Origin of the sequence: Bradyrhizobium sp. NP1 (assembly GCF_030378205.1) — a bacterium.
Lineage (GTDB): Bacteria > Pseudomonadota > Alphaproteobacteria > Rhizobiales > Xanthobacteraceae > Bradyrhizobium.
Genome location: NZ_CP127385.1, coordinates 4994952 through 5052622 on the forward strand (window position 1 = coordinate 4994952; position 57671 = coordinate 5052622).

Here is a 57671-nt window from a genome sequence, read left to right on the forward strand (position 1 = left end):
GCGTCAGCAAGCCGCTCGCGTCCTTGAGATAAATCGCATCGACGCCGAGCTTGATTAGCTCCTTCGCTTTTTGCGCGTAATATGCATCGGTGTGTACTGGGCTCAGCGTGTAAACAACACCGCCGGCAGTATAGAGCCCGACCCTCTTGGCGGCACGAACAGGCACTTCCATGTTGCGCATATCATTCAGCGCGTCATAGGGCGTGTGATAGCGTATGCCGTTCGCGAAAATGCGCTCCGCGGTTAGCTCGACGAAATCGTCTGGGAAGAATTCAAAAGTGAAGAGACTTTGGCTGCGCGTCATCACGATAAGCGGGGTCTTCTTTACCCAGCTGCTCAGAATACGCATCCGCTCCCACGGATCTTCCCGTAGGTACCGTACGCAGACGTCGAATACGGCTCCGCCCGCGAGATCAATCGCCTCAAATCCCGCATTGTCTAGCCGTGGCGCGATATCGGCCATCATGGCGGTCGTCATACGCGTCGCCCACAAACACTGCGGCCCATCGCGCAACGTCACGTCGACCAGTTGAATCGTCTTCTTTCCCACTAGTCTGCCTTCGTCTGAAAGGTTTCCTCGATCCAGCGCGTATGAATTTCAGCGCGGCGAAATTCAGGGCGATCCACAAGCTCGGCATGAAACGGCACGGTCGTTTTAAGGCCGGCAATCTCGAACTGGTCGAGGGCGAACTTCGCGGTCTCGATCGCGTGAGCGCGGTCCTTACCGCTCACGATCAATTTCGCGAGCATGGAATCGTAGTAGGGCGGCACCGCATAATTCTCGTAAGCATGGCTGTCGACACGCACATTTTGCCCGGTGGGCGGCCGCCAACGCTTTAGTGTACCGGGCGAGGGCCGGAAATTCTGTGAGGCATCCTCGGCGTTCACCCGGAATTCGATTGCTGCTCGGCCCTGTGAAAAAGTTGATCCAAAGGAAAGTCGCTCGCCAGCGGCGACACGGAATTGTTCACGAATGAGATCAGTCCCAGTCACAATCTCTGTCACCGGATGCTCGACCTGAATACGGGTGTTCATTTCGATGAAGAAAAATTTGCCGCCCGCGGCGTCGTAGATGAATTCGATGGTGCCGGCATTCACGTACTTGAGCGCTCTAATGATGGCGACGGCCGCTTCCGCCATCTCCCTACGCGTCGTTTCGTTGATGATCGGCGAAGGAGATTCTTCGATGAGTTTTTGGTGGCGCCGCTGCACGCTGCAATCACGCTCGCCGAGATGAACGTAGTTGCCGTGTTTGTCACCGAAGACTTGAATCTCGATATGGCGTACCTGCGGGAAGAAACGCTCGAGATAGATCTCCCCGTTATTGAATGCGGCCTGCGCTTCCGCCGAGGCCTGCTCGAACCGAGTTTTGAAGTCTTCCGGCCGATTGACAACGCGCATGCCGCGGCCGCCGCCGCCACCACTGGCTTTCAGTAATTGAGGGTAACCAATCTTGCCGGCTACGGCTTCTGCCTCCTCAACCTTTGTGAAGCCTCCTTCGGAGCCCGGCACCACCGGAACACCGATCGACGCGGCCGCTTGCCGCGCCGCAACTTTATCACCCATGCGGCCGATGCACTCGCTGCCCGGCCCCACGAAATTCAGATCGTTTTCGACGCATAGCTGCGCGAACTTTGCGTTCTCAGCCAGAAAACCATAGCCAGGATAAACTGCATCGCACTTGGTGGCGGTGGCGGTCTCGATCAGGGCGGCTGCGTTCAAATAGCTTGCTTGAGGGGGTGGTGGGCCGATGCAGACTGCATGATCGGCAGCCCATCGATGCGACGAATTGGCGTCGGCCGAAGAATAGACGGCCACAGATTCCAAAGAAAGTTGACGACAGGCACGTATCGCCCGCAGGGCGATCTCACCGCGATTGGCGATCAATACCCGACGCAAGGGACACCCCCCGACCCCACGCCTCCCCTCTCACGGGGGAGCGAATAACTGACCGTAGCACCCAAAAATCATATTGCAAGACTTTTAGTTTCGGTTTTTGATACTCCGATGCGAATGCGCAATGATAATCACCCCGAGGCTCGCCGCCCTTCCAAAGGCGACTTTGGGCGGCTGCCGAGCGCGGACCCTCCAGGAAAGGCATTTCCGACCGTCAAGGCCGTCAGCGTCCTTGAGACGATTGCGAATGCTCGCCGGCCATTAAGCGTTTCGGAACTCGGCGTGCTTCTCGGTCTGCCAAAACCAACCGCCCATCGCATCGTGCGGATGCTGGAAAGCGAAGGACTGATGCAGCGCGAGCCTGGCAGCCGGCGGCTCGTCCCCGGTCCGCGTCTCGTGCGCCTTGGGCTCAGCATCGTCGGCGCAGCCATGATGAGCGCGCCACGTCATTCCATTCTGGAAGCGCTTTCACAAAAAATTGGCGAAACCTGCAATTTCGGTGTGATTAACGGAAGTCACGTTCTTTACCTGGATCGTGTCGAAGCCGAATGGCCGCTGGGGTTGCGTTTCGAGTCGGGCTCGCGCGTGCCCTTGCACTGCACGTCGATGGGCAAGCTATTTTTGAGCTGGCTGCCGAAGCAAAGGCGCGATGTGCTGCTGCGCTCGATACCGATCCTTCGCTACACGGAAAACACGATTACAGATATCGCCCGACTGGAGGCAGACCTCGAAAAAATTCGAGCGTCGGAAGTGTCGATCGACAATCAGGAGTTCCTCGCCGGCGTCGTCTGTGTTGCCGTGCCTGTTCGCGATCAAAACGGTCATCGGGTAGCAGCTCTTGCGATCTCTGCACCGCTTGCCCGGATGTCGATCGAAAGAGGCTTGCAACACGTCCCTCTCATGCAGAAGGCCGCGGAAGAGTTGACCGCCACTATCGATGATGACGAAAGAGATGAGGAGTAGCCGTGAATCTCCGGTTTGACGAAATCGCCGAGATAATGAAGATCATCGACAGCAGTTCGTGCGACGAACTTATTGTCGAAACAGGTGACATAAAGCTGGTCGTGCGGAGGAATGGAGCAGCCGGAACGGCCCCCGCAAGCGATCGGTCCATGGTCTCTTCCATCACGCCATCCGTTGCGCAAAGCGCGCCACAGGCCGTCGGGCAAAACGGCTTCGCACCGACGACAAAAATAGAATCGTCAGGAAAGCTGGAAGTTGCGGCGCCCATGATCGGCACGTTCTACCGTGCACCTAGTCCCGGCGCGCCTGTATTTGTGGAGGTCGGCAGCATTATCCGCAAAGGCCAGCCATTATGTCTCATCGAGGTGATGAAGTTGTTCACCACCATAAATTCTGAATTTGACGGCCGTATCATTCAGATCGGCGCCGAGAATGGCGAACTGGTCGAATACGGTCGCATGCTGTTTGTGATCGAACCGGTTTGAAGAAGGGAAGCGGTTCGAAACGCGCAATCCAAGAAAAACGGGGAAAACCGCCGTTCGTTTGCCAGAGCCATTCAACGATAATCATAACGGGAGGGATGGGTGCAAAGGGGTCTAACAATTTTCAAATTGCTCGCGGCGGGTATCTTCGCCGGCCTGCTCTGCGGAACGACGCCGGTTGCCGCGCAGAATTTCACCCAGTGGGGGTGGCCGCAGCCCTATGAAAAGATCTCCGACAAATCCATCGCATGGCTCAAAGAAAAGGGCTGGTGGCCCCTCACAGTTGGCTGGCAGGGGCCGTTCTCCGGTCAGAACACGATCAATGTCGTAATGGACAAGGAGGGATTGCTCGCAAAGCGCGGCGTTGACGCAAAATTCCAGGCGTTCGCTTCCGGTCCTGAAGTCAACGAAGCTGTTGCAGCCGCCCGGATTCAAGTCGGCAATGGCGGCAACTTTCCGTTCACGTCATTGCTGGATCGCGGCGTGCCGGTGCGTGCTATCGCGGTGGTTGCGCCGAACCTGAAACATTCGACAGTGGTTCCGCTCGATTCGCCTATTAAAACGCTCGCTGACTTCAAGGGAAGCAATCCACCTGCGACGATCGGCATCGTCACCGGCTCATCGGCTGAATTCTATTTCACGCAAGCCGCCGAAGTGGTTGGCCTTCAGATCGGCAAAGACGTGATTTTGAAAAATATGCCGCCCGCCGAACAGTCGCTGATGGTGAAAGGCATCGGTGGCGTCGTACCATGGGAGCCGACGGTCACGATCATCACTGAAGAGCGAAAGACAGGTCACGAGGTCGATACCATTTTCCCCTATAACTTCTATGAAGGGCGCTTCTACGTCCGGCAAGAATTAATCGACAATGTACCTGACGTCGTGCAAGCAATCAGCGATGCCTTCACGGAAGCGACACTCTGGATCAGGCTTAACCCCGACACAGCAGCTGACTATCTCGCTGCTGAGCCCATTCTGAAGACATTCGGCAAGCCGCTCCTTCTGCAGCAAACGCAGCTCTATAATAATCTCTATAAGCCGACCTACAGCTATCCTTTCGCGAAGATGTGGGGCGAAGAAGATTCGCGCATTGCTAAATGGCTGAAGGAGCGAAACCGCATCACCAAACCGCTCAGCGCAAAAGACTATGAAGATTCTTTCGATCAGCGTTTCATGCAAAAGACCTATGAAAGACTTGGCTGGAAAGTGCCAGAGCGCGCTCCATTCTTGCCGGCGAATTGGCCGGGCAAAGTTGGCCAGTTACCGTATCCGGCTTATGACAATGCTTTGACATTGAAACAGCCTCAGCAATGGCCGGAGGCTGGCGATCTGACGAGGCCCTGGACCTTCAACGGTAAGACCTACAACCCCTGAGGTTTCGACACGAACGAAAAGCCGCAAGGGTTTTGAAGTAAAACCTCGCGGCACTGGAACCGCGAATGAGAGTCATGGATCAGCTTGATAGAGATCATATCGCACCAGTGGACGAAACTGCACTATCTTCGTCGCAAGAAGTCGCGCCCGCGAGAACAATTTCGCCGCTGGGCGTGCGTTTGTTCTGGATTCTTTCCGCGCTGCCGAACTTCGCCTTGTTGATTTTTCTAGTTCTCGCGTGGCAATTCGCATCTAAGGTTTGGCTGCCGAGCATCGATCCACACATGGCGGTGCTGATGCCAGCGCCGTCCTCGATCGCCACCACAGCAGCGGGCATGATTGCGTCGGGTGAGCTCTGGTATCACCTGCTCGCCAGCCTAAAGCGCGAGGCGGTTGCATTTCTGCTATCCGCAAGCGCCATCCCCCTTGGGATCGCGATGGGCTGGTGGCGGATGGTGTACAATCAAGTAAGCCCGATCATGGAAATCCTGCGTCCGATTCCGCCACTGGCCTGGATTCCACTCAGTATTTTGTGGTTCGGGTTGGGGGACGAACAAAATGAATTCATCATTTTCCTGGGCATGTTTTTTCCGATCCTTGTAAATACGATCATTGGCGTAAAAAATATCGAGCCTAATTTGGTACGCGCGGCGCGCAGCTTGGGTGCTCCTGAATATAAGGTGCTCACACGCGTCGTATTCAAAGGCGCACTCCCACAGATCATAACTGGCGTGCGCATCGGTCTCGGTGTCGGCTGGATGGCGTTAGTTGCTGCTGAACTTGTTGGCGCGAATTCCGGTCTTGGTTTTCTCATCAACGATGCTCGCAGCATGTTGCGAACGGACATTATAGTGGTCGGTATGCTGGCGATCGGACTGATTGGATTGTTGATCGACAGTGCAATTCGCATTTTGAGCCGCCGTTTGCTGCCGTGGTCGTTGGCGCTTAGCAGGTAGGAAGTCGCATGGGTCGGTTGACGGTAAAAGGACTTTCGAAAATCTACGGCGATGCGAATTCAGCGGAGAGCGTCACTGCGCTTCGAAATGTTTCCTTCGAGGTTCCCGATAATCAATTTTGTTCGATCCTCGGCCATAGTGGATGCGGAAAGACGACCCTTCTCAATATTGCTGCCGGCTTCGAGAAGCCAACGACGGGTACTGTGATGGTGGACGATCAACCGATCAGTGCGCCAGGCTGGAAAAACACAATGATCTTTCAGGACTATGCCCTATTTCCTTGGGCGAGTGTCTCGGAAAATATCGCGTTTGGACTCGAGATGAAAAACATGCCGAGCCACAAGCGTCTCGACACTACACAATATTTTATTGGCCTCGTAGGGCTGGAGGGATTCGAGGATAAATACCCTCATCAGTTGTCCGGCGGCATGCGGCAGCGGGTTGCTATTGCACGTGCACTTGCTGTCCGCCCACAACTCTTATTGATGGATGAGCCGTTCGCAGCGCTGGACGCGCAGAACCGTACTTTCATGCAAGACGAGCTTGTTCGTATCTGGCAACGCGAGCCGAAAACTGTAATGTTGGTTACGCACAGTATTGATGAAGCGATCAAGCTCTCTGACTGCATAGCGGTGATGGCTCGTCGTCCTGGGCACGTGAAGGAGTTCATTCAGGTTAGCTTGCCGCGGCCTCGTAACGAAGACGACGCCGCCTACCTCGCCTTGAAACGTAAATTGCGGGATTTGATCCATGACGAAATCGACGATCGGCGTGTGCAAAACTTCAATTAAAGAAATTACTGGGCAGTCCATCCGCCATCCATTGCTATGGTCGCCCCGCGAATTTGCGAAGCCGCATCCGAACAGAGAAAGACGGCAAGAGCGCCAAGTTGCTCTGGCGTCACAAATTCCAGCGATGGTGTCTTTTCACTAAGAAATGAGAGTCTTGCCTGATCGACGCTTATTTTCTCTTTTTCGATGCGTGCCTCAATCTGCTTTTGCATGAGCGGCGTCAACACAAAGCCCGGACAAATGGCATTGCATGTTACGCAGGTCTTCGCCGTTTCAAGCGCAACCGATTTCGTAAAACCTACAACGCCATGCTTTGCCGCAACATATGCTGACTTTTCGGGGCTTGCTACAAGCCCGTGAGTACTGGCGATATTGATGATGCGGCCCCAATTCCGCTTCAACATGCCCGGCAATACCGCGCGAGTTGCATAAAAGACAGACGATAGATTGACCGCAATGAGCGCCTCCCACCGTTCAGGCGGAAATTCCGTTACTGGCGCAACGTGCTGTATTCCCGCGTTATTGACGAGAACATCGAGCTGGCCGAACTCGTCTTCGACACGTCTAATCATTCCTACAAGCTGTTGCGGATGGCTAATATCCGCAGGAATATAGATGGATGTTACGTCAAAGTCAGAAGCAATTGCGCTGCGGAGTTTTTCGATTTCCTTGGCGTCGCCAAATCCATTTAGGGCGACATTAGCACCTTCTGCCGCAAGTGCTCTCGTAACGCCGAGACCAATTCCGGAGGTGGACCCTGTGATTAATGCGGTTTTCCCCTTCAGCATCTCACATTCCCATCAACTGAAGCCCGGTGATTCGAACTCATCGCTATGCAGCCTGCATATCGTGCTCGCTCCTAAGAGCCGAAACGGTCCGTTGCTGAGTCTGTCACTACGCTGTCGACCGCTTTTGCTCTGCGTTGTTCTCGGAGTAATCCGTAATCCCATGCCATTTGAACCGAGCGCAGCAGTTGGTGCATCGTGAAAATCACCCGAACGTCGCCGCTGAGCTGCACCAGCGATTTGGTGCCGAACTCGTTGACAAGGATGCTGCCATCACCGAGCCGAATCGCGTCATGCGGCGCCTTCAGGCCATGCAGCATTACGAACGATTTGTCGCTCTTGCGGTCCATCCCCCCTCCGAGGTGATAGACTCTACCCACTTTGGAGGAGATTCTGGGGCTCAGGTCATGCGGACCTCACGTCAAAAGCAGCGCCCATAATAATCATTTACCAACTTCGCTACTTCGGCAATTCTCCGCCCCCAATCTGAGTTGGTAGCATACTTGGGAGCCGCAATAAGCTGCCTTCTAACGAGATGTGTTTGATAGCCGCCGATCTTCGGATTGAACTTAAAAGCCATCCAAGGAACAGGATAAAAATCGTTTCCTAAATCCAAACATTCAAAAGTCGCAATGACACACAGGATCTTACCGTTGCCTTGCTCAAGCAAGATGTTTGCAATCGACCCCATTGGTTCACGGCAAGGTCCGAAGATGGGTGTGCCGACGAACTGTGTGTTCTCGATCGAGCCATTTTGAAGATCGGGTGGATACGTCACATGTTTTATCTCACCACACTTACCTGGCCCACGGGGCCACCGGAGCCGGAGTCCAAGCTCCAGATCCGGCAACCTCTGGCCGCACTGGAACGACTAATTAGGATACCTTCTGCGGTCGCATGTCCTCGCGCTTGATGCCCGCGACAACCACAGGCTTCTTCATGGCATCCCGGCGGAACGGCTCGCCCAGCTCCTGATTAAGCAGCACCTCGATGAACGTCGTGACGCCCTTCTTCTGCGCTTCACAGGACTCCCGCAACGCTTCCGTCAGCTCGGCCTGGGTCTTCACCGTCACGCCCTTGAGCCCGCAACCCTCGGCAACCTTCGCATAGCTGAGATTCGGATCGAGCTCGGTGCCGACAAAGTTGTTGTCGTACCAAAGGATCGAGTTCCGCTTCTCCGCGCCCCACTGATAGTTGCGGAAAATGACCATCGTGATCCCGGGCCATTCCTTGCGGCCGATCGAGCTCATCTCGTTCATGGAGATACCGAACGCACCGTCCCCGGCGAAGCCGACGCAAGGCGTGTCGGGATTGCCGATCTTTGCTCCGACGATGGACGGGAATCCGTAGCCGCACGGGCCGAACAATCCGGGCGCGAGGTATTTCCGTCCCTTCTCGAACGACGGATAGGCGTTGCCGATGGCGCAGTTGTTGCCGATGTCGCTGGAGATGATGGCATCGCGGGGCAAGCCGGCCTGGATCGCGCGCCACGCCTGGCGCGGCGACATCCGATCCTTGTCCCGCCTGCGCGCCTCCTCGTTCCAGGTCGTGCCCGGATCATCCTCCTCGTGATCCATGCTGGATAGCGTCTGCAGCCACTTCGATTTGGTCGAATGGATCAAGGCCTTGCGTTCATCGCGGCCAGCGTTGCCTGCGCTGGGCGCAAGCTTGGCCAGAATAGCTTCGGCAACAAGTTTCGCGTCGCCGCAGATTCCAACGGTCACGGGTTTGGTGAGTCCGATTCTGTCGGCGTTGATGTCGACCTGAATGATCTTCGCCGTCTTCGGCCAATAGTCGATCCCGTAGCCGGGCAGCGTCGAGAACGGATTGAGACGTGTACCCAGCGCCAGCACGACGTCGGCCTTGGCAACCAACTCCATCGCCGCCTTCGAACCATTGTAGCCGAGCGGCCCGACGGCAAGCGGATGACCGCCGGGGAAGCTGTCGTTGTGCTGATAGTTGTTGCAGACCGGCGCATCGAGCCGTTCCGCCAGCGCCACGCAGGCGTCGATCGCATTGCCGAGCACCACGCCCGCGCCCGACAAAATGACGGGGAATTTGGCCTGGGACAGCAATTTCGTGGCCTCCGCAATCGCCGCCTCGCCACCCGCCGGCCGCTCGAATTCGACGATCGCCGGCAGGTTGATGTCGATCACCTGCGTCCAGAAATCGCGCGGAATATTGAGTTGCGCCGGCGCCGACAAGCGCTTGGCCTTCAGGATCACCCGGTTCAGGACTTCAGCGACGCGTGACGGATCGCGCACCTCTTCCTGATAGCAAACCATGTCGCGGAACAGCGCCATCTGCTCCACTTCCTGGAAGCCGCCCTGCCCGATCGTCTTGTTCGCGGCCTGCGGCGTAACGAGAAGCATCGGCGTGTGATTCCAATAGGCGGTCTTGATAGGCGTGACGAAACCGGTGATGCCCGGACCGTTCTGCGCGATCGCCATGGCCATTTTGCCGGTCGAGCGCGTGTAGCCGTCGCAAATCAGGCCGCCATTGGACTCGTGCGCCACGTCCCAGAAGGTGATGCCCGCCTGCGGAAACAGATCGGAGATCGGCATGAACGCCGAACCGATAATGCCAAAGGCATGCTCGATCCCGTGCATCTGCAGAACTTTTACGAACGCCTCTTCCGTCGTCATCTTCATGGCCAACACCCTTCTGCCGCGGTCAAACTGAAACTCGTCGTCGGATGACGAATGCCACACCAGGGCTTCGACTGCAACAATAATCTCATTTCCTGTCGATTTATGTTCCATTTTTCGGAATTTCTGCTATCTAGATCCCATGAACGACCTGCTGGGTACCCTGAAGCCATTGGGAATGATCGAGGCAGTCGCTGCCCTCGAGCACCCGGCGACGTTGGCGGAGCTTGCCGCGCACGTCGGAGCACCAAAGCCGACTGTCCATCGCTGGCTCGGCGCACTCGAGACTGCCGGGCTCCTGCAACGAACGCCTGATGGACGCTGCTTTGAACTCGCACCGCGCGCAGCGAGTCTTGCTTTTTCAATTCTCACAAATCGCCCGAGTGGGACCATTCGGCACGAGATCCTTCACCGGGTCGTCGGGACCGTGGGCGAGGCGTGCAACCTGACCGTGCTCGACGGCACGCAAGTGACCTACCTGGATCGCGTCGAGTCGACATGGCCGCTGCGCATCACCTTTCAGCAAGGTTCGAAAGTACCGGCCTATTGCTCGGCTAGCGGCAAACTGTTTCTTGCCCTGATGCGGCCGGCCAAGCGCGACCTCATTCTCAATGCCACGCCTCTCGTTCAGCTTACGGAAAATACGATCGTCGACAGGAGCGCATTGCACGACGAACTGGCCGAGATCCGCGCAAACGGCTACGCGCTCGACCGGGAAGAGTTCATGTCGGGCTTGGTGTGTCTCGCCGTCCCGATCTACCAACAGAAGGGCCGGTCGCGCGCGTGCGTAGCCGCTCTTGCTATTCAGGCGCCGGTCACCCGAATGGAGCACAAGGCCCTCCTCGAAAAGCTGCCGGTGCTGCAAAAGGCAGCGGGAGAGCTTGCCGCAACTCTAACCGATTGATCTCAGGTCATATGCAACAAACAGATTTGAAAAAGCCACGCCGCACCCATCCGAGACTTGATGCTCTCGAGGCTGCGGCACGAAGCAAGGGCCGGCTCAACGTGGCCGTCGCCTATCCTTGTTCGATCGACTCCCTGGGTGCCGCGCTGGCAGCGCGCGACGAGGGCATGATCGAGCCAATACTGGTCGGCCCTCGCAAGAAAATCCAGGCTTGCGCCGACGCTTTGAAAGTCAGTCTCGAAGGAATCCGGCTGGTTGACGCAGAGGACGATCCCGTCGGCTCTTCTCGGGCGGCGGTTGCGCTTGCCAGCTCCGGAGAGGCCGGCGCCCTGATGAAGGGATCACAACATACGGACGAACTGCTCGGGGCGGTGGTTGCACGCGAGGCCAATTTGCGCACTTCGCGACGCATCAGCCATGTCTTCTGGTTCGACCTGCCGGCCTATCACAAGCCTCTTATGGTCACGGACGCGGTCGTCAACATCGCGCCGACCCTGCAAAACAAGGTGGATATCCTCGCCAACGCCATCGACGTTGCCCATGCGCTTGGCGTGCAGATGCCAAAAGTCTCTCTGCTCTCCGCGATTGAAACGGTCAACCCTGATCTGCAATCAAGCGTGGATGCGGCCACGCTCGCCAAGATGGCTGACCGCGGTCAAATAAAGGGAGCGATCGTTGATGGCCCCCTGGCGTTTGACAACAGCATATCGACGACTGCGGCGGCAACGAAGGGAATCTCCTCGTCCGTTGCCGGCGATCCAGACATCCTGATGGTCGCCAATCTCGACGTCGGCAATACGCTCTACAAGTCCTTCATCTACATGGGCGGGGGCGAATGCGCGGGAGTCATCGTCGGCGCGCGGCTGCCGATCATCCTGACCAGTCGCGCCGATTCGCGCCGTGCCCGTATCGCCTCCTGCGCGCTTGCCCGGCTCTTGTAGGCAATGAGCGGTCGTTCGCCATCAACGCGTTGCGTTCTCGCTCAACTCCGTTAGCACTGGCCGACAGTGCCTCAAGCCCGCACGGCGCAGGGGCATGAGGCCGCCAAGCAGGTCGAGCCTAGGCGGCTGATGCAACGGCCACACCGTCTTCCTGACTACGGTGCCGTTCGAGGCTTCTAATCCACACAGCCGACAACGCACTCACGATGCCCGCAAACAGGCAGTACAGCGCGATCGCCCATCCGCCATTGGCGCCATAGCCTTGGATAAGCGCGGTTGCGATGATCGGCGTGAGCCCGCTCGCGAAGATTCCCGAGAATTGGTACACGAACGAAATGCCGGTGTAGCGCACCTGCGGCCTGAAAAGATCGCAGAACAGTGCGGCTTCGGGTCCGTAAATCGAGGCGTAGAAGATTCCAAACGGAATCAAAAACGCCGCCCAGACCAGAGCCGGCTCGCCTGGATAGTTCATCCAGATCCAAAACGCCGGCAGTGCCGACAAGCCCGTGATGAGAGATCCCCATGAATACACCGTCGTGCGTCCCATGCGGTCCGACAATCGGCCAAAGACGGGAATGAAGAAGCACATCACCAACGCCGAGACCGTCACGCCCAGAAGCACTTCGGTTCGCGAAATTTTGAACTGCTGCGTCAGGTAGGCGATCGAGTAGACGCCGAAGACATTGAAGAAGACGCCATCGATGTATCGCGCGCCCATGCCGGCGATGATCTCCCTCGGATAGTCCGCGATCATCGCGACGAAAGGTACCTTGGCTTCTGCCCCTTCTTTCTTGAGCTTGCTGAATTCTGGCGTCTCCTTGATGTTCAGTCGAATGTAAAGTCCGACTACGACCAGCACGAAACTCAGTGCAAAGGCGAGGCGCCAACCCCAAGTCAGGAACTGCTCGTCGGTTAGCGCGAAGGACAGCAGCGCAACGACGCCCGACGCGAGGCACAGCCCGATCGACAAACCGATCTGCGGCAGACTTGCATAGAAACCGCGCTCGCTCGGTTTGGCATACTCGTAAGTCATGAGCACCGCGCCGCCCCACTCGCCACCAAGGCCGATACCCTGGAGAATGCGCAGCGCCAGCAAAGCAATTGGAGCCCAAATTCCGATCTGGGCATAGGTTGGGACGAGGCCAATCAACATCGTCGCGACGCCCATGATCATTAAAGTCAGGACCAACATGCTCTTGCGACCAATGCGGTCGCCAAAATGACCAAATATGACTCCGCCCAGCGGGCGCGTCACGAAACCGACTGCGAAGGTTGTGTAGGCCAACAGCGTGGAAATGGTCGGATCGCCTGTCGGGAAGTAAAGCTTGTTGAACACGATCCCGGCAACAACGCCGTATAGAAAGAAATCATACCATTCGACCGTTGCACCGATCAAAGACGCATATACAACACGTTTCATCAGAGTAGTCTGGTCCACCATGTTTCACTCCCCGTTGGATCACTTTTTCATTTTCACTGCAGTCGACTGGGTTGCGATCGATCGACCTTTGCGTCGTCCAGGATCATGTCCGACGCTTTTTCCGCGATCATCACCGCAGGCGCATGTGTATTGCCCGAGACCAGCGTAGGCATGATCGAGCAGTCGACGACCCGAAGACCACCGATCCCGTGAACGCGCAGCCGCGCGTCAGTCACCGCCATGGGATCGGAGCCCATCTTGCACGTGCCGGTCGGATGGAAGATGGTGGCGCCATATTCGCGCGCGAAATCGAGAATCTCGCTATCCGAGCGCACGGAGTCTCCGGGCTTGTACTCGCCCAGGATGTACGGCTTGAGCGCAGCCGTCGCGGCGAGCCGCCGCGCATACTTGATGGATTCTACTGCGCAGAGCCGATCCTTCTCGGCCGTAAGATAGTTCGGCTGCATCGCAGGCGGTTGCATCGGATCGGCGGACCTGATTTCCACCGATCCGCGGGATTCCGGCCGCAACTGGCAAACCGAGAATGTGCAGCCGGACCAGTCGTGAGGCTTGCCGCCGGCAAGATCGGCTGACAACGTGCCAAAATGAAATTGGATATCGGGAGTCTGCGATCCCGGGAGAACACGCGTGAAGAGGCCGCCCTGATTGATGCCGATGCCGAGCGGGCCTGTGCCCTTCAGCAGCCATTTCAGGCCGATGCGCGCCTGCCCTGCCAGCGTACGCAGATCATCGTTCGTCGTGATCGGCTTGGACACGCGGAACATCAGCCTGAACTGCAGATGGTCTTGCAGGTTCTGACCGACGCCCGGGAGTTCATGGGCGACTTCAATTCCGTGACGCCGCAACAGGCTTGCGGGGCCGATACCCGAGAGTTGCAGCAGTTGCGGACTTTGCAGCGCACCTGCCGAGAGGATCACCTCGCGCGCGGCACGCACTTCCCGGTTCGCTCCATTTTGCCGAAACCGCACGCCGGCGACGCGACGGCCTTCCATGATCAGCGAGGTCGCCTGCGCCTCCGTTTCGACGCTGAGATTGGGTCGGCCCTTGGCCGGCCTGAGGTAGGCGACCGCCGAACTGTTGCGCCAGCCGTTGCGCGTAAATAGCTGGAAGTAGCCGACGCCCTCCTGGTCACCGCTGTTGAAGTCGCTGGTGTAGGGAACGCCTAGCTCCTTCGCCCCGCGGATGATGGCTTCCATCAGCTCATGTTTTTCGCGGATGTCGGAAGACCAAAGCGGACCATCGCCCCCGTGCGTCGCGCTCGCGCCACGGCTGTTGTGCTCGGATTTGATGAAACAGGGTAGAACGCTGTTCCAGTCCCATCCGGCGTTGCCGAGCTGGGCCCAATGATCATAGTCATCGCGCTGGCCGCGAATGAAAACCAGGCCGTTGATCGAGCTCGATCCTCCGAGCCCCCGTCCCCTCGGCCAATAGATCTTCCGACCATGCATCTCGGCCTCGGGCTCCGTGTAGAAGCCCCAGTTGTAGGCCTGGTGAAACATGGTCTTCCCGTAACCGATCGGGATGTGGATCCAGATGTAGTTGTCGCGGGGACCCGCCTCCAACAACAGAACCTTGTGCCGACCATCCGCGCTGAGCCGATTGGCCAGCACGCATCCCGACGACCCTGCCCCGACGATCACAAAATCGTATTCCGCCACATTTCCTCCGACGATCTCATTGAATGAGATGTTTTATCTCGTATAATGAGCCAAATTGCAAAACTTGTCAAAGTTGTTCACGTCTGGCGGAGAAGGTATTCGCAATGTCGTCACAGCGGACACCAGCAGTCTCCGAACGCGCGCTCCGCCTTCTCGAGATCATCGCCGAAGCGGAGGAGCCGCCGACGCTCAATGAACTTGTCAACCGGATCGAATTGCCGAAGGCGACCACACACCGCTTCGTCTCGCTGCTGGAGACGCTGGGCTTCGCCGAGCGCACGCTGGATGGACGGCACTATCAGGTCGGTCGCCGTCTGACCGCGCTCGCGATCGACGTGATGCGCAATTCGCTGAACCAGGCACCGCGCCGCGCCATTCTCGCCTCGCTGGTGAGCGAGATCGGCGAGACCTGCAACATCACGGTGCTCGACGGGGCCGAATTGGTTTATCTGGATCGCGTGGAGTCCGACTGGCCGCTGCAAATCCGCCTCAGCGTCGGATCGCGGGTCCCACTGCATTGCACGGCGAGCGGAAAGCTGTTTCTCAGTCTCGCCTCACCTCAGCTACGGCAGCCACTGATAAAGTCGCATCCGCTGCGGCGACACACGGCACACACAATCACCGACCATGCGGCGCTAGAGATCGAGCTGGAGAAGATCAGGCAGACCAGGGTCGGAACGGACAATGAAGAATTCATCGACGGCATGGCTGCGGCGGCCGTCCCGGTATTCGATGCGCGCGGGAAGATTTGTGCCACCGTCGCCGTACACGGCCCGACGAGCCGACTGCCGCTTTCCCGTGCGATCGCACATGCGCCCGCGCTGCGAAGGGCCGCCGATCAGATTTCGCTGACATTTGTCGGATCGAAAACGCGCGAAACCAGCGGCCGATCCGAATAGGTTCAGACGATCGCGGGCTCAGGATTGGCTCCGAAGACGGTCGACGGATCTCGGCGCCACGCCAATTTTCAGCCTCTCTTGTGGAGAACCGACCAGATCTTCTCGCGCGTCAGCGGCATGTCGAGGTGGACGACACCGTATTCCCTAAGCGCGTCCACGACGGCATTCACGACCGCGGGTGGCGAGCCGGTGGCACCCGCCTCCCCACACCCCTTGGCACCCAGGGGATTGGTCTGCGTCGGCGCTCCCTCGTACAACTCAACCTTGATGATCGAAATGTCGTCCGCGCGCGGCATACTGTAATCCATGAAGGACGCGGTGAGGAGCTGGCCGGCCTGATCGTATCGCGTATCCTCGAGCAGCGCCTGGCCGATACCTTGCACGACGCCGCCGAGCACCTGTCCTCGGACGATAAGCGGATTGATGATACGGCCGAAATCGTCGACGACCGAATAATTGACGACGCGGGTGATGCCGGTATCGATGTCGATCTCGACCTCGCAGACGTGGCAACCGTTCGGATAGTTGAAAGCCTCTCGCTCATAACGCGCGATCTCGTCGAGTCCCGGACCGCCCTGCGGCGGCACCAGCTTCGGATCGAAGGCCGCGCGCACGACATCGGCGAAGGAAACGCTGTGATCGGTTCCGGCAACCGCATAGCGTCCCGGAACATATTCGACATCGGCCTCGCCGACCTCCAGAAGCTGCGATGCAATGCGCTTGCCCCTGTCGATGATCTGCCGCGCCGCGAGGAGCACCGCGGTGCCGCCGAGTTGCAGCGAGCGCGACCCTCCGTGGCCACCGCCCTCCCTTGTCGCGTCGGTATCGGCCTGTCGAAACGAAAACTGATCCGGCGCGATCCCAAATTGAGCCGCGGCAATCTGAATGAAGGTGGTTTCGTGCCCCTGCCCGTTAGATTGAGTTCCGACGCTCAGCGTTGCGCGGCCGTCGGGCGAAAAAACGATTCTCGCAGCATCCGCCGGAGGCCCGAGCGTGGCTTCGAGGTAGTAGGCGACGCCCAGACCTCGAAGCTTGTTCTGCTTCCGCGCTACCTTGGCGCGTTTCGGAAAGTCTTTCTCGTCCGCCAGCTCCAGCGCCTTCGACAGGACAGTGTCGAAGGAGCCGACATCGATGTCACGTCCGAGCGCATTGCGATAGGGAAGCTGCGCCCGCTTGATGAGGTTCTTGCGCCTGAGCTTGACCGCCGAAACATTCAGCTCGCGTGCCGCCACGTCGATCGTGCGCTCCAGCAGATAGATCGCCTCCGGCCGCCCGGCGCCCCGATACGCGTCGACCGGTACCGTGTTGGTGAAAAACGCGCGCACCTCCATGGAAATCGCCGGGAGATCGTAGGCTCCGCCCAGCACCGCGGCCGTCGGCAAGGTCGGGATCAAGGCACCGTTGGTCGACATGTAGGCGCCGAGATTTGCGATCGTATCGACGGCGAGCCCAACGAAGTGTCCGGCCGCATCGAGACCGAGCCGGACCGTCGTCACAAGATCGCGCGCATGCGCGTCGGAGACGAACGAACCGCCGCGGTCATTGATCCATTTGACCGTGCGTTTCAGCCGGTCGCAGGCGAACAGCGTCATCGCATGTTCCTGCTGCAATTGATTCTTGCAGCCAAAGCCGCCGCCGACGTCGTCGGCCCGACAACGCAACTTGTCCTTCGGCCAACCGAACAGGTCGCAGATCAATCCCTGAAAGCCGAACGGATTTTGGATCGAACCGGACAGTGTGAGCCGCTCTGTCCTGTCGTCATATCTTGCCACGACGCCACGGGGCTCCATGGAGTTCGGAACCAAACGGTTGTTTATCAGCTCAAGGGTGACGACATGCGCCGCATCCGCAAGCGCGCGCGCAGTCTTCGCCGCGTCGCCAACCCGCCAGGTAAAGGCCAGGTTGCGTGGCGCTTGATCGGGCCAAAGCTCCGGCGTTCCCGCGTCCATGGCACCGCGCAGGTCAACGTTGCAGGGCAGCGGCGCATATTCGACATCGACCAGCTCAAGCGCGTCCGCCGCCGATCGCGCCGTCTCGGCGACAACCATGACAACGCAATCGCCGACATGCCGCACCCGCCCTGTCGCAAGCCCTGGACGGGGCGGAGACGCGATCGCCGAACCATCAGCCTGCGTTATCGACGGTCGCAAGGGAAGGCCCGAAAGGCCGGCATTGCGCCAATCCTCGCCCGTGTAGACGGCGACCACGCCCGGAGAGGATTTGGCCGCCGTGACATTGATGCGGCGTATGTCCGCATGAGCGTGCGGGGAGCGCAGGAACGCCGCATGTAGCGCGCCGGACTCGCTGTCGTCATCGACGTAACGACCCGCACCCCTTACGAAGCGCAGATCCTCGATACGCCGAACCGGCTGACCGATGCCAAATTTTGCCAGGGCGCCGGCAGAGGCAGTATCCGCCGGCGACAACGGCTCGATTTTTGTTTGCATTATTCCACCTGCGGCCGGACGACGAAGCATCAGAACCCATTGGTGTCGTTTTTGCAAGTCAGGCTCAGGACAGATCACGATGCCGGATTATTTCCGAGCCACCTGCGCATATTCCCTTGCGTTGAGTTCGGAAAGGAAAGCGGCGATTTCCATCGGCGTATCCGCAACCCTGACCCCGGCCCGCTCAAGCGCCGCCCGCTTTGGTCCGTAACCGCCCTGCCCGCCGCTAACGATCGCACCTGCGTGCCCCATCTTTTTGTCCGGAGGCGAGGAGCGCCCGGCGATGAAGGCACATACCGGCTTTCGCATCGAGCGCGCATATTCGGCTGCAGCCTCCTCCATCGATCCGCCGATTTCACCGACCAGCACGACTGACGTGGTCCGCTCGTCCCGATCCAGCGCCATCAGCGCATCAAGGCTCGTCGTGCCGATGATCGGATCGCCGCCGATTCCGATGAAGGCGGATTGACCGTGCCCGGCCCGGGTCAGGTTCAGGCACATCAGTGTTCCGAGGCTGCCGCTGCGCGAGATGACGCCGACGGAGCCCGGCTTGAAGACGTTCGGGTTGTGACCCGGCATGATCCCGACGAAACCCTCCCCGGGCGTCACGATGCCCGCGGTATTCGGACCGACGATGCGGCTGTTCGAGCTCCGAAGGCGGGCGAAGATCTCCAGCACATCATGGCTCGGAATGTGCTCGGTCAAGGTGACGATCGTTCCGACACCGGCATCGATCGCGTCGATGATGGCGTCCTTCGCGAGTGCCGGCGGAATGAAGATGACCGAGACATCGCATTTTACATGCCGCGCCGCCTCTACGGCCGAGCTGAAGATCGGGACACCGAGATAGACCTCGCGGGCGCGCTTTGGATTGACGCCACCGACGACCTCGGTGCCGCATTCCATCATCTTTTCGGCCCAGAACGATCCCTGCTTGCCGGTGATGCCCTGAACCAGAACCTTTTGTCCACGTCGATATATCATCGTGCCGCCTCGACTGCCGCTTTCACGGCATCTTCCATGAGATCGTATGGTTCAAAACCAAGCTCGTCGCGAACAAGTTTGACCGCTTCGTCTTCGCCGGTGCCGTGGATGGTGAAGAACACCGGCACCTTCGGTCGCAGTTTCTTCCACGCGCGCACCACACCGTCGGCCATGACGTCTGTTCGCGCAAACGCTCCGCAAAAATTGATCACCAGGCTCTTGACGCCGGGGTTCGAAAGCACGAGGTCGAGCGCCACTTCCGCTTTTGTATAGGCCTCTCCTCCTATCTCGAGGAAATTCGCGGGCCGGCCGCCACAATGGTCGATGACGTCCATTGTAGTCATGGTCAGGCCGGCGCCATTGGCGAGCACGCCGACATTGCCGTCGAGCTGAATGAACTTCAGCCCATGTTCGGCACCGCGCGACTCCAGCGCCGTCATCCGCGGCGGCGACGCGACCTTGGCCAGTTCGGGCTGGCGTGCTGCGGAGGCGTCGTCCAGCACGAACTTGCAGTCCAGCGCGACCACTCGACCGTCTTTCAGGACCGCCAGCGGATTGATCTCGACAAGCTCGGCGTCCTTGGTGCTGAAAATGCGGTAAAGTCGGACCAATACATCGGCAATCGCGTCAGCCGCCGGGCCGAGGTCCAGCCCCTTGATCAATGCCGCCGCGTCGGCCGCGCCGAATCCGCGGCTGAGATCGACGACATGGCGTCTGATGGCCGCGGGCTTGTTCTCCGCGACTTCTTCGATATCCATGCCACCTTCGGTCGAAAACAGCACCATCGGGCTGCGACTTCCCACGTCAGTCAGCACCGCCGCATATAGTTCACGCGCAATGGCGCATTGCTGCTCGACCAGGACACGCCCCACGGAGTGACCCGCGATCGACATACCGATGATGGCGCGCGCCGCGGTCGCCGCTTCGTCAGGCGTGTTCGCCAGCTTAATGCCGCCGGATTTGCCGCGCTTGCCCGTCGGCACCTGGGCCTTCACGACGCTGGGACCGATCCTGGCGACGGCGTCGGAAGCTTCCTTGGGCGTCGAGCAGACCACGCCTTCAGGGATCGGCACCCCGGCCGGTTTGAGCACATTCAGTTTGGCCGCGAATTCCTCGAGATTCATTGCAGCTAATCCTATCGTCCGTATCGTTTCCAGTGTGGCCCGAACAACTCCTCTTCCGACGGCTTGTCTTCCGCGATCGGCACCACCAAGTGCGTGATATTGAGGAAGTGCTTGTAGTTCAGGTTCTCGGAAATGCTGTTCTTCTGCCAGGAGCCGCAGCCCATCGTCAGCGTGAACTCGAGACCGCTGTCAAAGCCTCCGCCGTTGCCGAACGTGTGCGCGAAATTGACCAGCACGCGCACGACCGGCAACTGTTCGGCGAGTTCGCGCGCCCGCGCCATGTTTGTGGTGTGCAGGCCCATGGAGTGGCCCTTGCCCTGGAAATCAAGAATCTTGCGGATGGTCTCTGCCGCCGCCTTGAAATCCGGCGCACGATAGACCGTGAGGACCAACGCGAGCTTTTCGCCGGAGAGTGGATAGGCCTTGCCGATACCCGTCTCCTCGACCAGCAGGAACTTCGCAGACTTCGCTTCGGCGGGAAGGTCAAAGCTGTCGGCAAGGACTGGCATGTCGCGAGCGATCAGATGACGATTGAGCTTGCCGTTCTTCCACAACTCGCCCTGAACCCGCTTCTTTTGCGCTTCGTCGACGAGATAGCCGCCGGCCTTCTTGAGCGCCTCGATCGCCGCGTCGTAGACCGATGAGACGATCACGACGGCATTCTCGGACGAGCATGACGTCGCGTTGTCGAAGGTCTTCGACGCGCAAATCTTCTGAGCGGCGGCGGTCAGATCGGCGGTTTCGTCGACGATGACAGGCACATTTCCAGCGCCCACGCCGATTGCAGGCGTACCACTGCGATAGGCGCGACGTACGTTGTCCTGCGAGCCGGTGACCACGACCAGATCTACCGCTTCCATGATCGCCTGCGTTGTCTCCTTGGTCACCGGATTCGGCAGAATCTGGACCAAGTCCTTCGGAAGACCGATGGCGTCGAGCGCACTGCGCATATATTCCACGGCAAGGGCCGTGGTCCGATAACCCAGCGGCGACGGCGCGATGATCACCGCATTGCGTCCCTTGATAGCCATCATGGTCTTGTTGACGGGCGTGGCGCCGGGATTTGTCGAGGGCGTAATTGCGCCGATGACTCCCATGGGTTTGGCGAACTTGACAATGCCGCGCTTGTCGTCGCGCTCGATTTCGCCGACCGACTTCACTCTCAACAGGTCACGCAACGTACCGAACGTCTTGCGTTGCTTCTTGATGATCTTGTCGGGAACGTTGCCCAGCCCGGTATCGACGACCGCGAGCTCCGCAAGCTCGCGCGCATGTTCCGGCTTGTAGAGCGACCATGCGATCGCACGCACGGCCTCATCGACACGGGCCTGATCGGCGTCCGCAAATCCTTCTTGCGCAATTCTCGCCTTGCGCATCAGGTCCGCGGCGATCATCTCTGCATTCGCAACCAGGTTATCGATTTCAGCGACTGCGCTCATTGTTTCCATCTCCATTCCTGTGACATTGAATCCAGTGCGGCGATCAAGCGGGCACTGGACTTTCGCGTAGGTCGACGAAACGCTTTTGAGGATGAATGGTCAGGGCCAGGGCTGCGCCGAGCAGCAGCATGCCAAGCGAGCCGATGAACGGCACATCCCAGCGGCCGGTAAAGTCGATTGCCCATCCAAACACGACCGGCGAGATGATGCCGGCCAGACCGAATCCGAAGTTCATGAAGCCGCTGGCGCTGCCGGAATATTCAGGGGTGATGTCCATCGGGACCGCCCAGATCGGCGCCACGATCAGCTCGGCGAAGAAGAACGCCATGCTCAGGCAGATCGCGACGACGAAGAGATCATGCACGAACACGATCGGCAGCATGAAGCAGAACGAACCGAGGAAGCCCGCGACGATCACCGAAATTCTCGCCTTTGCGACATCACCTGACGCTCTCAGGATGCGATCGCTCACAATACCACCAACCGTATCGCCGATCACGCCCGCGAAGAAGACGCCTGCGGCGAACAGCGCGGATTTCTTCAGGTCGAGCTTGTATTCGTGCAGGAAGAACGACGGCAGCCAATTGAGGTAGAGCCACAGAATCCACCCGTAGCAGAAATCGGTAAGCGTCACCGGCATGATGCGCTTCAGAAGCGGTCTCCAAGGCACCGGCTTGCGGCTGCCTGCCACGGTTGACGTCGGCAGGCCTACCAGTTCGTCGGCCGTCACCTGCGGATGCTTGCGAGGGTCATCGCGGAAATAGAAGAACCACAGGACGGCCCAGATCAGGCTCGCGACGCCCAGCGCGTAAAACGACACCCGCCATGAGAACGCCGCGATGATCATGGCGATCATCGGCGGCGTCGCGGCATTGCCAAAACGCGCGAACGCGTGGGTTATGCCCTGCGCGAAGCCGCGCTGATCGGCGCGCAGCCAGTTCGACAGGGCGCGGGTCGCCGTCGGGAAAGCGGGGCCTTCGCCAATGCCGAGCGCCAGACGCGCCACAAAAAGGCTCGCCAGGCCGCCAACAAGACCCGTCCAGATCGTCGAGGCCGCGACAATCAACGCGCAAATGGTCAGCGTCATACGCGGCCCCAATCGGTCGCCGAGCCAACCACCTGCGATCTGGAAGATTGCGTAAGGATAGGCAAAAGCCGAGAAAGCGAGCCCCAGTTCCGTCGCGGTCAGGCCGAGATCCTTCTGCATGATCGGCGCCGCGGTCGAGAGATTGACCCGGTCGACGTAGAAAATGAAATACATCAGGCAGATGACCGTAAGAACGAGACGGCTAGCCTGCTTCCTCATCAATTTCACGCGTACCTCCCCGGATTGTTGGTCGTCTGCCTCCCCGCCCCGGCTGCGGCTATTCGTACCGGAACGGCTGACATCGCCATTATTTCGTTTATGGTACAGTGGGTTGGCACGATGACAAAATTGATTGTCTGCATCGTCACCATTCGCGGGATTTATCTTGCATCAGGATTTGGACATCGCCCTGCTTCGGACCTTCGTCGCGCTGGTCGATACCGGCAGCCTGACCGCGGCCGGTCGACTGGTCGGCCGCACGCAACCGGCCATCACGCATCAGATTCGCCGATTGGAAGAGAGCCTCGGCCGCAGGCTATTCGAGGACAACAGACGCAAGCTGACCCTCACACATGACGGCGAGGTCCTCCTTGAATTCGCCCGCTCGATGCTGCGCCTGAACGATGAAGCGCGCGACCGCTTCCTCGCCACCGATATCGCGGGCCACGTGACGCTCGGAACGCCCGATCTGTATGCGTCCTACATCCTGCCCGAAGTTCTCGAAAACTTTTCTCGGGCGCATCCCAACGTGGAAATCGAGCTACGCTGTACACGCAGTGTCCATCTGCATGCGGCACTCGAACGCAACGAACTCGATATCGCGCTCATGACGAACCAGCCTGAATTTCGCAAGGGCGAATTGGTACGTCGCGAGCCGCTGGTGTGGGTCGCCGCAAGCGGGGGAAGCCCTGAACTGCGCAAACCCCTGCCGCTGGCTGTTTTGCCGCAAGGCAGCGTGTATCGCCAGATCGCGCTGGAGGCGCTTGGGTCGGCCGGGCTGCAATGGTCGATCCGGTCGGTCAGCGACAGCATTGCCGGGCTGCAGGCCGCGGTGTTTGCAGGCCTTGCAGTGTCCGTATTTCCGCATTGCGCGATCGGGGCAAACGTACGCTGTCTCAATGAGGACGATGGACTGCCGAAGCTGCCGTCGATAGAGCTCGTGATGCATCGCCGAAGCCATGGAATCTCGGAGGCGGCCGAGCAACTCGCGCAATATATCACGCGGGAGATCGGCAGACCGGGCCAAAGCGCGCTCGGGATCAACGTCCCCGGAGGCTGACCTGGCGCAGCGGAAGGATCGATAGCCGTTCAAAGACGGTGATCAGGGCGAGCGCTGCGAAAACCGGTTGCGCTGCTTGAACGCTTCGGCGGCCTGGTCAATTTCTCCACGCCGCACTTGCCCGCAAAACGCTTCGCGGCGACCTCACCTGAAGAAGGAAACCAGGCCTATGCTCATCACGAGCAGGAGGATGAGCGACAAGGTCACTGCTGCGGTAACTCTTCCGCCGACGTTGGAGAGAACGCGAATATCGACGCCAAGCCCGAGCGCAGCCATCGATACAACGGTCAAGACAGCGGCCGTCCTGGTGATCGGCGCGACAACAACATCGGGAACGACCTGCAACGATCGAAGGGCCGCCAGCACGAGGAATCCAACGATGAACCAAGGAACCAATCTGAAGGGGTTGACGGACCTGACCTGTGGAGCGCCAGCGGCCATTCCGCGCAGACGCGGAGCAAACAGGGACAGAGCGACAACGACGGGCCCAAGCATCAGCACCCTCACCAGCTTCACGAGAGTGCCAATTTGAGTGCTGACCAGTCCCGCCGGCACGGTCGCCGCAAGCACCTGAGGAACCGCGTAGACGGTCAGCCCGGCCAGAATTCCGTATTGCGTCGCGCTCAGGTGCAAAAGTGGAATAAGCAGTGGAAGTCCCAGGACCATCAACACGCCGAGGATGGCCGTGAAGGAGATCGACGACGCGATATCGTCGCCATCCGCTCCGATGACCGGCGCCACAGCCGCTATCGCGGAATTGCCGCAGATGGAATTCCCGCACGCAATAAGAATTGAAAGTTTGGTCGGCAGGCCCAGCATGCGGCTCAGGCCGAAGCTTACGCCCAAGGTGACAATGACCGTTGCAATAATCGCTCCGATAAGAAGCATCCCCGAGGCGGCGATCGCAGCAAAACTTATCGATGCCCCGAGCAGCATCACCGCGATCTCCAACAGCTGCTTCGCACTGAAGGCGATTCCGGCCCGCCAACGCTGTGACGGATTCGAAACGGCGCGCACCGCCATTCCCAGCAAAATCGCCATTACCAGAGCTTCGACATAGGGATGACCAAATGCACGCTCCTCCAGATATTGAAATCCCATCGATACCAACGTGAGGAGAACGCAAAGAACGACGCCCGGGAGCAAGGCGGCAAGACGGCCGAAGCCAGCAACGAACCCACGCTTGTTGGAAGATTTCTCGCGCTCCGTCACAAACTCCCCCTGTCAGCAAAGAGAGATCTTTTGTTTCAAAGCGACAAATAAAGATAATATATTTTGTGTCTGCCCCGATGAACAGAAGTTATGCTCCTGAACCTGCATTTGCTCCGACTATTCGCGACAGTCGTACAGACGGGAGGCTTTTCACGCGCAGCGAGCGCGCTGCGCATCAGTCAACCCGCCATTTCAAAAGGGATACGCGACTTCGAGCTTCAGCTTGGATGGCGCCTGCTCGATCGCACACCCAAGGGCGTAAGACCGACCCGAGAAGGGCAGGCCCTCCTGCGACATGCGGATGCGCTGTTCGCGGCCGAGCGAGCAGCGGAAGACGAGTTGGTATCGCTACGCAGCCTGGATACCGGCTCGCTTCGCATCGGCGCGAGCACGACGATCGCAACCTATATGATCGCGGAACATCTCGGGATCTTTCACCAACGATACCCAGGCATTGACGTGTATCTGGTCAGCGCCAATACACATGATATCGCTCGTCTCATGATCGAGCACGATATCGACATCGCGCTGGTCGAAGGACCGGTCGGCGATAGCGATCTGGTCTGCAAGCCGTGGCGCACCGACGTAATGAGCTTGATCACCAGTCCGGTCCACCGATTTGCTTCATCAGGCAATTCGATCGATCCGAAGGCCTTGGAGGAAGAAATCCTGATTGTTCGCGAACGCGGCTCCGGATCGCGAGAGATCGTCTCGCAGGCCCTTTCGGCGCATGGCGTAGAGCCTCGAAGAACCCTGGAGATAGGCAGCACGGAAGCTATTAAGCAGGCCGTTGCCTACGGAGTCGGGGTCTCCGTTGTTTCCACGGCGACAATCGACGATCAGATCTAGCTCGGTCGACTGAAGGCTATTTCCATGAAGGATCTGTCTATTTCACGAACGCTTTGGCAACTAAAGTCGCCAGGACGGATCGACAGCCCGGCCGCGCTCGCCTTCGAACGCATCATAGAGTAGAGCCGCCCAGAAAAATCCGGGCGGCTTACATAGCGTTCTAAAAACCCCGAAAGAGACTGACGACGCGCACGAACTCGTCGAATATGCCCGGCTGAAAATAGACGGCGCGCGCAACGATAATGGTAACAGCGAAGGCCCAAAACGCGCTCGAACCAACCCACACGAGCCACTTCGACGCGCCCGTGCGCTCGAGCGACTTCTCTGTCAGGTCAATCTGCTCCCCAAAGGGTTCAAATTTTGCTTGTGCCATTTTGAGCGGCCCCAAAAATTGTCGCTCACCAAATATCGTGAATTTTCCGGCGGCCTTCAACGGCCGCAAATTTCCTTTTTACTTTGAGCTTTAGAAGCCTGTTCTCCTGCGGAAGCTTCAAGGGAAAAGTTCCCTTTGCTTGCGATTGATACCTGTCTCAACGACGCTGTAGCCAGATGACGTTATCAAATCGCGCCTGATCTTCCTCCTTTTCAAATTTTGATGCTGGCACTCGGCAGCGGCAAGGCACGCCCCGATTGCAAATGCACCCCAATTCAGAATGCCAAGCCTTGTCGGGATGACGGCTGCACACTCTCTCCACCCCGAAACATATCTCGCAGATTCGTCCAACCATGATATTCTGCAAAAAATAGTGTGCTCGCACTTTCACATTTTTTTTGACACCCTACAAGGAACGAGTCAGTGCTGCGCTGCGCACCGAGCCGTGATCGAGCCCGTCCCAGAAGGTGTCTCATATCGACGTCGAGTTGTAAGTCAAGATTCGTCTCGCGCGACGAGAAGCGTCAGCCCTTGCCACTCCGCTGGTGATCCCGGACTGAATCCCACCGTAAACAAGATGACCAAATCGGCTTGGTCACGGGATCTACTCAGACCGCCACTGCTCTGGCCTTGCGGTTGGTCTCCAGCCGTCGATCGACACGGGCCACGATGGCATCCAAAACCGTATGGCTCATGCCCTTGTCCTTCGCGATCAGTTGCACGAGCTTGTCGGCGCGCTCGATGTACGGAGCGCCGCTGTTAAGTGCTCGCGCCGCGGACGCCGGGCGTGAAAGGCTCTCGGCCGCCGCCGCATACTTCTCGAACGGCACCATGTCCTCTCGCGCAGCGCCGAGCTTGACGCAAACATCAACGACGAAATTGTAGATCGAACGCGACTCCTCAAGGTTGGAATGCACGGCTTCCTGGGCGGTCCGCATGCCGTCATCGGTGATGCAGCGATAATTGCCGGCCATCAACATGGCCCACTTGGCCAGAGGAACGAAGATCGACTCGTGGAAGTGTAGCTTGACCGGAAGCTCGATTTTTCCTTCCGGCACATCGAACCGAACCGCATCGATATCCTTCTCGAGTTGGCGCAGGATGTCGTTGGTCTTTTCGTCGTCAAAACGGGCGATCTTGAAGTTGGTCGGCAACGTGACTTGCAGCACGTTGACCTTCTCTTCCGGCGGGCGCACGTGTGTGTACCGAAAACCTTGTCCGAGTTGATGATGTGACGGAATCGCCTAAGCTGGCGGAATGATCGGGCTGCTCTGTTTCGTGCTGGCCGTCCTGGCCTCGCCGTTCAAGTCGAGGTTGCGGCTTGAAGCTGAGCACGCGGCGCTTCGACATCAGTTGGTGGTCTTGCGGCGGAAACTTCATGGTCGCGTCCGGCTGACGAACCATGACCGCTGGTTCTTTATCCAGCTGTATCGCTGGTTTCCATCAATCTTGTCGGTCCTCACCATCATCCAGCCCGAGACGCTCATACGTTGGCACCGCTCTGGCTTTCGCTGTTATTGGCGCTGGAAGTCACGATCTTTGGGAGGCCGGCCGCAGATCGACACCGAGCTGCGCGTGTTGATCCGGCGGATCAGCATCGAAAACCCGCTTTGGGGCGCGCCCCGCATCCACGGCGAACTGCTCAAGCTCGGGTTTGAGGTCGCGCAGTCGAGCGTCGCCAAGTACGTGGTGAAAAGACGGAAGCCACCCAGCCGGGGATGGTGGACCTTCTTGCATAACCACGCGCCGGAGATTGCCGCCATGGACTTCTTCGTCGTCCCGACGATCGGTTTCGACCTCCTCTATGCCTTCGTCATCGTTCGGATAGACCGCAGAGAGCTCGTCTGGATCAACGTCACAAAGAATCCGACGGCGGAATGGGTTGCCCGTCAGATCACGGAGGCATTTCCTTGGGACGAGGCTCCGGGCTACATGATCCGGGACCGCGATCGCATTTATGGCAGTGTTGTCACGCGCCGATTGCGCGTGATGGGCATCCGGGACAGGCCTACCGCACCAGCCTCGCCTTGGCAGAATGGTTTTGCCGAACGGCTGATCGGATCGATCCGGCGGGAATGTGTGGACCACGTCATTGTATCGGGCGAGGCCCATCTGCGCCGGATTCTACGATTCTATGCCCGCTATTACAACGAGGTGAGAACGCACCGGTCATTGGATAAAGATGCGCCGGTCTCTCGCGCGGTTCAGCGGACCGGCAGCATCAAATCGTCCCCGATCCTCGGCGGACTCCATCACCGCTATGCCAGGGTCTAGGTTTTCGCCACACACAACTCGTGCGTCTCGATGCGATGTTGGCCCAAGCGCCTCGACTTCTACCTCCGCCCCCGGGGTTTCTTGTTCTTATTCGCCTTGGCGCTTGCCGCCTGTGGCGGCGATGATACGACGGGGCGGCTCGCTTTTTTGAAGGCGCTTGGTCTGCGAGAGTGAGGCAAAGACGCGCGCGAATTTGCGCAAGGGATAGAGAATGCTGCTGCGATCGATGCGGGCAGAGGCGAATTTCGGGGCGTTCTTCGCGGTGTGGTCAAGAGATGGTCCGAGGCGACCAGGCGCGGTCTCGACGGCATCGCTCGGCGCACTCACGACTGTCGGCACGATCGCGGAGATAGTGGCGTTGCCGTGCCCGGATTTGTCCGCCGGCGCGGTTGAAGCGGTTGCCGCCTCTTCTCCGGCAGGTCCAGCAGCGACGATAGCCGCTGGTTCGCGTGCTGCCGTGGTGGCGGTTGCAGGCACAAGGGCGTTCGCCGACAGTTGCACGAACAACGCATAAGCGCCGACCGCGGCGATCGATACCCCAGCGAGCGCCATCACGCCGGAAGCGAGCTTGTGGACCTTGGCGAGCTTTGCCGCCTGCTCCTGTTCAGCGAGCTTTGCCGCCTCCTTCTGCTCAAGGTACGCGATCTCCAGCAAATGATCATAAGCCGCACGCTGGTCTCCATCGCCGAGAATCTCGTTGGCACGCACGATTCGGCGGAATTTAAGTCCGGCATCCGGGTCTCCCCGATTGACGTCGGGATGGGCCCGTTTGACCGCGCGACGAAATGCAGCCCTCAAGCTATCGGCATCATCGTCCGGAAGTGCGCCGAGCAGATCGTAAAGCGTCTCCATCCCAAAGCTCCTGCGGCCGGTCTTCTTTCCGCTGCGGATTCACCAGAGGGAACAAGTGCTTGTACTGTCGATGATTCTTTTTCAGCGGGGCAAAAAAATGGCTGAATTGTGCGCGACGCAAAATCAGACCGCGCATTTGTCGCGTTCCCCGTGGCTTATTCGCGCGGGCTTCTGCGGGTCTCGACATCGGGCGTGCGAGCGACCGCGCGAGGTTGGCTCATCGAGAACGGCAACCTGTACAGCATCACGACTAACCCGACCGCCATCGCGGCGCTGTTCCGACGCATGAACCGCTATGTAGGCAACCCGGAGCCCATGCCGGGAGTCTTTCCCCGACTATCCTGCGCCGGTCATCCGCAATGCTGACGGCGACGCGCAGGAAATGGTGACAATGCGGTGGGGCATGCCGCCACCACCGCGCAATGGCGGCCCGCCGCTCACCAATATCCGCAACACATCCTCGCCGCATTGGCGCGGCTGGCTCAGGCCAGAGAACCGCTGCCTGGTGCCGGCGAACTCGTTCGCCGAATACACGGGAGCCCAACCCCACGGCGAAGAAGAGAGACGTCGTTTGGTTCGCGCTTGCTAACAGCCGGCCGCTGTTCACTTTCGCCGGCATCTGGACCACCTTCAACGGCGAGCGCGGCACGAAATCGAAGCCGATCCCCGGCCCTCACCTCGTATACGGCTTTCTCACCACCGCGCCGAACGCCGTTGTCGCGCCGATCCATCCCAAGGCAATGCCCGTGATCATCACCACTGACGAAGAGCGTGACGTTTGGATGCGCGCACCATGGGACGAGGCCAAGGCGTTGCAGAGGCCATTGCCGGATAACGCGCTCAAGATTGTCATGCGCGGCGAGGACAAGGAAGACAGGATCGCCGCACGAAGTCCGTCGAAGACCGACCTTGCGCCGACCCGGAAGCCACCGCGCGCACGATCATGGAGATTGCGGCCGGTGTCGAACCCGTCCATCCAACACTCGCCCGTATCGCCGACATTGATGATCAGCACGCCATCTATGTCGTTCGCGGTAAGTCCCTTCTGAACCTCGGCAATGGGGCGTGCGCCGCGCGAAAAAAGAAATGGCGCTGGCGGCGTGTGTTCCCTACATCGCTCCGAAGGTCGGCCGACACCTGACACGCACGCGCGCCGGCCTTCGGGAGCACAGAGATTAGTACGGCGGACACGTCAGCGCGTCGTCCCAGGGCTGGGTCGCGAAGGCGCCGACGCGCGGTCCGGGCGCGCAATCCAACCTGCTATATCCATAGCCGTAGCCGTAGGCTCCATAGGGCATGGCACCATAAGCTTCATAGGGCCCGGTACCGTAGCCATAGCCTGCGTCGCGATGGTAGGGATCATCCCCGTAGTAGCCCGTGTAGGCCGACCCGATGGCCGCTGCGGTGCCGACGGCGGCCGCGCCCGCGAGGCCGGCGCCGACATAGGCGCCGCGACGGACATGTCGTCTCGTTACCCCCGCAACGCTCACCGGCGTCGCAGGGCGGCCGACGCGCGCCTGCGCGCTTGCGACCGATAATGGGAGGCCGCCGTGATCGGACCAGCCGAACGAGAGCGATGTCGCGCAAAGGAATGCGGAACCGGCGAGGATAGCCTTGCTGGCATGTTTCATGGGATGCTCCGTTGCATTGAGAAACACGCCGGCAGAATACTCCTGCGTGGTTCGTTCGCCCCCAGCTCACAACCATTTGAGGCGCCATATCGCAGTTATCGCCGGGCTGGTCGCTGAGCCGTCATGCTCGCGGCCAACATGTCGGCGACCAAATTCAATTTGGAACCCACCATGACTGACGTCGAGCGCACCCCGGCCGGACTACAGATGACTATCCCCGGATGCGAACGGCGGACGTTGCCGCGGTCGACCACGCGTTGACGACATTGGCCAGGGCCTGCTCGGCTTCTACAAGGCGCCGAGCCAGCGTGAGAAGCTCCAGTCCGCGCTGACGCACCTCTGCGGCCGAGCAAGGGCCAAAAGGCGTCGCCGAACAGCGGATTGTTCGGCGCCTAAGACGGCGCTGGGCCAGCCCTCACGCCGCCGCCTGCCCCAGGCAATTCATCGGTACATCGTCGGTCTCGTCGCTCGGGATGTCCCCGACCGGACGCGTCCGCCTTGAACCTTTCAAGGTGGCTGGCTTTTCACGGTATGTCGCTTCGGGGTCGGGCCTAACGAAAAGCGCGGGACCGAAGCCCCGCGCCCCCATCATGTGCTTACTCCAGCGACTGGACCGGCGCGGTGGAAGCCGTGGTGGTCGTGGACGGCCGCGCTGGGGCAGCCGCTTGCGGAGCTGCTTGATCTCTGGGTGCAGACTGAGTGGGCACAGGTTGGCTGTCGCCTGCAGGGACGCGAAGATCCGGGCTCGCGGCTCTCCGCGCCTGGCGCGGCGCGCTCGAGCGGTGCAGGCCCCATAAATGCGAAATCGACGGGCCCGCCGTGTAACCGATGACAGCACCGGCTACGGCACCGATCGGTCCGAGCACCACGGCACCCGACACGGCGCCCAACGCCGCGTCGCCTGCGCGTTCCTGGGCCATCGCAGCCGAAGACATCAGCGCTAGAGAGAGCGCCGCACTCGCGATTGTGTTTTTCATTCGAGCCCCCCGAGCCGCCACTACGCCGGTGAGTAAAATCCGGCCAAGGCCAAATGATGTCGTCTTGATGCGCGGCTGCAACACTGTTGAATTATCTGCAGAGGCTCAAACAAAGACCCGCCCCAACGCGGACCGGGGCTGGCCATGGTGGAGCGGAAGTCACGAGTACTCATCGGCGCCGCCGCATCCGACGCATCCAATTGCGCTTCAAAATCGAGGCAAGTTGTAGGCACCCCCCAGTTATCCAAAGAAACACATCAGCGCGCGGCGGCGATGCGCTCGGCGTTGCGAGAATGAACCCGCGATCAATCGATGCGCGGCGGTGTGGCTGTTCGCGTGAACCTGGGACGCCTCTCCGCCGTCTCCCAGGATCAGTCACACCGTCTGCGTCGGTGGTAGCCGCGACGCTCGATGTCCTCACGGATCCTTTCGCTTACCCGTCGGACCGCTCGTTTCCTTTTGCGCCAGGCACCTTTCACTTCAGAGGGAATGGATAATCCCCGGCGAACAACCAAAAGATCGCTCTTCCCGTTCAAATACACATCATAACACATGCAAGCCCCTCCCTGCACGGTACGGTACGGTACGCTAATCCGTGCGGCCGAAGGCATTGGTGGCATAGACGCAACAGCAATCCTCAAAAGTGCGCTGCCTCCTGACACCCTTAGGGTGTCGGGAGGCGACAAGGAATACAGGATAGAGCCGCATGAAGTTCGCCGCTGATCGCCCGTTTGCCAGTCCCGAAGCTGCCGCGCGCAAGATTGTCGAGATCGCCAACACCGTCGAGCCGGTCCAGGACGGCCGCATCTATATCAAGAAGATCAACGGCCCGTTCCTCTATGAGTTCAAGGGCTCGCCGGAAGAGTACGGCGCCGGCATTCAGCTCGCCATCGAACGCGCTGGCTCTGGATGCACGAGAGCTGTCGCCCGGCGCGCTCCGACGCGCGCCGCAGCTTGCTCTGAGCCTCAGATCAGTTTTTCCTCATCAGATATTCCAGCATGACGCTGCAGGCTGCCTCGGCCTCCGAAAACGTTTTGAACGGCGAGCCACCGATCTTGATCGCACCACGGCCCTGATAGAGTGGACGCCACGACGCCACGTAGCCAGCGCGCCCGTGAAAGCCGGGGCCAGTCGGGCTCCCATAGCTGATCACGAAGGAAAAGCAGTCGCTGCTTGCAGTCCAAATTTCCATGTGCTCGATGGCACGGTGGAATTGCAGGGCCATCTCCAATCGTTCACGGGTAGCGGATCGCAAATATCAATCGGTCCGAAAACGCCGCAAAGCTTGAGCGAATGGCCCTCGCCCGTCTGTTCGAAAGCTGACAAACAGACGCCTTTTCAGTCGCAGTGTGGGAATTGGGACACTAGTGCCCGGATCAGCCGCGGCTTCGATGACAGCAGGCCAATTGCGCCGCGCGGATGCACCTTTGCGGCCAAGGAAAGGCCAGAAGACGCTGCTGCGAGAGCCGCGCGCTCGCCGTGGCCAGAAGGTTCACTCCGAACGTTTTCTCGTTCCAGCGCGGCCGGCTTCTTGGCTGAGCTGCACCGAGCGGGGCTGACCTGCGCTGTAGCTTGGCTGCCGTTTTCTTCGCGGCGGCTTCCTTCGGCGGCCTCTTCCCCCCGCGATCGGCAGCAGCATCTCCTTCTGGCCTGTCGCCTTCTTCGGCCTCTTCAAAGGCTTGGCGGGTTCAGGCCGGCCGACGCTCCGGCGCAGCGCTTCCATCGGGTCGACGACGTTGCTTAGGAACTTAGGAACGATGCAACTCATCGCACGTTCGCGACGAACACGGTTGGAGAGGATGATGAGACACCTAATGCTAGCGTTAGCAACGCTCCTTGCAGCGTCGGCTGCCAATTCCGCCTTTGCTCAATACGATTGCCCGGGCGGGCAACGACCTGTGCCCCCAGCAGTTGCGGAACGAATGACTCTCCCCCTGTGCGGCTTCGCAGCTACCAAGCGCTGGGCTGGAAATATGTGTCGGTTGTGCGACTCGCGGAACATGTATCCGAACCCGTTTGTTGCGTACCCTGTGCCGCGAAGCCGCTACTACGACTTTCGGTGATCATCCGAATGAATCCATCACCCGGTCTATCGTCGCATGATTCCGGTTCTTCACACTCACCCAATGCTTCGACTGGCCGGCCCTGATAGGACGGTCCCGATGGCGTGAGGCGCTCCAAGAACTACCACACCCCGCGGTCTGTAGGGTCGGGTCGGCGTCAACTTCCGCGTATAGCCCTAGTAGGGGTTGGTCAGGCATGTTGCCCCTCGCCCTGCGGCCGATGCTGCGCACTGGCGAGCGAGGTGAAGATGCAATCCATCTGTTCGCCCTCCAACTCGCCATAGACGTGCATGCAGATCAGACAGTTCGGATCATAGCTCCGAGCCGGTGCGGGAGCAGACGCCAACAGCGTACCGATGGCGACAATTGCAGACGCAAGTGAGCGATTACAACCTCCAAATAATTGCGATCCCACCCCGAAAAACTTCCTCAACATCCTCGCTGAATGGATTGCAAGTATGCACATGCTTTCGACTGGGCTTCCCACCGCGTAGCTGGTGGGTTTTAATTCTGATTGATCTAACAAGCGTGACGATGCTCTCGCCAGCAAAGTACATCGTGATGGCTACGTGGCGAGACAAGACAGCTTTCCGACCGTATGCCGAACTACCGCCACCTGAGCACAAAAACTTCCTCGCAATCCTTTCGCTCTTAGCGTCCTCGATAGTCTGGCGTCCGCTTCTCTACGAACGCATTCAATCCTTCCTGACAATCTTCCGTCGTTGCGATAAGCGCAAAACTCTCGGCCGCATTTTCGATCGCTCGGCGGTAGTCCGCGTCCACAGCACGCGCAAACGCATCCCGGCCGATCTTCATGACGATCGGTGACTTGCCTGCAAAGTTCCGCGCAATCTTGCGGGCGCGATCAAGCGCGGTCCCCTTTGGCACCACTTCGCTCAAGAGACCCATCCGGTATGCAGTTTGGGCATCGAATGGCTCGCCCAAAAAAAGAGGACCGAACGCCTGGTGCTTGCCGACCAGCCGCGACAAGTGCACGAAGTGCAGTGCCGGGATGAGGCCGACATCGATCTCGGGGTAGCCGAAGGTGGACCCATCGCCAGCAATGATCATGTCGCAGGAGATCGCAATGGTCATGCCGCCGGCGCGTGCTGCGCCGTCGATTGCGGCGATCGTAGGTTTTCCCATCCGGTACTGAACATCATTCAGAGCGAAGTAGAGACGCTCGACGAAGCCCTTGGCCTCGATCCCCGACTTTCCGCGCACGATGTCGAGGTCAAGCCCGGCACAAAATACCTTGTGGACGCTGCCGATGATCACCGCGCGCACAGCTGCGTCATCCTTGGCCTTTTGCAACCCTGTCAGCAGCGCATCGATCACCGGCATACTCAAAGCGTTCACTGGCGGGCGATCAAGCATGATCTCGGCGACCCGGTCGGAAACGGAATAGCGGACTACTTCGTTGCTCATGACGTTTGAACTCCATTTTTCCGGGCCTGGCGCGCAGCGCGCTGGCATTTATCAATTCATCGATGGCCACGCGAGCGAAGCCGGCCTCCATCGGAACCTCATAATTGTCCTTCCCACATCCGGCGCCGGCCGCAGATTGTCTTCCGATAGGCTGGTAATGCCAGGCGTCCGTGGACTGTCGGCCGTCCCCTCCCACAGCCATGTCCGGCGCACCGGTCGTGCGAAGCAGAACTCCCTCTAACGGAAATGCCAGCACCAAAAAGGATCACCGCGATCGCGTCGTTGCGAAATATCAACGCGCATAAATCGGTCATGGGCCAGCGCAGCACCGATCCATAATTCGTTCCAGGCGTCAAATACGGCCGGAGAAGGCGCTCTGCGCTCTGCCATCAGTTGCCAAGAGGTCTGCCGTACCATCGTCGTTGTCCCCTCGGTTCGCAATTCGGCGTCGTCCCCCTGCCCTCTGGCAAGACGGGCGAAGGCCTTTGCGAAACCCGCCGCGCCCGCACCTACCCCGTCAAGCAGGGAGGCCACATCATCGAAGGTGTGCATGCCGACCAGTCGCGCTGCGGCACCGGCAAGGTGGCCACCCTCGTCAGGGCCAAGTACTTCGATCGTTTCCGGCACGATCGAGGTGATGTATTCCATCGCATAGTTGCGCAGGACCTTCTGTAGCCGCTCTTCGGGCCAGGTCATTTGCGGAAGTTTCGGCGCAAGATCGCGTTGAAATGGGGGGCATCGTTCGCCCGGCGAGAATTGCAATCGCTCCTCGGGAGCGAGATCATGATCCCACTCCTTGTAGTAACCTTCGAGCCCGGGCTGCCCGTCGACCGTCTGTCCTGTGCAAACGAACCCCAATCGCGGATTGCCGAGAACCACGCCATTGTTGGCGTGCCATCCCCTCAGCATGGCGCGCGATACCTCCGACGGGATGCCGCAGATTGCGGTCCCCGACCATATCCACCGCGGCGGTGGATATCGCACCCAAGCCTTATCGTCACTTTCGTAAATGTATTCGACCTTTACGCCGCCGACCTGGTTCGAAAGATAATGGTACTGAGCACAGGCCACGGCATGCGGCAGTCCATCCAGACCGAGCTTTTTCAGGCCGGGAAGGAAACGAGCCAGCTGCTGACGCCGAAATGTCCGATATACCACCTCGGCCGCGCGTGCGGTTCCTGCACGGGACGAGATCATCAAGATCAGCCCCGTCAGATAGGAGTGATAGATCAGTTCGATTGCACGAAAGGCCGCTACATCGCCGTTGACTCGGCTCGCTCGGTTCTCGCTCAATTCTTCTTCTCCAAGCCGGCCACCACGAAGTCGGCGATCGACTCCGCCAATCGCTTCTTCGCAGCTTGCGTTTCTCCGGGGCGAGGCTGGTACCAGCGCGACGTCCAGTTCAACGCGCCGAGCAGAGGCTTCGCGGCCAGCTTCGCATCGACGGATCTAAATTCGCCCGACGCAATCCCATCCTTGATCACGCGAATGTATAGGTTCTCATTCGCCTCCCGCAGAGCCGCGACCTCCGCAAGCTCCGCCCTCTCGCTTTCGTTGGTGCGCTCCAGAAGATGCATCTCCAGGCCCTGCGCGATCACGCGAAGATACGGCAGATGATCGATGACTAGCATCGTATGCGCGACCGCCATGCCATGCAGTCGATCGCGGGCGGAGGACCCAGCCTCGAACGACGGCCGAATCGCGGCCTGCGTCAGCTCCATGCCGCGACGATGCACAGCGAAGAAAAGCTCGGACTTGCTTCGGTAGTAATAGTAGATCGCGCCTTTCGTCGAACCGATCTCGTCGCTGACCCGATCGAGCGACGTAGCGGCAAACCCCTGCCGCATGAAAGCGCGCGAGGCCGCATCGAGGATTTCGATCCTCCGATCGGCCAAAGGCTCTGCGGTCTCGATTTTGCCAAGTTTGCTCAAGTCTCCTCCTGCGCGGTTCGCTATTGACATCCAAACATACTACCCGGTAGCTTTCAACATACTACTCGGTATCTAAAGTTGGTTTGGCTAGGTGATCGACGATTACGCCGGACTGCGCGTCCTCGATGTGAGCCAGGGTTTTGCGGGTCCCTATTGCGGAGCGATTCTGGCGCGGGGCGGTGCGTCCGTCGTCAAGGTTGAGCCGCCGACCGGTGATTGGGCGCGCACGATTGGCGGATCGCTCGATGGTCACACGGCTTTCAGCCTCGTTCCCAACGTCGGCAAGCGCGCGATCTGCATCGACGGGACGAAGCCAGAGGGGCGGAACATCCTCGCCGAACTCGCGAAATCGGCCGACATCGTTATCCAGAACTTCCGTCCCGGTGTCGTCGAACGGCTGCAGATCGCGGACGCACAGCTAAGGCCCAGAAATCCCGACCTGATTTACGTTTCGATTCTGGGCTTCGGTCCTGGTCCGTATGAAAACCGTCCTGCCACCGACACCATTATCCAAGGCTTCACCGGCATGATGGTGATGAACCGCGATGGACAGGGTACGCCGCGGAGGATCGGAATGCTGGCGGTCGACACGGCAGCGGGAATCTATGCGGCCCAGCAAGTGGGCGCCGCACTTTACAAGCGCCTTTCCGGACGCGGCGGACGTCACATCAAAATTTCGCTTGTCGAAGTCGCGGCCGCGTTTCAAGCGATGCCTATTCTCGATGCCGCGATGCATCGCGACCGCTCCAGTCCGCCTTTGAGTGTGCCGATCGGCACGTTCGCCACCTCAGACGGTCACATCAATTTATCATGCGTGTCGAACGCGATGTTTCAGGGCATCTGTCGCGCTCTGGGCAAATCCGATTGGATCGAGGATCCTCGCTTTGCGAGCGAAGGCGGCCGTCTGGAACACGCCAGGGAAATAACTGCCGAAGTCGTCGATATTCTTCTTACCCGCCCCAGCGCTCACTGGATTCGTGCCTTCGAGGAGCAGGACGTGCTGTGCGGCCTCGTACAAGATTACCAAGCCTTCCTCGGGGATTCTCATGTGCGCGGACTCGGGGTGACCGCGACGCTGGACGGCGGCGCCTTCGAGGGCCTCCCCGTAACCCTTCTACCCGGCACTGCGGCACCCGACACGCGAGTGCCTACCCCACCCCGGCTTGGGCACCACACCCGCGAAATCCTCATCGAACATGGTTATTCGCAAACCGCCATAGATCGGCTCGTCGAAGGCAGGACGGTGATCGAAGCGAAATAAAGGGAGGTAAGAGGATGAAAGCAAACATGGCGACGAATGCAATCGCGGCCGGTCTGGTCGCCAGTCTTATGGCGTCCTCCGCCTTTGCCCAGGTGTCCGACCACGTCATACGTATCGGCATCCTCAACGATATGACCGGCATCTACGCCGACGCGGGCGGAAAGGGCTCGATCCTCGCTGCCCAACTTGCGGCCGAGGATTTCGGCGGCAAGGTCGCCGGCGCGCCGATCGAGATCGTCTCGGCCGACCATGCGAACAAGCCGGATATCGCCGCCAATCTCGCGCGCCAGGCATACGATGCACAAGGTGTCGACGTCATTGCCGACGCCGGATCGTCGGCGGCGGCACTCGCGATGCAGACCATCTCGCGCGAACGCAAGAAGATCATTCTGATGTCCGGTCCCGCAAGCGCCGAACTCACCGGAAAGAGCTGTTCACCGTACAGCTTTCACTGGATGTATGACACGTATGCGCTCGCTGCAGCCCCTCCGGAAGGGGTTTTGAAACGCGGTGGCGACACATGGTTCTTCATCACCGTTGACTATGCGTTCGGTAAGTCCATGGAGAGCGAGGCCACGAAGCGGATCGTCGCCAGCGGAGGCAAGGTCATCGGCGGCGTACGCGCACCGCTCGATACCCCCGATTTCTCCTCGTTCCTCCTTCAAGCGCAAGCCTCCGGAGCCAAGGTGCTTGCGCTGGCTACCGGCGGGAGCGACACCAGCAACGCGATCAAGCAGGCCCAGGAATACAATGTGATAGGGCCCAATACACAAGTCGTCACCTTTCTGATGTTCATCAACGACGTGGACGCGATGGGCCTGAAGAACGGACAGGGTCTCGTTTCCTCCACGACCTATTATCACGATCTCGATGAAGGTAGCCGCGCCTTCGCGAAGCGCTTTTGGGACAAGATGGGGCGACCGCCATCGATTGTGCAGGCCGGCGTTTACAGCTCCGTGGTTCACTATCTGAAAGCGGTTGCTGCGACCGGAACGGACGATGGAACGAAGGTAGCCGGAAAAATGCGCGAGCTACCCGTCGAGGACGCCTTCACCCATGGCGCGAGAATCCGCGCGGACGGCCGTCTGCTCCGTGACCTCTACGTTACGGAAGTCAAGAAGCCCGAAGAATCGAAGGGGCCCTGGGACTACTGGAAGATCATCGCGACGATCCCGGGCGAGAAGGCCTGGCGCCCTGCCGAGGAAAGTGAGTGTCCCTTGCTGAAAACTCATTGAGGAGAGGAGCGCGTCGGGCATGACGGCCAACCACAAGCTACTGGTCGAAAACGATGGTCCGGTGACGGTCATCACCATCAACCGTCCGGAAGTCCGCAACGCTCTCGACAATGAGACGGCGGCGGAGCTGACGAGAGCATTGCGAGCCTTTGATGGTACTCCCGATCAGGCCGTCGCGGTGCTAACAGGTGCCGGAGGCAACTTCTGCGCCGGCGCCGATCTAAAGGAACTCGCCGCCGGGCGAGAATACAAGCCTTGGGCCGGAGATCCGGACGGCCCCTGCCACGACCTGCTCTCGAAACCCGTCATTGCCGCCGTGGCGGGCTATGCCTGTGCCGGTGGGCTCGGTATCGCCTTGCGATGTGACCTTCGCGTCGCCGAGGAGAGCGCGACCTTCGCCGTGCTCTCGCGGCGATGGGGCGTCCCCATGAGCGACGGTACGACGGTGAGGCTGCCACGCCTCATCGGCGCCGGAAGAGCCCTCGACATGTTGCTGACGGCCAGGAAAATATCGGGAGCGGAAGCGGTCGCTATGGGCCTTGCAGACAGGCTTGTGCCGACCGGGCAAGCCTTGCCCACGGCCATCGAGCTGGCGCGCGAAATCGCGGACTTTCCGCAGATCGCCATGCGATCTGACAGAATGTCCGCCATGCGCCAATGGAATTTGTCGGAGGCTGAGGCAATCGCCCTCGAAACGAGCTTATCCTTGGAGGCGCGACAGAAGGAGGCGCGCAGCGGCGCGACCCGCTTCGCGTCCGGCATGGGCCGCCATGGTGCGATGGAGAACGATTAGCTCATGCGCGCGGTTATCGGACGCCAATTCGGCGGGATCGGCGACCTATCCCTCGAAGACGTACCAAGCCCTTCTCTCGAGTCCGGAACGGTTCGGATCTCGGTACGCGCGGCCGGCGTCAGCTTCGCCAATCTGTTGTTCATCGCGGGCAAGCACCAAAACCGCCCTTCACTACCCTTCATTCCAGGAACGGAAGTGGCCGGCATCGTAACTGAGATCGCTTCGGATGCCCGGACGGAGCTGCAGGTCGGCGACCGCGTCTGCGCTGGATTGCCATCCGGGGGATTTGCCGAGGAAGCCATAGTCGACGCCGCCAACGTCTTTAAGATCCCGCCCTCTTTGAGCTTTGCGGGTGCTACGCTGTTCCCAACCATATACGCCACGGCTTACGCGGGCCTGGTGTGGCGGGCCAATCTCAAGCCTGGAGAACACCTGCTGGTTCACGGCGCCGCGGGAGCAAGCGGGTTGGCCGCCGTCGAAATCGGTCGCGCGCTCGGAGCTCGCGTCATCGCGACCGCCGGCGGAGAGTCGAAGATCGCAGCGGCGAAGGAATTTGGCGCGCACTACGTGATCGACTATAAGCGCGACGATTTCCGCGATCCAGTGCTTAAGATTACGGGGGGCCGCGGCGCGGACGTGGTGTTCGATCCCGTCGGCGGTGACGTCTTCGACAATTCCTTGCGCTGCGTCGCTCCGCTCGGCCGACTTCTGCCGATCGGTTTTGCGTCGGGCCGCATCCCTCAAATCCCTGCAAATATCGTCCTGGTGAAGAACCTGACCGTGATCGGCCTCTATTGGGGGTTTTACATGGCTTGGGGCAAGACCAAGGCGGACGCCGCCTTGCGCGGCCGGGTCAAGACGCTGTTCGAAGAGCTGTTCGCGCTTCACGGGGCGGGCAGCCTTCGCGCACTGGTCGATCAGACGCTTCCCCTCTCTCAATTCGGAGATGGCCTTCGACGAGTCGAGAGGCGAGAAGTCATTGGCAAAATCGTTCTCGCGCCGGGAGATTGAGGATGACGAACGCATCGATACAGCCGACCTTCGAAGCGCCTTACCGGGGGTTACGCGTTCTCGATTTCGGCCAGGGTGTCGCGTCGCCTTATTGCGGTTATCTCCTTGCTGCGAACGGCGCCGATGTTATCAAGGTCGAACCACTGGAGGGCGACTGGTCGCGACGGCTCGGGACGACGTACGGAAGCCATTCGGCTCTATCTGCGGTCTACAACCGGGGCAAGCGCAGCCTCTCTCTCGACCTCAAGAGACCAGAGGCGATTGACGTAGCTTGCAAGCTGGCCGAGAAAGCTGATGTCTTGATCGAAGGGTTCCGGCCAGGCGTAATGGCGCGGCTCGGTTTAGGCTACGAAAAGCTCAGCAAAGACAACCCTCGTCTGATTTACCTGTCGATCAGCGGCTTCGGACAAGAAGGCCCCTATTCTCAGCGCCCATGCTCGGATTCCGTGGCACAGGCGTTTTCCGGATTGGTATCGGTCAATGTCGGAGCCGACAACATCCCGCATCGGGTTGGCGCCACCCTCTCCGACGTTTGCACCGGCCTGTACGCCTTCCAGGCCGTCTCAACCGCCCTGTTTGCTCGTGCTAGGCTGGGAAAAGGTCGGCGGATCGATATCAGCCTGACCCAGTCGACCGCCGCCTTGCTCGGACACAAATTCGCCGAGCATGTCCTGGAGGGCGGGACGCCGCGCGCGCTGAACGTTCCGGCAGGAACGTATCGGACTTGCGACGGCTGGCTGATGGTCACGTTGGTCACGGAATCGCAGTACCGGCGACTCTGCTCGGTACTAGATCGCGTGGACCTGGCGGAGGATCCGCGCTTTGCGGATTTTGCGCACCGCGCCGACCATGCCGAGACATTGATGGAAGAACTGCGCAAGGTGTTTCCGAGCGACACTACGGAGGCTTGGCTCACGCGATTGCACGCGGCAGACATCATAGCGGATCGCATTCTCAATCCCGGCGAATGGCTCCGCAACGACCATGTGCAGGAAGCGAAGAGCGCGATATGCTGCGACACGCCCTTGGTCGGGCATGTCTACGCGGCCCGCACACCGGGCGCCGTCGGTGGGGCTGAAGACTCCCTTCCAGCCGCACCCGACGTTGGGCAACATAATCGGGCGATCTTGACCGAAATCGGCTTCGATCCGGATCATTTTCGCATGATGATTTCTGACCGAAAGCGCTGACTCTTCCACACTTCGCCGGCGCTAACGGGTGGCAAGAGATAAAACGTCATTCCCAACTCTTTAAGACGATGGCGCAAGCGCCGGCCGTATTGAACGGCTATCTGGCGTTCTCAGGCGCTAGCAGGCCATGATGTTCGACCCTAGGCGGACCAAGCGTTCGCGTGGGCACAATTCCATAACCGCTCATTACGCGAACGTCCGTGGGGCCGGCCCCTGCCCTACTAATAAGGGTTGAGTATTTGCTTATCGGTCACCAACGTACTCCATCTCTAACTCATGCTTATCGACCACGAGATGCTGTTGGGTATCAACCGCCGCTTTGCGCCAAAGGCGGACAAGACTGGAGTTTGCTGATTACAACGACTGTTACACCGCTAAATGTGCCTTGCAGATAGCGTCTAGGAGAGCTTCACCTGTTCCAGAAGTCATCCAGTTGGGGCCGTCCGATCCAGACCCTGTTAAGACATCGGGTCGCCCAGTCGAGCTGCGGCTTTCCTTGTAGTCGCGCTTGAGCTTCCTGATAGGGACCGACGTACCGGAGGCGGGTCGGTATTTTGGGATACAAGCGTCGTATCCACGCAAGCGCGCGTTCGGCGGCTTTCCTGTCACGTTCGTCGAAGGTGAACCCGAAGCCCATGCGCAATCGATCTGGCAGCAGCTGGACACTCAGGGCCTGGTACCATCGCGGCGGCCGCAACCATGGTCGCTCGCCGGCGAAGATCTGTCCGGCGACCTCGCGTGCCGCGGTGCTGACGGACAAAGTATCCGATTGAATCATAGCCGCGTTGTAGGCAGCGAATGCTTCCCAATCCGCCGGCAAGTCGGCCGACGTCAGCCCGAACAATGCCCCAAACAGCCGGCTTTCGGCCCAATATCGCTCGCGCTCTTCGACCGAGAACGGAGGCAAAATCAGGTCGTGCACGATGATAGCGGTCTCGACGAGGGTGGCGTTAACCCAGCGCAACGCTGCGACCTCGTTGGCGCAGTAAAATGAGCCACTATCGAAGGGACCGACTGCTTCGGGCAAGCGGCCGACGATCGTGGCGTGACGGTGATGCAGCTGTCGGGCAGCAGCAAGGGCCTTGTCGAGCGAGCCGAACACCATTGCAAACACAACATCAAAGGTTCGATGGAAGCGACCGATTGGATCCGCAAAGGTCCGAGAGTGCTCGGCGACGGCGGCGGCGACCCAGGGATGCGCCAACTGCAGGAGCAAAGCACGACCGGCGCCCAAAAAGATCACGGCTTCTCTGTCGATCCGCCAAGTCATCGAGGCTGGACCAAAAATGCCCTCGACCGATACGGTGGCCCGAGTCCGGACGAAATCAAGTGCAGCCTCTAGGTCGCTTTCGGAGACCAATTGCACACCTTTCGAGACCGAGAGCGAGGATAGATTAATTCCACTCGCCTGAGCAGTCTATCGCAATTCAGCAAGCCAGGGGCTTCTAAACATTGTCGCAATCGCGGGATTTGCTCCCGCTTGAATACCGCGGCTTAGCGTTCCGCCACGCGATACGCGGACAAAACTGCGGCTTGCTGAAACGGCAGGAGCGGTTGTTGCACCGTTCGCGCAAGAAAACAGCCCACGTCAAACGCCGCGGTCTTTCATGCTCTCCCTCGAAAGCGTATTGTTTCGATCGAACGAGCTTCGATCTAAGAAACTCTCGAAACACGAGAAACGCTCATGACTAGCGCAAGGCTAAAACATTACGGCTGGGGGCGCGAAGGCGAAGGTATGAGCGCAGAGGAGCGGACGTTCGTCCTCGGCCGCTACCGCGCGAAATTTGCAATTGACGAATTCGACACGATCGTAGTCCCGGGCCTGGAAGACCTCTCCTTGCGGGAACCGCGTGTGCTGCCGCCGGCTTCCCTCGCCCCCTTCTGCTCGACCGAACGCTACGATCGCGCCGCGCACACCTATGGCAAGTCCTACCCGGATTACGTCAGAGCAATGCTCGGCGACTACGATTGCGCGCCCGACGTTGTGGCCTATCCGCGTAACGAGGCGGAGATTTCCACCGTGATGGACTGGGCGCGTTCTGTCGACGCTTCTTTGACGCCTTTTGGAGGCGGCTCGAGCGTCTGCGGCGGCATCGAGCCGCGGGTTGACGGCATCAAGCATAAGGCAGCCGTCACCCTCGATCTGCGCAATCTCTCCAAAGTCATTGAAGTAGATCCGGTGTCGCGCGCCGCATCGATCGAATCCGGCACCTACGGTCCGTCTTTGGAAAACCAGCTCAAGCCGCATGGCTTCACGTTACGGCATTTTCCGCAGAGTTTTGAATATTCGACCCTGGGCGGCTGGATTGCGACGCGATCGGGCGGCCATTTCGCAAATCTTCATACCCATATCGACGATTTCGTCGAAAGCCTGCGCGTCGTGACGCCAGTTGGGGTTCTGGAGACGCGCCGGCTTCCCGGTTCGGGTGCTGGGCCGAGTCCCGACCGCATGTTCATCGGCTCGGAAGGAATTCTAGGAGTGATTTCGCGCGCCTGGATGCGATTGCAGCCTCGTCCACGATTCCGCGCCGGCGCATCGGTTCGTTTCCCCTCGTTCTTCGACGCCGCGCGCGCTGTGCGTGCGGTAGCGCAAGCCGGCCTCTATCCATCAAATTGCCGCATCCTGGACCCGCAGGAAGCCTTCAACACAGGCGCGGCCGACGGCAGCGTTGCCATCATGGTGCTCGCATTCGAATCGGGCGATCATCCTTTGGACGCCTGGATCGCGCGGGCGTTTGAATGCTGCGCTGACCACCGCGGAACGCCGGAGCCAGCGAACGTCAGCGACGCGCATCTGCAAGGCGCGGCAGGCATCTGGCGCAACGCGTTTATTCGGATGCCCTATGCGCGCGAATTTCTGACGCCCGCGGGCCTCATCAACGATACGTTCGAGACCGCCATCACCTGGGATCAGTTCGAAAGCTTGCACGATAAGGTCAAAGCAGCAACCGAGCGAGCGATTCTGGAAGCGACTGGCGTGAACGGTGAAGTCACCTGCCGCTTCACCCACGTCTACCCCGACGGGCCTGCACCCTATTTCTCTTTCCACGCCCTCGGTCGACACGGCGCGCTTCTCGAGCAGTGGCAGGCCATCAAGTATGCGGCAAGCGACACGCTGCTCGCGGCAGGCGGTACCATCACGCATCATCATGCCGTCGGTCGCGATCACAGACCCTGGTACGACCGACAGCGGCCGGAGCTTTTCGCGGCCGCATTGCGAGCAGCCAAGCGCGAATTGGATCCGCAAGGCATGCTCAACCCGGGCGTTCTGATTGATCCGTAGACTTATGCTGCCGAAAGAGCTCTCCGTGCTCGAGATCTAGGCGTGCTACGTGCGGTGGACACCTTAGGTCCGCTTCGCGCCAATTGCTGCCGTTCCAAAACGTACATTCCCGCAAGGTTCCAGCCACCTAGGCGACCCCCCAAGTCCTGCTCCTCAAGAACTGGACCGTTACAGGCTTTTAAGTTTGTGAACGCGTAAAGGGCACAAAGCGCACGGGGGCGACGGCGCGCGTTGTCGTCTTGCCAGGGGCGAGTTTTTCGACGACCGTGAGCTGCTGGGTAGTGTAAGCGGGCCCCACCGGCATGACGAGCCGGCCACCCACTTTAAGCTGCTCAATCAGCGGCGGCGGTAGCTGCCCGAGCGCGGCGGTCACGACGATAGCGTCAAAAGGACCGCATTCGGTCCAGCCACCATACCCATCGCCAAGCCTGACGCTCACGTTGTCATACGCGAGGTCTCGGAGTGTTTTTGCGGCGGCCTCGGCCAATGGCGGGATTATCTCGACGGTGCAGACCTTTCGCGCTAGGTGCGCAAGGATGGCGGCCTGGTAGCCCGAACCCGTACCGACTTCGAGCACAACATGATCCGGCGCGACCTCGGCCAACTGGGTCATCAAGGCCACGATGAACGGCTGCGATATGGTCTGGCCGTGGCCGATCGGAACCGGTCCGTCCGCGTATGCGATGGAGCAAGATCGCTCAGGGATGAACAGATGACGTTTCGTCTGCGCCATGGCCTCCAGGACCCTCTCCGACAGGCCCTGCTGTCCCAACACGCTGGCGTCGGACCGGGCGTAGGCCCGGATGGTTTCGACCATGGCGGCACGTTCGCGGACGCATTGTGCGTCCTCCTGTGCGGTCGCTTCCCGCGTGGCCGCAACCATGGAAAGCACAAGCAGCAGCAAGTTCTTCATGATCGTGCGGTCTCCAATCGGTTCACGATTTTGAGTCGGACCGCTTGAGGGCAACGAGTAGATTCGACCGATCAGCCGTTAGGCGAAACACGGCGTCCGGCGAATGACCGCAATACGTTAGGCGGTCCTCCAGCACACATTGCCGCGAAAATGGCAGGACCGGACATAGCCCCGCTTCACTTGGTCCCCCAATGTGTTTTATTGAGTGTCTCTCTTTAGCACTTCGGCTGCGCTCAGGCCATCACACTGCTTGTTGCTCAGGCTGGCGAGCGGCCCAACGCTCTTGACCGGGATTCCCCACCTAATGTCTCCGTTGAGGGTCAAAAGCCGACTTGAGGGGGAATGGCGGCTCCTGGTGCAGAGCGGAAACTCCGGAGCGGCCGCGTGTGTCCCCAAGCCGACAACACCGCAAGTCCGCGCGGTCCTTGTTTCAGCGCCGTCGTTCTTTGTCTTCTGGTCCCGGCGTTTTGCCGGCACTATCGCTCATACCAACCGACGAGGATCGTTTCCGCGATCGCATATTTGCGTGCCTCTCGCTCAATGTCAGGGCAGGACGCATTGGACTTTGCCCGAAGATGGTCCGTCGAGAGGGCAAGCAGCCGGAAGTGATAATGATGAGGCCCATGGCCATGAGGTGGACACGGACCGCCATAGCCCACTTTCCGAAAATCGTTGGCCACCTGCTTCAATTTGGTGTTCTGCGCGGCGCTGACTGCAAGTTCCGTTACGACTGGCGGAATATCGTAAACCGCCCAATGATGCCACGTGCCGGCGGGCGCATCAGGATCGTCGCAGAGCAGCACAAAGCTCCGCGTTCCCTCTGGCGCGCCCGACCATTGCAGGGGTGGCGAGACATTTTCTCCATCACAGGTAAACCGTCGGGGAATTGCGGCGCCGTCGGCGAAGGCGCTTGAAGCGAGCTTCATGGATCTCTCCTCAGGCTCCAGGAAACATCGGTTCGGTTGGACGAATTCTTCCGGGCCCGGCCTGTGGCAGAGCGCATCAATTGCCGGCGCGGAACCATTGGATCCCGCGCAACACGGTCCATGTGCCTCGGTGCCTGGCACGGGCGCGATCCGATTGCGGTATTCTAGCCCGATTTTGCCAGGTGCGGAATCCGTCGACCTTGCCTAAATACGGAAAATCCCGAGGGCGTCGGCCGAAATCATCCTGGTGTACAAGGGGGATGCCACGCGCAGTGAAGGCGAAGTCTCGCCCGGGATCCGTCAAGGCTCGTTGCAGCAGCATAGTTTGCCATGCGACCCATTTTCCACCCGAGTCTGGTCAACGGTCGCTACGGCGACCCGACGGTCTATGTGGAGACGCTATTCGAAAAGCACAGTCTGTTGTTCGACATCGGAGAAATCGCCGCACTGTCAGCGCGGAAGATACGACGCGTCGACCAGATCTTCGTCTCGCATGCGCATATCGACCATTTCGTCGGCTTCGATCATCTGCTCCGCTTGCTCGTGGGACACGAGAAGGCAGTGCATCTTTACGGCCCGGTCGGCTTCGCCGAGCGCGTCTCCCACAAGCTTCAGGCCTATCGATGGAATCTGGTCGAAAACTATCCTTGCGATCTTGTTTTCGTCGTGAGCGAACTCGGACCTGCAAATTCCATCTCGACCACCCGGTTCCGGCTGAGAAAGGCTTTTGCAGCGGAGGCCGCAATCTCCCGCGAAACATCGGCCGGCATACTCTGCGATGAGCCGACCCATCGGGTGTCAGCCGCGATCCTTGAACACGGCATGCCGTGCCTGGCCTTTGCGCTGCAGGAGGCCGCGCATGTCAATGTCTGGAAGAACCGGCTGTTGGCGCGCGGGCTACCCGTCGGCCCCTGGTTGCGCTCGCTCAAGCAGGCGGTTGTCGCGCGTCGCGCCGACGATTATTTGATCCATGTCGATGACCCGGCGACGTCCGACCGCCTCGTCCCGCTCGCCAGCCTGCGCGATCTCCTCACCGTCACTGCGGGCCAGAAGATTGCCTACGTGACCGATGCTGCCGACACTCCGGCCAATCGCGCCGCCATCGTGGCGCTGATTCAGAATGCGGACATCCTGTTCATCGAGGCAGCATTTGCACATGCCGACGCCGCGTTGGCGAGGGAGCGGGCCCATCTGACCACCACGGCTGCCGGAGAAATCGCGCGGGACGCCAATGTGCGCCGCGTCGAGCCCTTTCACTTTTCTCCGCGTTATGCGGGAGACCAGGTGCGGATGCTGGCCGAGGTGATGGCGGCGTTCAGGACCTCTCGCGACTGACGCAAAAGACTGGAGCGGCGCGCCATGTCGGTGGAAGGACATTTGCCTCCTGGGCATCGGAAACCGGTACGGCTTTTCCTGTGCGGAGATGTGATGTGCGGCCGCGGCATCGACCAAGTGCTGGCGCACCCCTGCAGCCCCGAGATTTACGAACATTGCGTGCGATCGGCGGAGGGTTACGTGCTGCTCGCCGAGCGGGCGAACGGGTCCATCCCGCGGCGCAACGGGTCGTCCTACATTTGGGGCGCTGCGCTGGGCCAATTGGAGCGCATGCAGCCGGACGCGCGGATCATCAATCTCGAAACCGCTGTGACCCGCAGCCACGACCGCGCGAACAAGGGCATCAACTACCGCATGAGCCCGGAGAATGCAGAATGTCTCGCGGCTGCCAGGATCAACTGCTGCGTATTGGCTAACAACCACGTGCTCGATTGGGGCCGCGCCGGCCTGTTTGAGACGCTGACGACTTTGCAGAAACTCAACGTCAAGGTGGCGGGCGCAGGCCGCGACGATCGCGAAGCGCGCGCGCCCGCAGTGCTGTCCCTTGCCAACGCCCGGCTCCTGATCTTTTCGTTTGGATCGACATCGAGCGGCATCCCGTGCGAGTGGGCTGCGAGACCCAATGCTCCGGGCGTCAACTTGCTGCCTGACCTGTGCGAGGCGAGCGCGTTCGAGGTCGCTGACCAGGTCATGGCAGTCAGGAGGCCAGACGATCTCATCGTCGTTTCGATCCATTGGGGATCCAATTGGGGGTATCGCATTCCCGATGAGCAGAGGATTTTTGCCAGGGCCCTGATCGACCAGGCGGGCGTGTCGATCGTTCACGGGCATTCTCCGCATCACCCGAGAGCGATAGAAATCTATCGAGACCGCCTCATTCTCTATGGCTGCGGCGATTTTCTGAACGACTATGAAGGGATCCGTGGTTACGAGCGTTACCGTGACGACCTGGCGTTGATGTATTTCGCCGACCTGGATCCGGCCAGCGGAAGCCTCCATGCGCTCAGGCTGGTTCCCCTGCAGATCAAGAACTTTCGCCTCTCCAATCCATCGTGGCGGGACATTGAATGGATCCAGCAGACACTGGATGGGGAATGTCAGCAGTTCGGGACAAGGGTCATTGTCGAATCCGAACGGCAGCTTGTTGTTATCGGGCCTAGGGCAAGGACCTAGCGGGCGCGCGATCCGCGAAAAGGCCGCCCCCGCGGTCGACCGGCAAGGTCCGGTCCAAACGCTGAGGCCAGCGGCTGCAAAATCAGTCTGGACTCGGCTTCACCGGCCCAGACCGCGCTTGATCCCGATCGACCACGAAATCCCTTCTCCACCCACAATGCCAGTGACGCTCTGCCCCTTGGCGCGCTCAAGCACCGGTCGCCACGGCACGAGACTAAGATCATTCGCACGTTCGATCAGCGCGAAACGGCCGCTGTTGAGCGTCAGCATGCGCCGATAGGTTCCGTTCAACCGGTCGCCTTGCTTGTTTTCCGCATAGTCCAGTCCGCTTTCGCTCGCGATCCGCGCCGCGACCTCGGCAATCTCGCGACGCTCCAGGGTTTGCAAAAGATTGCGCAAGCCCGAAGCAAACAGGGGCAAATTGAGCAAACTCTGAGGACCGACCGACAAGCCACCTGCCTCGCCTGTCGCGGCTTCACTGGCTTACCACCTAATCGAAATCGCTTTGGTTCAGCTGAAAGCGATGCCGCTGCCGGCGGCGACCTCACTCCTGGGCTTTCGCCCCTTGCTCGTCAGCTTGTTGGGGTTTCAGGCGTGGTCACGCGTGCGTGAAGTCACCGGGTTTTAGCCCGAGTGCCTTCACGGCGGCTTCCGGCAGCGGTCCCAACGCTTCGGCCCTTTCATTCGGGGCCATCACGGCAGCGACGATTGCCTCGGCCTTTGCCGGATCCCCTTCGGCGACGAAGTAGACCGAGCGAACGGGTGGGCCGCCGCCTAACGGTTCAGTTGTTACCAGGACAACCTGACCATTTGCCATGCTCCCATATACCATCGTCGCAGTGCCGCTTCCACGTATGGATTGATCCGCATAAACCCGCAGTGCAGCAACGACCTGACGCGCCAAGCGAATCTGCAACGGTATTGCGTCGTCTCGGCGGAACACCAAATGAAAGGGTATGGGAGGCAATATCGCTCCAGGAGCGAGAACGTGGCCAGCAAATGGATGGCAAACGAGGGGCTCCCGGTAATCGCGCACTTCGAGGTGTGCCACCGCAACTACCTCGCGCCAGACGGCTCGATAAACCGGCCGCTCCCTGTCTTTGCCGCCGACGCCAACTTGCTGGTCGCGCTTTATCGAACCATGGTGCTTCTGCGCCTCTTTGATCGAAAGGCAGTCGCATTGCAGCGCACCGGCCGGCTTGGCACCTATGCGGTATCGCTCGGCCAGGAGGCGGTGTCGGTCGGGATCGCCAGTGCGATGCGCGAAGAAGACGTGCTGTTGCCCTCCTATCGCGACAATGGCGCGCTGATCTGGCGTGGCGTCAAGCTGGAGGAAATCCTGCTGTTCTGGGGCGGCGACGAACGCGGCAACAACTTCTCCGGACCGGTCCACGATTTCCCGTTTTGCGTTCCGGTTGGCTCGCAAGCCCCGCATGCCGCCGGCGTCGCCTATGCCTTCAAGCTGCGCAGAGAGCCGCGTGTCGCCGTTTGCCTGTTCGGCGACGGCGCCACCTCGAAAGGCGATGTATACGAAGCGATGAATTTTGCCGGTATTCACAAATTGCCGGTCGTGTTCGTCGCCGCCAACAATCAATGGGCTATATCGGTGCCGTTGCGATTGCAGACCGGCGCCGAAACATTGGCACAGAAGGCGATCGCTGCAGGCTTCACCGGCGAGCAGGTGGACGGGAATGACGTGGTGGCGGTGTGCGCCGCGGCCGAAGAGGCGATTGCCGCAGCCCGCGACGGTCAAGGCCCCCGCTTCATCGAGGCGGTCAGCTATCGGCTCGGCGATCACACCACCTCTGATGATGCATCACGCTATCGTTCCCCTGAAGAAGTTCAGGCGCATTGGAAGGAAGAGCCGATTGCGCGCTTGAGGGCTTATCTTGCCAGCCAAAATATGTGGGGCAAAACCGACGAAGAACAGCTTGCTGCCGACTGCCACGAGCGCATCGAGGCTGCAGTCGAGCGCTATCTGAAAATTGCGTCACGCCGGCCAGAAACCATGTTCGATCACCTCTATGCCGATCTACCCGAATCCTATGCCGCGCAACGCCGTGAACTGGCGGGAGGGGACGATGCCTGAGGTGACGTTGGTCGAAGCCATCAATCTGGCGCTCGGCCGCGCGATGGAGGATGATGCGAGCGTTGTCGTGCTTGGAGAAGATGTCGGCGTCAACGGAGGCGTCTTCCGCGCGACCGTGGGCTTACAAAAGCGTTTTGGATCGGAGCGCGTCCTTGATACGCCGCTTGCCGAACTTCTGATCAGCGGGCTCTGCGTCGGCATGGCGGTGCAAGGGCTGAGACCAGTCGGCGAGATCCAGTTCATGGGGTTTCTTTATCCCTGCCTCGATCAACTGGTGAACCACGCGTCTCGACTCCGCAACCGCACCCAGGGACGACTCACCTGTCCGATGGTTCTACGCGCGCCGCATGGTGCCGGCATTCGCGCGCCCGAACATCATTCCGAAAGCACCGAGGCGATGCTCACCCATATTCCGGGTTTGCGTGTTGTCATCGCTTCGTCGCCGGAACGCGCATATGGACTCCTCCTCGCTGCGATCCGCGATCCCGATCCGGTGGTGTTTCTGGAGCCAACGCGCATGTATCGCACCGTGAAAGGCGAGGTAGAGGACAATGGCGACGCCTTGCCGCTGGATCTCGCCTTTGTCGTGCGGGAGGGCCGCGACATCACGCTGATCAGTTGGGGCGCGGCGCTGAAGGAAACGATGGCCGCGGCCGATGCACTCACTGTCGATGGTATCTCCGCCGAGGTCATCGATCTCGCCACGCTCAAGCCATACGACGAGAACACGGTACTCCGTTCGGTGGCAAAGACCGGGCGCTGCGTCATCGTGCATGAGGCAGCACGCACCGGCGGATTCGGAGCCGAGATCGCCGCTACTATCGCTGAACGCGGCCTGTCCTCGCTGCTAGCACCCGTGACCCGCGTCACCGGCTACGACACGGTCGTTCCCATGGCACGTCTCGAGCAACATTACATGCCTTCGGTCGAACGCATCGTGACCGCCGCCCGCAAGGCGTGCCAGTTCGGCTGAATTGAAACGGACTTCGCCCCATGCGCCAGTTCATGCTGCCGGATCTCGGAGAAGGCCTTCAAGAGGCCGAGATCGTCACCTGGTACGTGAATGAAGGCGATCACGTCGTCACCGATCAGCCACTCGTCTCGGTAGAGACCGACAAGGCGGTCGTCGAGATACCGTCGCCGTCGAGCGGACGCATCGCGCATCTGTTTGGCGCCAAGGGAGATCTCGTGAAGGTCGGCACGCCGCTCGTCGAGTTTGCCGAAGGCCCCGAGCAGGATACCGGCACAATTGTCGGCGAGCTGGGTACCGGTGAACATCCACCGGTGGCAGGACGCCCTTCCGCGCGACCGGCTGGACAGGAACCTCAAGTGTTTCCGGCGGTGCGTGCACTCGCGCGCAAGCTCGACGTCGTCCTTGAGCTCATCGAGCCCACGGGACCCGGCGGCACCATCACCCGGGCCGATGTCGAACGGGCTGCGAAGAGCATGTCCCCAACCGGACCGGCCGAACCACTGCGTGGTTTAAGGCGCGCGATGGCCCAACGCATGACGACAGCGCATGCTGAAATCGTCCCCGCCACCGTAACCGATGAATCCGACATCGACGATTGGCGGCAGGGCGAGGACGTGACAATCCGCCTGGCGCGGGCCATCGCTGCCGCATGCAAAACAGAACCCGCGCTCAATGCCTGGTACAGTTCCCGCACCGGAGAACGGCGTCTGATGCAGCGCATCGATCTCGGCATCGCCGTCGATACCGGGGGCGGCCTCATCGTTCCCGTGTTGCGCAATGTCGCCGAGCGGGATGTATCGGACTTGCGGGCCGGACTTGACCGGCTGCGGGCTGACGCAATCGCGCGCTCGATACCCCCGGGGGAACTGCGCGGCGCGACGATTACACTGTCGAACTTCGGGATGATCGGAGGTCGGTTTGCCAATCTGGTCATCGTGCCGCCGCAGGTGGCTATCGTAGGCGCCGGCCGGATCTCGGAGCGCGTAGTCGCGCATCGGGGCCAGCCCGCGGTGAGGCGCCTGCTTCCATTGTCGCTTACCTTTGACCATCGCGTCGTGACGGGTGGTGAAGCTGCGCGCTTCCTGGTCGCGCTCAAGTCAGACCTTGAACTGGCTTCGTGAACCACTGTTTGCTGAGCCACCGTTGCAATGCGCTCTTGAGAAAAAGTCTTTCGGCTGATCCAAGCCGTCGCACTGCACAACGGCGTGCGCCGACATGGGCATTGAGGTTCCGGAACCGAGCACCATATTTTCGGCAAGGGAGTCCTTGCCGTGCAGACCGTAAAGGCGGCCCTCGTAGCGGCGATAGCAGTCGTCGCTCTGGTTGTCTCCCTCCTTCCCGGTTTAGCGGAGGAGAGTGGCAATCTTGCACTGATTGTTTCGATCGACGGAGCGATCGGACCTGCGTCGGCGAGCTACGTGAAGGACGCTTTGGCCAAGGCAGGCGAACGACGCGCCGACATTGTCATTCTGCGTCTGAATACGCCGGGCGGCCTCAACACCAGCATGCGCGAGATCATCGCGGATGTGCTCGCTTCGCCAGTTCCTGTCGTCGGTTACGTCGCTCCCTCCGGAGCGCACGCGGCGAGCGCCGGCACCTATATTCTTTACGCGGCTCATATCGCAGTCATGGCGCCCGGCACCAACATCGGTGCCGCAACCCCGGTGCAAATTGGCGGCCCGATACCGGGTCTGCCGAGCGGCACCCCGGACAAGGAAGGCAAGGACAAGAAGGATGGCGAGCGCCAGCCCGAGCCGAAGGACACCATGACGGCAAAGGCGACAAATGACGCTGTCGCCTTCATCCGCAGCCTCGCCGAATTGCGTAGCCGAAATGCCGACTGGGCCGAGAAGGCGGTTCGTGAGGCCGCCACCCTCTCTGCCAGCGGCGCGCTGCAGGCAAATGTCATCGATCTCATCGCACGCGATCCGGCCGAATTGCTCAGGCAGGTCGATGGTCGCGTGGTCGAGGTTGCAGGTGGCAAGACGCAACGCCTGGCGACGAGAGGGGCCGTCATCGAGGCCATCGATCCCGGATGGATCTCCCGATTCCTGGCAGTCATCACCGATCCCAACGTCGCGTTTATACTCCTGATGGTTGGCATCTACGGGCTGATCTTCGAATTCATGTCCCCCGGTGCGATCGCCCCGGGCGTCGTCGGCACGATTTGCCTGCTGCTGGGCCTCTACGCCCTTAATTTGCTGCCGATCAACTTCGCCGGCCTGGCCTTGATGTTGGTCGGGATCGCACTTCTCGCCGTCGAGGCCTTCAACCCGACCGTCGTGATCGGCCTCGGAGGGGTTGTCGCCTTCGTACTGGGAGCGGTCATGCTCTTCAGGATTGAAGAACCCGGCTACCGACTGTCGTGGTTGGTCATTGCCATGGTAGCAGCGACGTTCATCGGCTTTGTTCTCGTCGTACTCGACTCGCTTCGGCGCGCTCGCAGCGGTCCAGTACGGGTCGGCGCGCAAGCCATGCGAGGCCTGTCTGCAGAGGTTCTCGATTGGTCAGAGAATGAGGGTCACGTCTTTGCGCACGGCGAGCGATGGCAAGCGCGCGGCGCCGAAACCTTCAAGCCGGGCGAGGTGGTTGAAATCGCCAACATCGTCGATCTGACGCTGGTGGTCCGGCGCGCGCTAGCCCCGACCTCCGAGGGAGGCACATCATGATGCTTGATTATTTGACCTATGCAGCGCTTGCGGTGCTCGTCATCGTATTTCTGTTTCAGGCCATTCGCATCCTGCGGGAATACGAGCGCGGTGTCGTCTTCACGCTCGGCCGCTTCACCGGGGTGAAGGGCCCGGGCCTCATCATCCTCATTCCAGGCGTGCAGCAACTCGTGAAGGTCGATCTCAGGGTGATGGTGCAGGTCGTGCCGCCCCAGGACGTGATTTCGCGCGACAATGTCTCGGTCAAGGTCAACGCCGTTCTCTACTTTCGCATCGTCGATTCCGAGCGCGCCATCATCAAGGTCGGCGATTACATGGCCGCGACCAGCCAGCTGGCACAAACCACGCTGCGTTCGGTGCTCGGCAAGCACGAACTCGACGAGATTCTCGCGGAACGTGACAGGCTAAACGCCGACATCCAGGAGATCCTCGACAAGCAGACCGACGTCTGGGGCATCAAGGTCACAGCGATCGAGATCAAGGATGTCGACCTCAACGAAACCATGGTACGCGCGATCGCCAAGCAGGCCGAGGCGGAACGACTCCGACGCGCTAAAGTAATCAATGCGGTCGGCGAGCAGCAGGCCGCCGAGAAACTCGTCGAGGCCGGCCGGATCCTCGCCCAGGAGCCGCAGGCGATGCAGCTACGCTATTTCGCAGCTCTGCATGACATCGCGGGCGAGCGGTCCTCGACCGTGGTCTTTCCGCTCCCGATGAATCTGCTCCACCAGCTTGGTCTGCGGAGCGATTCAACGTGACTTTGGTCATTTGCCGAAGAGACACAAATAGTCTGATCCAATCAGAATCGCAGCCGTGTTGCCCATCATGGCGCTCGGGGGCCTGCCGTGCTATGCTCCGCCATTCACTCGATATGGTCTTTGACTCCGTGTTCTCGTTTGGCCTCGAACACCCCTTCCATCCCTGCGAGGGGGGCCCCTCCTCCGCGCCATGTACTTTGCGACGCTGGTCTGGCCGATGTCGATGCCGAGCTTGAGAAGCTCTCCATGGCTTCTTGGCGCTCCCCACAACGGGTTGGCGACGCTGATCTCGCGGATCAGCGGGCGAATTTCCAATGGTACAACTGGTCGACCGCGGCTGTGCTGCGATTTCCAGTGCCAATACGATCTGGAA

52 protein-coding genes and 3 pseudogenes (2 of these 55 cut by a window edge) are annotated in these 57671 nt (G+C 60.0%); 27 read left to right on the forward strand and 28 right to left on the reverse strand.

Annotated features, from left to right (window positions below; translation table 11 throughout):
* Positions 1–550, reverse strand: the start of a protein-coding gene (locus QOU61_RS24205; protein WP_289653713.1) for a pyruvate carboxylase subunit B. 902 nt of this gene lie to the left of the window's left edge; 550 of the gene's 1452 nt are visible here — the first part of the coding sequence; its start codon is at positions 548–550; the stop codon falls past the left edge of the window.
* Entirely contained in the window at positions 550–1899 is a 1350-nt protein-coding gene (locus QOU61_RS24210) for an acetyl-CoA carboxylase biotin carboxylase subunit (protein ID WP_289653714.1), read from the reverse strand. The genes QOU61_RS24205 and QOU61_RS24210 overlap by 1 nt, the downstream gene beginning before the upstream one ends.
* 108 nt (positions 1900–2007) lie before the next feature.
* On the opposite strand from QOU61_RS24210, the gene QOU61_RS24215 reads away from it, so the two are divergent.
* The 5 genes from QOU61_RS24215 (at position 2008) to QOU61_RS24235 (ending at position 6462) form a co-directional block, all read left to right on the forward strand.
* A complete protein-coding gene (locus QOU61_RS24215; protein WP_289653715.1) occupies positions 2008–2859 on the forward strand; it encodes an IclR family transcriptional regulator in 852 nt (283 codons plus the stop codon).
* A 2-nt stretch (positions 2860–2861) separates the two neighbouring features.
* Positions 2862–3344, forward strand: coding sequence for an acetyl-CoA carboxylase biotin carboxyl carrier protein (gene accB / locus QOU61_RS24220; RefSeq protein WP_289653716.1), 483 nt, complete (start codon positions 2862–2864; stop codon positions 3342–3344).
* Positions 3345–3443: 99 nt separating this feature from the next.
* Positions 3444–4715 (forward strand): ABC transporter substrate-binding protein, encoded by a 1272-nt coding sequence (locus tag QOU61_RS24225; RefSeq protein WP_289653717.1) that lies wholly within the window; start codon positions 3444–3446, stop codon positions 4713–4715.
* A 74-nt stretch (positions 4716–4789) separates the two neighbouring features.
* Complete coding sequence (locus tag QOU61_RS24230) at positions 4790–5671, forward strand: ABC transporter permease (RefSeq protein WP_289653718.1); 882 nt, start codon at positions 4790–4792, stop codon at positions 5669–5671.
* Between the two features lie 8 nt (positions 5672–5679).
* Positions 5680–6462: an ABC transporter ATP-binding protein gene (locus QOU61_RS24235; RefSeq protein ID WP_289653719.1), complete on the forward strand. Its 783-nt coding sequence runs from the start codon at positions 5680–5682 to the stop codon at positions 6460–6462.
* A gap of 5 nt (positions 6463–6467) precedes the next feature.
* Here QOU61_RS24235 and QOU61_RS24240 read toward each other — a convergent pair whose 3' ends face one another.
* The 4 genes from QOU61_RS24240 to xsc form a co-directional block, all read right to left on the reverse strand.
* The gene (locus QOU61_RS24240) at positions 6468–7250 is read right to left on the reverse strand and encodes a 3-hydroxybutyrate dehydrogenase (protein WP_289653720.1); all 783 of its coding nucleotides are present in this window, start codon (positions 7248–7250) and stop codon (positions 6468–6470) included.
* A gap of 71 nt (positions 7251–7321) precedes the next feature.
* Positions 7322–7597 (reverse strand): hypothetical protein, encoded by a 276-nt coding sequence (locus QOU61_RS24245; protein ID WP_289653721.1) that lies wholly within the window; start codon positions 7595–7597, stop codon positions 7322–7324.
* Between the two features lie 71 nt (positions 7598–7668).
* Complete coding sequence (locus QOU61_RS24250; RefSeq protein WP_289653722.1) at positions 7669–8025, reverse strand: PRC-barrel domain containing protein; 357 nt, start codon at positions 8023–8025, stop codon at positions 7669–7671.
* 97 nt (positions 8026–8122) lie between these two features.
* Positions 8123–9898 (reverse strand): sulfoacetaldehyde acetyltransferase, encoded by a 1776-nt coding sequence (xsc, locus tag QOU61_RS24255; RefSeq protein WP_289653723.1) that lies wholly within the window; start codon positions 9896–9898, stop codon positions 8123–8125.
* 139 nt (positions 9899–10037) lie between these two features.
* Here xsc and QOU61_RS24260 point away from each other — a divergent pair, with 139 nt between their 5' ends.
* Together QOU61_RS24260 and QOU61_RS24265 are read left to right on the forward strand one after the other, a co-directional pair.
* Entirely contained in the window at positions 10038–10799 is a 762-nt protein-coding gene (locus QOU61_RS24260; protein ID WP_289653724.1) for an IclR family transcriptional regulator, read from the forward strand.
* 11 nt (positions 10800–10810) lie between these two features.
* Positions 10811–11740: a bifunctional enoyl-CoA hydratase/phosphate acetyltransferase gene (locus tag QOU61_RS24265; protein ID WP_289653725.1), complete on the forward strand. Its 930-nt coding sequence runs from the start codon at positions 10811–10813 to the stop codon at positions 11738–11740.
* A gap of 118 nt (positions 11741–11858) precedes the next feature.
* Here QOU61_RS24265 and QOU61_RS24270 read toward each other — a convergent pair whose 3' ends face one another.
* Both QOU61_RS24270 and QOU61_RS24275 read right to left on the reverse strand, forming a co-directional pair.
* Positions 11859–13181 (reverse strand): MFS transporter, encoded by a 1323-nt coding sequence (locus QOU61_RS24270; protein ID WP_289653726.1) that lies wholly within the window; start codon positions 13179–13181, stop codon positions 11859–11861.
* A 32-nt stretch (positions 13182–13213) separates the two neighbouring features.
* Entirely contained in the window at positions 13214–14839 is a 1626-nt protein-coding gene (locus tag QOU61_RS24275; RefSeq protein ID WP_289653727.1) for a GMC family oxidoreductase, read from the reverse strand.
* Between the two features lie 23 nt (positions 14840–14862).
* On the opposite strand from QOU61_RS24275, the gene QOU61_RS24280 reads away from it, so the two are divergent.
* The gene (locus QOU61_RS24280) at positions 14863–15738 is read left to right on the forward strand and encodes an IclR family transcriptional regulator (RefSeq protein ID WP_289653728.1); all 876 of its coding nucleotides are present in this window, start codon (positions 14863–14865) and stop codon (positions 15736–15738) included.
* Between the two features lie 68 nt (positions 15739–15806).
* Here the strand turns inward: QOU61_RS24280 and QOU61_RS24285 are convergent, their stop codons facing one another.
* The 5 genes from QOU61_RS24285 to QOU61_RS24305 all read right to left on the reverse strand — a co-directional run bounded on the left by QOU61_RS24285 (position 15807) and on the right by QOU61_RS24305 (position 23038).
* A complete protein-coding gene (locus QOU61_RS24285; RefSeq protein WP_289653729.1) occupies positions 15807–18185 on the reverse strand; it encodes a xanthine dehydrogenase family protein molybdopterin-binding subunit in 2379 nt (792 codons plus the stop codon).
* 87 nt (positions 18186–18272) lie between these two features.
* Complete coding sequence (sucD, locus tag QOU61_RS24290) at positions 18273–19169, reverse strand: succinate--CoA ligase subunit alpha (protein ID WP_289653730.1); 897 nt, start codon at positions 19167–19169, stop codon at positions 18273–18275.
* Complete coding sequence (locus QOU61_RS24295; protein ID WP_289653731.1) at positions 19166–20293, reverse strand: succinate--CoA ligase subunit beta; 1128 nt, start codon at positions 20291–20293, stop codon at positions 19166–19168. Before QOU61_RS24295 ends, sucD begins: the two co-directional genes overlap by 4 nt.
* Positions 20294–20304: 11 nt before the next feature.
* The gene (sauS, locus tag QOU61_RS24300; protein WP_502876974.1) at positions 20305–21669 is read right to left on the reverse strand and encodes an acylating sulfoacetaldehyde dehydrogenase; all 1365 of its coding nucleotides are present in this window, start codon (positions 21667–21669) and stop codon (positions 20305–20307) included.
* Between the two features lie 106 nt (positions 21670–21775).
* On the reverse strand, positions 21776–23038 hold the full coding sequence (locus QOU61_RS24305) for an MFS transporter (protein ID WP_289661723.1): 1263 nt from the start codon (positions 23036–23038) through the stop codon (positions 21776–21778).
* A 166-nt stretch (positions 23039–23204) separates the two neighbouring features.
* Here QOU61_RS24305 and QOU61_RS24310 point away from each other — a divergent pair, with 166 nt between their 5' ends.
* Positions 23205–24098, forward strand: coding sequence for a LysR substrate-binding domain-containing protein (locus QOU61_RS24310; protein ID WP_289653734.1), 894 nt, complete (start codon positions 23205–23207; stop codon positions 24096–24098).
* A gap of 144 nt (positions 24099–24242) precedes the next feature.
* Here the strand turns inward: QOU61_RS24310 and QOU61_RS24315 are convergent, their stop codons facing one another.
* Positions 24243–25310 (reverse strand): YeiH family protein, encoded by a 1068-nt coding sequence (locus QOU61_RS24315; RefSeq protein WP_289653735.1) that lies wholly within the window; start codon positions 25308–25310, stop codon positions 24243–24245.
* Between the two features lie 90 nt (positions 25311–25400).
* Between QOU61_RS24315 and QOU61_RS24320 the strand changes: the two genes are divergently transcribed.
* Positions 25401–26159, forward strand: coding sequence for a LysR substrate-binding domain-containing protein (locus QOU61_RS24320; protein WP_289653736.1), 759 nt, complete (start codon positions 25401–25403; stop codon positions 26157–26159).
* A gap of 160 nt (positions 26160–26319) precedes the next feature.
* Here QOU61_RS24320 and QOU61_RS24325 read toward each other — a convergent pair whose 3' ends face one another.
* Together QOU61_RS24325 and QOU61_RS24330 are read right to left on the reverse strand one after the other, a co-directional pair.
* Positions 26320–26592, reverse strand: a complete 273-nt coding sequence (locus QOU61_RS24325; protein WP_289653737.1) for a hypothetical protein — start codon at positions 26590–26592, stop codon at positions 26320–26322.
* 548 nt (positions 26593–27140) lie between these two features.
* Positions 27141–27728, reverse strand: a pseudogene (locus tag QOU61_RS24330) (hypothetical protein); the annotation flags it as partial.
* A 61-nt stretch (positions 27729–27789) separates the two neighbouring features.
* On the opposite strand from QOU61_RS24330, the gene QOU61_RS24335 reads away from it, so the two are divergent.
* A complete protein-coding gene (locus tag QOU61_RS24335; RefSeq protein ID WP_289653738.1) occupies positions 27790–28806 on the forward strand; it encodes an integrase core domain-containing protein in 1017 nt (338 codons plus the stop codon).
* An 87-nt stretch (positions 28807–28893) separates the two neighbouring features.
* On the opposite strand, the gene QOU61_RS24340 is transcribed toward QOU61_RS24335, so the two are convergent.
* Positions 28894–29658, reverse strand: a complete 765-nt coding sequence (locus tag QOU61_RS24340) for a J domain-containing protein (RefSeq protein WP_289653739.1) — start codon at positions 29656–29658, stop codon at positions 28894–28896.
* Between the two features lie 285 nt (positions 29659–29943).
* Here QOU61_RS24340 and QOU61_RS24345 point away from each other — a divergent pair.
* Positions 29944–30545, forward strand: a pseudogene (locus QOU61_RS24345) (SOS response-associated peptidase family protein); the annotation flags it as partial.
* Between the two features lie 288 nt (positions 30546–30833).
* Here QOU61_RS24345 and QOU61_RS24350 read toward each other — a convergent pair.
* The gene (locus QOU61_RS24350) at positions 30834–31289 is read right to left on the reverse strand and encodes a hypothetical protein (protein ID WP_289653740.1); all 456 of its coding nucleotides are present in this window, start codon (positions 31287–31289) and stop codon (positions 30834–30836) included.
* A 1683-nt stretch (positions 31290–32972) separates the two neighbouring features.
* On the opposite strand from QOU61_RS24350, the gene QOU61_RS24360 reads away from it, so the two are divergent.
* Positions 32973–33269: a hypothetical protein gene (locus QOU61_RS24360; protein ID WP_354142464.1), complete on the forward strand. Its 297-nt coding sequence runs from the start codon at positions 32973–32975 to the stop codon at positions 33267–33269.
* Here the strand turns inward: QOU61_RS24360 and QOU61_RS24365 are convergent.
* From QOU61_RS24365 to QOU61_RS37240, 5 genes and pseudogenes are all read right to left on the reverse strand, one after another.
* Positions 33238–33492: a hypothetical protein gene (locus QOU61_RS24365; protein WP_289653742.1), complete on the reverse strand. Its 255-nt coding sequence runs from the start codon at positions 33490–33492 to the stop codon at positions 33238–33240. The two genes, QOU61_RS24360 and QOU61_RS24365, sit on opposite strands and share 32 nt — an antisense overlap.
* A gap of 1489 nt (positions 33493–34981) precedes the next feature.
* A complete protein-coding gene (locus QOU61_RS24375) occupies positions 34982–35758 on the reverse strand; it encodes an enoyl-CoA hydratase/isomerase family protein (protein WP_289653743.1) in 777 nt (258 codons plus the stop codon).
* 237 nt (positions 35759–35995) lie between these two features.
* The gene (locus tag QOU61_RS24380) at positions 35996–37051 is read right to left on the reverse strand and encodes a hypothetical protein (protein ID WP_289653744.1); all 1056 of its coding nucleotides are present in this window, start codon (positions 37049–37051) and stop codon (positions 35996–35998) included.
* A complete protein-coding gene (locus QOU61_RS24385; RefSeq protein WP_289653745.1) occupies positions 37048–37479 on the reverse strand; it encodes a TetR-type transcription factor C-terminal domain-containing protein in 432 nt (143 codons plus the stop codon). Before QOU61_RS24385 ends, QOU61_RS24380 begins: the two co-directional genes overlap by 4 nt.
* Positions 37480–37551: 72 nt before the next feature.
* Positions 37552–37719, reverse strand: a pseudogene (locus QOU61_RS37240) (hypothetical protein); the annotation flags it as partial.
* Between the two features lie 61 nt (positions 37720–37780).
* On the opposite strand from QOU61_RS37240, the gene QOU61_RS24390 reads away from it, so the two are divergent.
* The 5 genes from QOU61_RS24390 to QOU61_RS24410 are packed head-to-tail and all read left to right on the forward strand — an operon-like array spanning position 37781 to position 43179.
* On the forward strand, positions 37781–38950 hold the full coding sequence (locus QOU61_RS24390) for a CaiB/BaiF CoA transferase family protein (protein ID WP_289653746.1): 1170 nt from the start codon (positions 37781–37783) through the stop codon (positions 38948–38950).
* A gap of 26 nt (positions 38951–38976) precedes the next feature.
* Positions 38977–40185 (forward strand): ABC transporter substrate-binding protein, encoded by a 1209-nt coding sequence (locus QOU61_RS24395; RefSeq protein ID WP_289653747.1) that lies wholly within the window; start codon positions 38977–38979, stop codon positions 40183–40185.
* Positions 40186–40204: 19 nt separating this feature from the next.
* Positions 40205–40978, forward strand: coding sequence for a crotonase/enoyl-CoA hydratase family protein (locus QOU61_RS24400; protein ID WP_289653748.1), 774 nt, complete (start codon positions 40205–40207; stop codon positions 40976–40978).
* Positions 40979–40981: 3 nt separating this feature from the next.
* Positions 40982–41989: an NADPH:quinone oxidoreductase family protein gene (locus QOU61_RS24405; protein ID WP_289653749.1), complete on the forward strand. Its 1008-nt coding sequence runs from the start codon at positions 40982–40984 to the stop codon at positions 41987–41989.
* 2 nt (positions 41990–41991) lie between these two features.
* Positions 41992–43179 (forward strand): CaiB/BaiF CoA transferase family protein, encoded by a 1188-nt coding sequence (locus QOU61_RS24410; protein WP_289653750.1) that lies wholly within the window; start codon positions 41992–41994, stop codon positions 43177–43179.
* 409 nt (positions 43180–43588) lie between these two features.
* Here QOU61_RS24410 and QOU61_RS24415 read toward each other — a convergent pair whose 3' ends face one another.
* Positions 43589–44539 carry an oxygenase MpaB family protein gene (locus tag QOU61_RS24415; RefSeq protein ID WP_289653752.1) on the reverse strand — a complete coding sequence of 317 codons (951 nt, stop codon included), beginning with the start codon at positions 44537–44539 and terminating at the stop codon, positions 43589–43591.
* A gap of 375 nt (positions 44540–44914) precedes the next feature.
* Between QOU61_RS24415 and QOU61_RS24420 the strand changes: the two genes are divergently transcribed.
* On the forward strand, positions 44915–46462 hold the full coding sequence (locus QOU61_RS24420) for an FAD-binding oxidoreductase (protein WP_289653753.1): 1548 nt from the start codon (positions 44915–44917) through the stop codon (positions 46460–46462).
* Between the two features lie 178 nt (positions 46463–46640).
* Here the strand turns inward: QOU61_RS24420 and QOU61_RS24425 are convergent, their stop codons facing one another.
* Both QOU61_RS24425 and QOU61_RS24430 read right to left on the reverse strand, forming a co-directional pair.
* Complete coding sequence (locus QOU61_RS24425) at positions 46641–47375, reverse strand: protein-L-isoaspartate(D-aspartate) O-methyltransferase (protein WP_289653754.1); 735 nt, start codon at positions 47373–47375, stop codon at positions 46641–46643.
* Positions 47376–47851: 476 nt separating this feature from the next.
* The gene (locus QOU61_RS24430) at positions 47852–48301 is read right to left on the reverse strand and encodes a YbhB/YbcL family Raf kinase inhibitor-like protein (protein ID WP_289653755.1); all 450 of its coding nucleotides are present in this window, start codon (positions 48299–48301) and stop codon (positions 47852–47854) included.
* A 330-nt stretch (positions 48302–48631) separates the two neighbouring features.
* On the opposite strand from QOU61_RS24430, the gene QOU61_RS24435 reads away from it, so the two are divergent.
* Together QOU61_RS24435 and QOU61_RS24440 are read left to right on the forward strand one after the other, a co-directional pair.
* Positions 48632–49636, forward strand: a complete 1005-nt coding sequence (locus QOU61_RS24435; protein WP_289653756.1) for a ribonuclease Z — start codon at positions 48632–48634, stop codon at positions 49634–49636.
* Between the two features lie 24 nt (positions 49637–49660).
* Positions 49661–50809, forward strand: coding sequence for a CapA family protein (locus tag QOU61_RS24440; protein WP_289653757.1), 1149 nt, complete (start codon positions 49661–49663; stop codon positions 50807–50809).
* Positions 50810–50908: 99 nt separating this feature from the next.
* On the opposite strand, the gene QOU61_RS24445 is transcribed toward QOU61_RS24440, so the two are convergent.
* Both QOU61_RS24445 and QOU61_RS24450 read right to left on the reverse strand, forming a co-directional pair.
* The gene (locus tag QOU61_RS24445) at positions 50909–51259 is read right to left on the reverse strand and encodes a DUF3363 domain-containing protein (protein WP_289653758.1); all 351 of its coding nucleotides are present in this window, start codon (positions 51257–51259) and stop codon (positions 50909–50911) included.
* 148 nt (positions 51260–51407) lie between these two features.
* The gene (locus QOU61_RS24450) at positions 51408–51713 is read right to left on the reverse strand and encodes a hypothetical protein (RefSeq protein WP_289653759.1); all 306 of its coding nucleotides are present in this window, start codon (positions 51711–51713) and stop codon (positions 51408–51410) included.
* Between the two features lie 99 nt (positions 51714–51812).
* On the opposite strand from QOU61_RS24450, the gene pdhA reads away from it, so the two are divergent.
* From pdhA to QOU61_RS24480, 6 genes are all read left to right on the forward strand, one after another.
* Positions 51813–52898: a pyruvate dehydrogenase (acetyl-transferring) E1 component subunit alpha gene (gene pdhA / locus QOU61_RS24455; RefSeq protein ID WP_502876975.1), complete on the forward strand. Its 1086-nt coding sequence runs from the start codon at positions 51813–51815 to the stop codon at positions 52896–52898.
* Complete coding sequence (locus QOU61_RS24460; protein ID WP_289653761.1) at positions 52891–53871, forward strand: alpha-ketoacid dehydrogenase subunit beta; 981 nt, start codon at positions 52891–52893, stop codon at positions 53869–53871. Before pdhA ends, QOU61_RS24460 begins: the two co-directional genes overlap by 8 nt.
* Before the next feature lie 20 nt (positions 53872–53891).
* On the forward strand, positions 53892–54992 hold the full coding sequence (locus tag QOU61_RS24465; RefSeq protein ID WP_289653762.1) for a dihydrolipoamide acetyltransferase family protein: 1101 nt from the start codon (positions 53892–53894) through the stop codon (positions 54990–54992).
* A 150-nt stretch (positions 54993–55142) separates the two neighbouring features.
* On the forward strand, positions 55143–56540 hold the full coding sequence (locus QOU61_RS24470) for an NfeD family protein (protein ID WP_289653763.1): 1398 nt from the start codon (positions 55143–55145) through the stop codon (positions 56538–56540).
* A complete protein-coding gene (locus QOU61_RS24475; protein WP_289653764.1) occupies positions 56537–57298 on the forward strand; it encodes a slipin family protein in 762 nt (253 codons plus the stop codon). Before QOU61_RS24470 ends, QOU61_RS24475 begins: the two co-directional genes overlap by 4 nt.
* 190 nt (positions 57299–57488) lie before the next feature.
* Positions 57489–57671, forward strand: the beginning of a protein-coding gene (locus QOU61_RS24480) for a hypothetical protein (RefSeq protein WP_289653765.1). The gene runs 210 nt beyond the window's last position; the window shows 183 of its 393 coding nt (coding positions 1–183); its start codon is at positions 57489–57491; the stop codon falls past the right edge of the window.

Coding starts and splice junctions, on each gene's coding strand:
- QOU61_RS24305 (WP_289661723.1), bottom strand. CDS start 23,038: ATGAGGAAGCAGGCTAGCCGTCTCGTTCTTACGGTCATCTGCCTGATG.
- QOU61_RS24320 (WP_289653736.1), top strand. CDS start 25,401: ATGCTCCTGAACCTGCATTTGCTCCGACTATTCGCGACAGTCGTACAG.
- QOU61_RS24375 (WP_289653743.1), bottom strand. CDS start 35,758: ATGAGCAACGAAGTAGTCCGCTATTCCGTTTCCGACCGGGTCGCCGAG.
- QOU61_RS24430 (WP_289653755.1), bottom strand. CDS start 48,301: ATGAAGCTCGCTTCAAGCGCCTTCGCCGACGGCGCCGCAATTCCCCGA.
- QOU61_RS24245 (WP_289653721.1), bottom strand. CDS start 7,597: ATGGACCGCAAGAGCGACAAATCGTTCGTAATGCTGCATGGCCTGAAG.
- QOU61_RS24395 (WP_289653747.1), top strand. CDS start 38,977: ATGGCGACGAATGCAATCGCGGCCGGTCTGGTCGCCAGTCTTATGGCG.
- QOU61_RS24215 (WP_289653715.1), top strand. CDS start 2,008: ATGCGAATGCGCAATGATAATCACCCCGAGGCTCGCCGCCCTTCCAAA.
- QOU61_RS24460 (WP_289653761.1), top strand. CDS start 52,891: ATGCCTGAGGTGACGTTGGTCGAAGCCATCAATCTGGCGCTCGGCCGC.
- QOU61_RS24265 (WP_289653725.1), top strand. CDS start 10,811: ATGCAACAAACAGATTTGAAAAAGCCACGCCGCACCCATCCGAGACTT.
- QOU61_RS24230 (WP_289653718.1), top strand. CDS start 4,790: ATGGATCAGCTTGATAGAGATCATATCGCACCAGTGGACGAAACTGCA.
- QOU61_RS24285 (WP_289653729.1), bottom strand. CDS start 18,185: ATGCAAACAAAAATCGAGCCGTTGTCGCCGGCGGATACTGCCTCTGCC.
- pdhA (WP_502876975.1), top strand. CDS start 51,813: ATGGCAAACGAGGGGCTCCCGGTAATCGCGCACTTCGAGGTGTGCCAC.
- xsc (WP_289653723.1), bottom strand. CDS start 9,898: ATGAAGATGACGACGGAAGAGGCGTTCGTAAAAGTTCTGCAGATGCAC.
- QOU61_RS24350 (WP_289653740.1), bottom strand. CDS start 31,289: ATGAAACATGCCAGCAAGGCTATCCTCGCCGGTTCCGCATTCCTTTGC.
- QOU61_RS24475 (WP_289653764.1), top strand. CDS start 56,537: ATGATGCTTGATTATTTGACCTATGCAGCGCTTGCGGTGCTCGTCATC.
- QOU61_RS24335 (WP_289653738.1), top strand. CDS start 27,790: ATGATCGGGCTGCTCTGTTTCGTGCTGGCCGTCCTGGCCTCGCCGTTC.
- QOU61_RS24340 (WP_289653739.1), bottom strand. CDS start 29,658: ATGGAGACGCTTTACGATCTGCTCGGCGCACTTCCGGACGATGATGCC.
- sucD (WP_289653730.1), bottom strand. CDS start 19,169: ATGATATATCGACGTGGACAAAAGGTTCTGGTTCAGGGCATCACCGGC.
- QOU61_RS24270 (WP_289653726.1), bottom strand. CDS start 13,181: ATGGTGGACCAGACTACTCTGATGAAACGTGTTGTATATGCGTCTTTG.
- QOU61_RS24420 (WP_289653753.1), top strand. CDS start 44,915: ATGAGCGCAGAGGAGCGGACGTTCGTCCTCGGCCGCTACCGCGCGAAA.
- QOU61_RS24465 (WP_289653762.1), top strand. CDS start 53,892: ATGCGCCAGTTCATGCTGCCGGATCTCGGAGAAGGCCTTCAAGAGGCC.
- QOU61_RS24435 (WP_289653756.1), top strand. CDS start 48,632: ATGCGACCCATTTTCCACCCGAGTCTGGTCAACGGTCGCTACGGCGAC.
- QOU61_RS24400 (WP_289653748.1), top strand. CDS start 40,205: ATGACGGCCAACCACAAGCTACTGGTCGAAAACGATGGTCCGGTGACG.
- QOU61_RS24440 (WP_289653757.1), top strand. CDS start 49,661: ATGTCGGTGGAAGGACATTTGCCTCCTGGGCATCGGAAACCGGTACGG.
- QOU61_RS24365 (WP_289653742.1), bottom strand. CDS start 33,492: ATGGCCCTGCAATTCCACCGTGCCATCGAGCACATGGAAATTTGGACT.
- QOU61_RS24385 (WP_289653745.1), bottom strand. CDS start 37,479: ATGGAGCTGACGCAGGCCGCGATTCGGCCGTCGTTCGAGGCTGGGTCC.
- sauS (WP_502876974.1), bottom strand. CDS start 21,669: ATGCGCAAGGCGAGAATTGCGCAAGAAGGATTTGCGGACGCCGATCAG.
- QOU61_RS24235 (WP_289653719.1), top strand. CDS start 5,680: ATGGGTCGGTTGACGGTAAAAGGACTTTCGAAAATCTACGGCGATGCG.
- QOU61_RS24240 (WP_289653720.1), bottom strand. CDS start 7,250: ATGCTGAAGGGGAAAACCGCATTAATCACAGGGTCCACCTCCGGAATT.
- QOU61_RS24360 (WP_354142464.1), top strand. CDS start 32,973: ATGAAGTTCGCCGCTGATCGCCCGTTTGCCAGTCCCGAAGCTGCCGCG.
- QOU61_RS24425 (WP_289653754.1), bottom strand. CDS start 47,375: ATGAAGAACTTGCTGCTGCTTGTGCTTTCCATGGTTGCGGCCACGCGG.
- QOU61_RS24280 (WP_289653728.1), top strand. CDS start 14,863: ATGAGATGTTTTATCTCGTATAATGAGCCAAATTGCAAAACTTGTCAA.
- QOU61_RS24405 (WP_289653749.1), top strand. CDS start 40,982: ATGCGCGCGGTTATCGGACGCCAATTCGGCGGGATCGGCGACCTATCC.
- QOU61_RS24260 (WP_289653724.1), top strand. CDS start 10,038: ATGAACGACCTGCTGGGTACCCTGAAGCCATTGGGAATGATCGAGGCA.
- QOU61_RS24295 (WP_289653731.1), bottom strand. CDS start 20,293: ATGAATCTCGAGGAATTCGCGGCCAAACTGAATGTGCTCAAACCGGCC.
- QOU61_RS24410 (WP_289653750.1), top strand. CDS start 41,992: ATGACGAACGCATCGATACAGCCGACCTTCGAAGCGCCTTACCGGGGG.